The organism is Aerococcus sp. HMSC10H05, from assembly GCF_001806975.1.
Taxonomy (GTDB): Bacteria; Bacillota; Bacilli; order Lactobacillales; family Aerococcaceae; genus Aerococcus; species Aerococcus viridans_B.
This window is the reverse complement of record NZ_KV786961.1, coordinates 1-57,036: the sequence shown is the minus strand read 5'-3', so window position 1 is coordinate 57,036 and position 57,036 is coordinate 1. Positions and strand designations below refer to the sequence as shown.

The following is a 57,036-nucleotide window of genomic DNA, read 5'->3' as shown; positions in this document are numbered from 1 at the left end:
TTCTCATCAGTCCGATTTGACGAAGAGCCAAATAAAAAGAGGCTGAGAAAAAATATCTCAGCCTCTTTTGCTATATAATAACGTTTATAATCAGATTTTAAAAGTTAGCATTGTCCGATATTTCTTAAAATGCACCAATAACATTTCATTATTGTTCGGCTTTTGGCCAAGTACGTCAATTCCCAGCTACTTTTATCTCAACTTCCAACACAATGTTTATTTAAATTTAGTAGGCTCAGTTAGCGAACACCACCGCCACCACCGCCACCGAATGAACCACCGCCGCCACCAAAGCTGGTACCACCACCGCCACCAGAAGATGACGAGGCTGTTGCAGCGCTATGTCCATCAGAATATGAACGATTTAACATTGAGCCATAGTAAGCATAGTAGAAGAATGGTGCATCCGAGTATGTTGATATTTCTGCATATTCAGGATAGATCTTGCGAAACTCTTCTTCTACTTCATCTGCAATACCAAATGCACCGGCATAAATCATCAATTCATCCCAAAGTGCTACCTCGTTAGTTTGGCGTTCATTTAGTAAAGAGAAATCTAATAAATAGTTTTTAAATTTTACAACATTGTCTCGTAATTCAAAACCTTTTTCAGTATAAGCTACTTTCGCTACTTCATGGGCAATATCTAAATCAGTCTTTTCACGACGGGGCTTAGCTGTTAAGCCCGTAAGCGTATAGCCGTTGTCTTCTAGATAATCTGAAGAGTAGGTATCCAGGGCTGACTGATAAGCTTCAATTTTTTTATAGTTTTTTTCGATATATTTAGAAAAGGCTTTTTGTTCTACACGTCCGTCCTTTTGCGCGACCTTTTGCATTAATTTAAATAATCGTGCAACAGGACCAGTTGGTGCTTGCTCAGACTGAATATATATAACAGCTTGATCTTTAGACCGTAAGAAACCAGTAATTTCTTCTTCACGGACGGTAATATAGCCATTTTTAACCAGATATAAAATACCAGCAGTCATATAATTTTGGCGTAATTCATTCTCATTATCAATTAACTGTTCTAAAACTTTATATAGTTGGAATATATCTTTACTAGGCGTCTGACGGTAATATTCACCTTGTGTACGTCTTTCCATAGTGGCCATCGTTGGATAATATTTTCGATATTTTCGTTGATTAGCCGCGTATTGACCAATACTCCAGACACCAGCACCAAGTCCCCATGCTGCTGCTAAAGCAGATATACCTAGGATTACTTTTGTATCTGTGCCCATAGAAGTATCCGCTTCATTCACTCCATCCATCTCTTGGATTTCTTCGTAAGTGGCATTAGGATCATAGTCCTCATAGTTATATGAAGAACCCTCAAAAGCCTGCTCTACAAATGAATCAAACGTTCTGTCTTCAATAATAAAGTCAGTTGGGTACATACCATCTGGAATACGTAATAGGATAGTAACGTAGTTATTAGCACCTAAAGACTCAGTAGAGGCTGTATGTACGACACCGTTACTTGTGATATCAATATTACCTTTGTACCCAAATCCCCAGATACGATTATCATCATAATTGAATGAAGCTATCTCTGAAGAAATTTCTACAGACACAGCATCTGGTGATGGGGATAGGTCTGAGTTAATGAACTGCCAGTAAACCATTTGATCCGTTGAAGTTTGCGTAACAAAATTTGAAATTTCATAAGATAACTCATAAGTATGATTCCCATATTCAGTAATACCCCAATTCAATTCATTGGTGTTTTGCCCATAGGTTCCTGCTTTTTGTTCGAAACTATCATCAATATCCCAAGATGATTGTTCTTCTAAAGGCTGACCATCCATTGAAACAGTAAAATTAGAAATATCCTGAATATCCTCAAGATTTAAACCTTTATAAATCTCTGTCCCTTCATCAGTATTCATATCCCAAGTTTCATGAATTAATGCTGAACCATCCGATTGTAAAGTCACCTCTACATCAATTGCATTAATTTCATTTGCTAATACTGATTGGGGCATTACCCAAAATAAAAACAACGCACCAAAGGCTAAGATAAATCCAATAGCTTTTTGATGTGTTTTTACCATTGTGGCATCTCCGCTTTTTCTGCTGAATTTTCAAAATATTCTTCTGCTGTAAATCCTGTAAATCCAGCAATAACAGAATTCGGGAAGGTTTTAATTAAACGATTGTATTTAGTAACTGTATCATTAAAGACCATACGTGATTGACGTACATTATTTTCATATGTATTGACTGAATTCATCGTTGATTGATAAACTTCTGATGCTTTTAGGTTAGGATATTGTTCCACAACAACATCAATTGAACGTAACGCACGATTGAAGGCTGCATCATCTTTTTCTACATCACTAACTGTTGAGTTTCGAGATACACTAGCACGTGCTGCTACAATTTCAGTTAATGTATCGTGTTCATGTGTTTGATATTGTTTTGTTGCTGAAATTAAATTCGTTAAGGCATCCCATCGAGATTCTACTTGTGCTGCAATTTGCGCCATGGCATTTGAAACCATTTCTTTAGAACGTACGAAGTTATTATAGGCACCAATCCCCCATATAACTAATAAAACAATTATCGCAATGACAACAATCCACACCATAATATCCAACTCCTTTTCTTTTGATGTTTTAATTATACTTTAAATGTCATTATCGATAAAGCAATATCATTCATTATTGTACAAAAAAGAGATTAAAAGTACTATAACAGCATTTACATCTCCTTTATACTTCAATTTATTTTTCGACCTCAAAGGTATTGGTTAAACGTCCAAGATGTTCGATCTCAACAGTAATTTCATCACCAGTCTTTAGCCAATTTTGCGCATTTTTTGGATATCCTAGTACAACACCAGATGGGGTGCCTGTTAGGATAATATCTCCGGCTTGTAACGTCATGTATTCAGAAATATACGAAACAATTTCAGCCACATTAAAAATCATTTGTTGGGTATTAGCCGATTGTACAAGTTCCCCATTACGAAACGTTTTAATATTAAGACGGTTAACGTCTACCTGATCTTTAGTAGTTAAATAGGGTCCAATGGGCGCTGAAAAATCATTGCTTTTACCTAGTAACCATTGACCGGATTTGAATTGTAAGTCACGAACAGATACATCATTAGCAACAGCGTAGCCAAAGACAGCATCTAATGCGGAATCTTTAGGCACATTCTTGGCTTTTTTCCCGATAATCACTGCTAATTCGCCTTCATAGTCAAATTGCACTCCTCGTGAATTTAAAGGAATCACTTGCTGATGACTAGCTAAAGCATTGTTAAATTTTGAAAATAGTACTGGCTCATCCGGGGTATCTGAAATACTCGATTCACTGACATGATCATGGTAGTTTAAACCTACACAAATAATCTTCTCTGGATTATTAACCACTGGTGCATAGGAAATAGTAGATTCATCCACGAAAGAAACCTCGTGTGCATGGTGTGTATAATAATCAAGGATTTGTTGAATATGGTCCTCATGTGACCCTTGAATAATTGCCTTCATTTGATTTGGGACAGGGATTCCTAGAGTCTCACTAGCTTCCGAAAGATCTATAATGCCAAATTCACTCTCAATACCCACATGAATATTATCTGAATTTGCTTTATAATATTGAAGAAATTTCATAGTTATCCTCCTATTATCTATCTACTTTGATTATACTTACCACTCTTAAAATACCACTTTTTACGGTAAAATGTATATCATATGCATCAAATCGCATGCCGTATACTTTATCAGTATCCACTTGAGTTCTCGGTCTTGGATCTTCGACTAAAACAGCAAGCAATTGTTCAACCAGATCAGTTGGTATCACAGACGAAACCTCATCTGCTATTTCTACCTTTAGCGGTTGCCAGGCCACCTCATCCATAAAACCAGATCTAGCGCCTTCATGAATATCTGTCTTAATATATGGTTTGATATCCAATATAGGCGTATTGTGGCGTAAATCGATACCTGATACCTCTAATGAGACCTTACCACTTTCATCTACATGGACTTTTTCTAGTTTCACAGAAGACAGCCCGATTGGATTAGGTCGATACGGTGACCTTGATGCAAAAACCCCCACTCTCTGGTTTCCACCCAACCGTGGTGGCCTAACTGTTGCCTTATGGGTACGTCCTTTTTGTTCAGAAAAATGCCAAACTAGCCATAAATAATCAAATGCTTCAATACCTTTAAAATAAGCTTCTTGGTTGAAAGGTGGATAAAAGTAAATTGTTCCCTTTACTTCAGGCACTACCATACTTTGTCTGGGAATACCAAATTTTTCAATAAAGGCATTTTCAATCCAACCGATTGGTTCAATTTTCATATAATTCCTCCCGTACACTAACCCACTAATTATTATACGATTATTTACTATTTTGCTTACATAAACTTGTTTAAATTTCTCCTAGAAACTATACTAAGTTAAAATGTAAACAAAACTAAAGGAGAAATTTATGGCCAACATAGATACAGTTAAAAAACGCTATACTCACACTCACTATTCTGAAATGCCCTATATCAATCCAAATCGCGATTTTGATACCTTTATAGATAAGTTAGCTGTCCAAAAGGAAAATCTTGTCCCAAAAAGAAATATGCAACGTACTGATGAAGGGTTGCTTCCTGGACATATTATTCTATTATGGCGACTTGACCTAGGTACCTTCTCAACTGAATCGGCTATCCCACGCTACTTTGAGTATAGCTATGGTATTAATGCACTAGCTGAATTAGATGTCCTTATTGAAGCTGGCCTAGCTTACCAAATGTCAGCCAAAGAAACACTATACTTGGTCAATGCGGGCACATTGAAGAGAATCCTAAAGAATGCCGGACTTTCCGGTTACTCATCAATGAAGAAAGATGCTTTAATTAAATTTGTCCAAAATGAAATTAGTGAAGATGATTTAGCACCACAAATGCCTATGATTGCTTATCAAACTACTGAACGTGGTCACAAACTAGTTGAAAAACACCATGATATTATTCAACGGCACGGCCCCAAAGGCTAATCCTATAGTAGATTAGACTGTGACAAACCACTCACAGCTTCTTTACTTGCAATAAATTATCCAAATATATATCTGTCTATAGGATAAAGCAATAAACACCTACTAGCATAGTGACTAATACTAGGACATTTCCAGTAGTTGTTTAAATATTTTTTCTGAAATAATTTTAATTTTTTCACCACGGTTAGCGTATTCTTCAGCTTTTTTAAATTTACTTGTCTTTTTTTGTTGATTTAAGTCAGATTGTGCAACGATTAAGTAATCTGTTTTTAAGGTAACCGATTTTCCTAATATTGCGCCTTTATTTAAAGCGCTTTGCATGGCTTCTTCACGCGACATATTCTCTAGGTCACCGAAAAAAATGATCGTTTTATTAAATAAGGGATGCATAGGATTAAAGTTAGATGTTTCTGCTTTTAAATCTTCAACTTTAATCTTCTTTGGATAAGATCGGCGATAAAAAGCATTTTTGAAATCTTGCTCACTTTGGTAAACTTTCTTAGCTTGATGAAAAAGCTGATTATAAACTGCCACTGTAATAAAGCAATCGTTCAAACCACGGTGAGCCCCTTGATAAGAGATACCATAAAATTTTGCCATTGTCCCCAACTTATGATTAGGTGTACCCGTCACTAATTTTCTTGCAATGGTCAACACGTCAAGATAGTCATTCCTTATAGGGGCATTATACAAACTAACTGCCGTATCATAAATAAAACTTAGGTCAAATTTTACGTTATAGCCTAAAATAATATCTTCCTCTAGAAAACCTAAAAATTCTGGCAATGCTTGAATAATTTTGGGCGCTGTCATGACCATATCATTCGTTATACCGGTTAAATTGGTAATAAAAGCTGAAATTGGCTGGTTTGGTTGAACAAGTGTTGAAAATGTCTGCGTTATTTGGTGGTCACGAATACGAATTGCTGATAATTCTATGATTTCATCATTATTCGGTTTTAATCCAGTTGTTTCAATATCAATCATCACGTAATCTTTTGGAAAACCAATGATTGATTTTCCCATATACGGTCTTTTTTGACTTGAATTTCTATTGTAGGTCATAGTGCCACTTCCTTATTAAACACTGCTATTCTTTTGATTACATTATATTATACGTTTATTTTATCCATTCGTTAATTGATAGAAAGGAAAATTTTCATGAAAATTTTTATTGACGGAGATGGTAGTCCTACCAAACAAGAAGCCATTCAAATAGCCAAACAATATCAATTACCTGTTATTTTGGTCACATCAATCGATCATTACTCCACAAAACCTACTGCAGGTCATGTTGAAACAATTTATGTTGATCGTGGTAAAGATGCTGCTGATTTTAAGATCATCTCCCTCATATCTTCTGGCGATATCTTAATCACACAAGATTATGGATTAGCATCTCTAGCGTTAACAAAAGCCATAGTTATTCACCATTCAGGAATGGTTTATAGCAAGATGAATATCGACCGATTACTCCAGCAACGCTACGAGAGTCAGCAACTGCGGAAAGCTAAAGTACGGACTAAGGGTCCTAAACCCTTTACTGATGAGGATAGAGTACATTTTAAACAAGTTTTAGAAAATATTATCCAAGAACAGATTTAATGTCTTATTCATACCAATCCTGTGCGATGACTTCAATGGGATAATGCTCTTCACAAAAATCTACAGCTTTATTTAACATCTTCTCCGCAAAACTGTAAGAATTAGAAACAATGCCTATCCCAAGTTTTGCTTGATTTATTAGATCATAATCACCTGTTTCAGCTACTGTTACACCATACTTAGCTGAGACTTTTTTCATCATGCTTTGTAAAATTCTCCGTTTATCCTTTAGTGAGTCGCTAGCAAACATAAATTTAATTTCCAAACCTAATAAAATCACGTCAATCACCTACCTTTTTAAATCATCTCATAAAATGATAGGGTGTCAACTGATTGAAATAAAATACTTTATACCTTATAGTGAAAGTATCTATCGATTGTATACTTTAAGTAAGAAAGGAAGATACGATGAAAATTGCTTTATTAGAACCATTGCGTGTGCCGGAATCACGAATTCACGAACTCGCACAACCGTTAATTGACGATGGGCATCAATTTACTTATTATCCTGAAAAAACGACAGACCCTAACGAACTATACGAGCGCTCTAAGGATGCAGATATTGTGATGATTGCTAACAATCCTTTTCCTGCTAAAGTAATTGAAAAACTAGAGAAAACAAAATTCATTAATGTGGCTTTTACTGGTTTTGACCATGTTGACAGTAAGGCATGCAAAGACAAAGGTATCGCCATTGCGAACGCATCAGGCTATGCAACAACTGCTGTTGCTGAATTAGCGCTAGGTTTAACCTTAGATTTATTCCGCGCAATTTCTACAGGAAATAACGATATCCGTAAGGTTGATTTCCAAGGTCCATTCCAAGGGCGTGAGATTAACGGAAAAACTGTTGGGATTGTAGGTACTGGCCACATTGGTTTAGAAACCGCAAAGTTATTTAAAGCTTTTGGTGCAAAAATTATCGGTTACAACCGTTCAGAGAAACAAGAAGCCAAAGACTTAGGTATTGAATTAGTCGATCTTGATGAATTATTAAGCCAATCAGATATTGTATCAGTCCACCTACCATTAAATGGTGAAACGAAACATTTATTAAACAAAGAAAAATTAAGCTTAATGAAAGAAAGTGCAGTAATCATAAATGTTGCCCGTGGCCCGATTATTGATAATGCAGCTTTAACAGACTTATTAAACAAAGGCAAAATAGCAGGTGCTGGTATTGATGTATTTGATGGTGAACCACCTTTACCTGCAGACTACCGATTGTTAACTGCTAAAAACGCTATTTTGACACCACATGTTGGGTTCTTATCAGACGAAGCAATGGCATTAAGAGCAGAAATTGCTTTTGAAAATACTAGAGCCTTTATCGAAGGTCATCCAAAAAATATTGTACAAGAAGCGTAAATGATTGCTAATCGATTTAGCAACATGCAAAAAATCCAGGAGAGACTGTAAAGTCTTCCTGGATTTTTCTTTATCCTAGCGTGTTGATTTTGAATTTACGTAACGTTTTTCAATGTAATTTGAAAGTTTTGTTAAAATCGTGATAATCACAATGTACATCAAACCAACAATTAACCACATACTACCTGATTGGTAAGTACGGGCGATAATGATACGACCTGTTTGTGTTAATTCTACAATACCAATTACAGATAGAATTGATGTATCTTTCAAGGTAATCACAAATTGATTAATAAATGATGGTACCATTACTTTCACAGCCTGTGGCAAAATGATATGACGCATTGTTTGACTATTCGTTAAACCTAGACTTCTAGCTGCTTCAGTTTGACCAGCATCAATAGCTTGAATGCCTCCACGAACAATTTCACCCATGTAAGCTGCAGCATTCAGTGATAATGTCAAGATCCCTGCTAAGTTACTTGAAACAGTTACGTTAAACATTTGTGGAATACCAAAGTAGATAAAGAATGACATCACGATTAGCGGTAAACCACGCATAATATCAATATAAACGGTCGCAATAGCTGAAAGTACCCCATTTCCACTGGTACGCATTAAACCTAGGAAAATACCTAAAATGGTTGCAATTACTAGTGATACAATCGCTAAGTATACTGTAGTCCCTAAACCAGATAACAAGGCAGGAAAATTATGACTTAATTGAGTGAAGAATCCATTAGCATTGCCAGCTGATCCGCCTTCTTCATCTCCTAGATAGTTGCTAATGATTTCATCATATTCACCAGACGCCTTAATAGCTGCTAATCCATCATTAAACATTTGTAGTAATTCTGGATTTTGACCTGCTAAAACAGCGAAACCGTATGAAACTGGCTCTAATTGGTCACCGATAATTTTTAGGTTTAATCCACCTGAATTAATAGCATAGGCCATCACAGGATAATCTTCTACTGCAGCCGCTGAGTTTCCGGTAACCACATCCTGGTACATATTAGAAGAATCATCAAAAGTTGTTACAGTAAAGCCATATTCATCTGCCATTGATTGTGCAATCGTTGCACCTTGTGTTCCGGTTTTAACAGCTACATTTTCTCCTTGTAAATCATCATATGATTCAATATCTGAGCCTTCTAGTACAGCGAATGTTGTGCCTGAATCAAAATATGGGTCTGAAAAATCAAAGGTTTGTTGCCGTTCCTCAGTAATTGACATCCCTGCGATAACCGCATCTGCTTGTTGAGACTCGACCGCTTGAACGGCAGCATCAAAACCAAGTGATTTTAATTCATAGTTAAAACCCTGGTTAGCAGCAATTGCATCTAGTAATTCTACATCGATACCAGTAAAATCACCATTTTCATCTACAAACTCAAATGGTGCAAAAGTTGTATCAGTTGCAATAATATAGGTATCTCCACTACCTGTCTCAGTTGCTTCAACTTTCTCAGTAGAGATAGCGCATAATAAGGTAAGTAAACTTACCATAAATACAGTGAATGATAGCTTTTTATGCTTCATCATAAACTCTTTCACTTCTTTCTTCATAAGTTTTTAATGCTTTCACACGATGGTTACAAGTATACATTGAAAATTTCAAAAAAGGAAAGAAAATATAACGTAAAATGTTAGGTTTTTTTACATACAAAATGAATGAAGGGTCATTTCATTACATTCTTTTTTTTCGCAAATTAAGCAATAATATGTAAAAATATATTTGAAGAGTATAAATAGAAAGACAGGTATAAATATGGCAAAAGTAAAAAAGACCAATGTCATCCGAAAACTAGACCAACAAAAAATTCCTTACACTGAGATGACCTTAGCTGAAGATTTTCAGCCCCAATCAAGTGAAGATATTGCCAACATTCTAGGCATAAATCCTGATCAACAATTTAAAACCCTAGTCACACATGGTAAGTCTAAAAATCATTATGTTTTTTTAGTACCAGTAAACCATGAATTGGACTTGAAATTAGCCGCTGCTGCTGTTAAAGAAAAAAATATTCACATGATTCCACAAAAAGACTTAGAGCCACTAACTGGTTACGTTCATGGTGGATGTTCTCCTATTGGCATGAAAAAGGCATTTCCAACTGTTATTGATGCTAGTGCCAAAAATTTTGATACGATCATTTTTTCAGCTGGCAAACGTGGCTTTTTAGTTGAAGTACCCGTAAACGAACTAGATAAAGTAATCGCATCATTAAATTTTGCTGATATTTTAGCGTAAAACTAGAAGGTTAGACTAAAGTCGTTTAGAATTGACGTACTGGACCAAAAGCCGAACAATAATGACATATTATTGGCGCATTTTGAGAAGTGTCGGAAAATGCTGACTTTTGAAACCCGATTATAAACGTTTTATATAGAAAAGAGAGACTGAGATATTTTAGTCCCAGCCTCTCGTTTTTTATTTTTTCACATCATTCTATCTAATATCCATATATACTGTATCTGATGGTATGACTCTCGCCCCAAAAGGAACAAGGGAAAGTAAAGCTAGTTTAAAATGTTGTTTGGCGAATGGTATACCGATTATTGTGAGGGTTAAAATTCCTGCTGTCACTAAGTGCATCAAGGCCAGCTCTAAGCCTCCAAAAATTATCCATAGAATATTTAATAAGAAACTACCAAAACCACTGGCTTCTCGAACGACATCTTTCCCAAATGGCATCAGTGATAATTTGGCCATTTTAAAACATTGTTTTCCTATTGGAATACCTACGATCGTTATACACCATAAACAGCCAACGATGAACCAAGAGAAAGCAGAAATAAGCCCCCCAAAGATCATCCAAATCATATTTCCTAAACAGCCCACTAGCATTCATCCTTTCATTTTCGTTTTCAGTAGTTTATGGTTATAATAATAGCATAAAAGAGTTTACTGGCCCTCAGACTAACGATGTAACTTGCAAGAACTAATAATTGTAAGCGCTATAGAGCCATCTAGTAAACAAATACCGTATGGAGGATTTTCATGACAGACATCAAATTAATTGCTATTGATATGGACCACACACTATTAAATGATAAAGGGCAAATCCCTGAAAACTTTACCGACCAAGTATTGGCACTAAAAGAACAAGGGATACAAGTCGCCATTGCATCTGGCCGTCCTTTATATACTTTAGTAGATATGTTCAGTCATATCGAAGACCATTTAATTTTTGTTTCCGATAATGGTGCAGCGATTACAAAGCAACAAGAGCAACTCTTCAATTCAATTATCCAGCAAGATGACTATCGCAAATTAATGGCCTTTACCCTAGAACAAGAAACAGCAGCGGGAATTCCTATTCTATGTGCCTTAGATGCAGCCTATATCCCAAAAGCACATGACCAATATGACGAAGTTTACCGTACTTTCTATACCAATATTTATTATTATGATGACTTTGCATCAGTAGATGCTGTAGTCAACAAATTTACAGTCTATACACCGAATAATGACGCAGTTGACCAATACTCAGCTATTTATGGTCCAGCACTTAATCAGCGGTTTTCTGCCACTGTTTCCGGTAAAGAATGGATTGATATCATGAATAAGCGTATCGATAAGGGTCAAGCCATGTATCAATTGAGCAATTTACTAAATATTTCTACCGATCAAATGATGGCCTTTGGTGACAATTACAATGATATTGAAATGTTGACAGCCGTTAAATATTCTTACGCTATGGAAAACGCTCATGACGATATTAAAGAACAAGCCAACTTTATTGCACCTTCAAATAATGACTTAGGTGTATCTAAGGTTATCCAAGATCTTTTAGATGGTAATTTATAAGCTAAATACCCCGAGGTTAATTGTATGATGATCATTTTCCTCGGGGATTTTTATTGTTTTTTTCTTATTCAACTAAGTGAAAAATGAATGCTTTTACGGTCAAAGCTAATTTTTTATAAAATTTTAGCACTTCTTTTGAATGTGGGGACTTCAAATAAAGAGCAATCTGAACCATTTTAGTCACAAAAAAGAACAATCTCCACTAAGCGAGTTATCCTCTCTATTCCAAGAGTTCCTAGCAAACTGGTGATTGCCCTTCTTCAAAAATTAATCAAACAAACCTAATTGTTCGCAGGCTTTGTAAATTCCATCGTTCCAAACTTCAGAAGTAATGATATCAGCCGTCTTCTTCACATTATCCGTCCCGTTACCCATGGCAACTGAAGTGCCGACTTTGGCTAACATTTCTAGATCATTATCCGCATCGCCAAATGCATAGGTTTGTGAGATATCTAGGTTCAACACATCTAGGACCTTATCGATTCCATTAGCTTTTGATACATCAAATGGATAAATATCTAAATGGCTTGGAGCGGTTTGCACCACTTTTAATTCAGTCAACCAGTCACTAACGATACGAATATTTTCCGTTGTCACAAGCATTTGTAAGACATGCTCTGGATATTCGGTATCAGGCACTATCTTAAATGGTTCACCATAATCTCTGGCATGCACAACGTTAGGTAATAAGTGTAAGCCCTTCTTGGTATCAAAAAATCCTGGAACATCACGAAAACGCATTTCATCAATAGTACGCTCAACTAATGCTTGGTCGATATAATTTTGATAGACAAGGTCATTTTCAATATGGACGGCTTGACCGTTTGAAGTGATAAATGAGTCAATATTTAACAAATCCCCTAAGTCCTGCATACGATTCTTCCATCGACCAGTTGCAATAATGGGCAGTACATTATTTGCTTTTAACTTTTCAATGGCTAAGTATGTTGAATCGGGCACTTGCTGTTCAATAGGTAAATGATACTTGCTCGAATCAAATAAGGTACCGTCGATATCAAAAAATGCCACTCGTTCAATCTTCATAGAAGAGCCTCCTGTATTATAAGTTAAATTTTACTTTAACATTCCTTAGCGCTTCAACGACTATAGCATGATCATCCTCTTGAGCAAGACCTGAAACAGTTACTGCTCCTTTTAACTCATGGTTCACAATAAGTAGAAAGCTCCCACCCGCAATACCGAAAGTTGGATCATCTAGCCAATTACTATAAGCGCTATGTTCCTGTCTATTATACCAAACATAGGGGATAGTATTCATTCACTACCTCGAAATGATCCCATTAAATATTAAAATATTTCTGCTTTCATTTGATCGATGATAGCTGCAACTTTGATGGTATCTGATACCGGCATCCGGTCACTCTCAAATTTGCCTGACTGTATATTTTCCTGGACATGGGTAATTTCACCATAAAAGTCATCGACCACATTGGCTTTTTCAATACTAGTTACATGATCTCCTATTCGTAAATCAAATTTGGTTGGGCGGTGGAAATCATAAATCACAATTTCCCCTTTCGTTCCTGTAATGACCGCTTTTGCTTCAGTTAATCGGTCAAATCCGGATTCAACAGTGGCTTCCTTCCCATCTACATCAAATACGGCATTCACATATATTTCTACTTGATCCTTATGGAGGAGATAATCCATTTCCTTCAAAACAAATTGACCTGGTAAAAAGTCTTCTAGTAAAGCAACATTATAAACACCCATATCTAATAGACAACCACCTTGTCCTGGTTGGAAGTGGTAAGATGCATTTACTGGGTCAAAAGCTCTACACAAAGAGGTTTTGATAGCTTTAATTTCACCAATCTCCCCAGCAGCAACTATGGTTTTAATTGTTTCGTACGCTGTTGTAAAACGACTTTTCATAGCTTCCATAAAGAAAACAGGTTTGTTAAGCAATGCTTTCTGAATATCTTCTGCTTCTAGTTGGTTCATTGTTGCGGGTTTCTCACAAAGAATAGCTTTATCAGCTTCGATAGCCTTTAAGATCCACTCAAAATGATATTTATGGGGTAGTGCAATATAAACAGCATCTACTTGATCATCATCTAGTAATTCTTGGTATGATCCATAAGCCTTTTCACATGGATGATTAATTTGAAAACTTTGTGCTTTCTCAATCGTTCTATTGGAAACTGCATACAGATTGCCATCTGCTACCTCTTTAAGACTATCTGCAAAACGGTTCGCAATATTTCCAGCACCGATAATACCCCAGTTAATCATCTAATGCTCCTTTCGAAATGCGTGTAAACTTCTTAGCAATTTGTTCGTTATATTCATGGTAGTTCGTCATATAAATCATGGCATACAAAACATTAAAAATATATTCAATCGCAATTTGCGAAGAGAATGTACCAATTTTTAAAGCATCTGACCGTTCTAAGTCAATGGTAGTTAACCAGTGATCAGTCATTCCTGATAAAACTTTGGCATCTAGGGAAGATATCAGTATTGTTGGTATTTTCTCTGCCTTTAATATACGAATAAATGCTCGATACTTTGCAGAATCTCCCCGGTAGGAAGTAAAAATAGCACAATCATTTACTGAAATATTGGAGGCCACCCACGCTTCATCAGCGTATTCTTCTGCTATTACAATAAATATTCCTAATTTAACCAGCTTATTTTGAAAAGAACGGGCAGAAATTTGCGTGTCTCCTTTAGCAAATATAAATATTCGCTGAGCTACCATCAAGGTGTCTACAGTGGCTTCAAAAGCTTTATGGTCAATATTGCTTTGCATGGCTTCAATTGTTTGTTTAGTTAAACTAGCCATTTTATCCGCAATATCTTGGGTAGTATCTTCAACTTCAAAAGGAAAGTTCGCATCAATCGGCTCATTCTTAAACCGATCTTGTTGAGCATATGCAATAAGGGCATTCCTAAAATCTCGGAATCCCTCATAGCCAATTTTTTGGGTGAAACGTACAATTGCTGAATGTGAAGTATACGTTTTTGTTGCTAAGTCAGTTAAATTAAACTGGCTACTGACTGAAGGATTGTTTAAAATATATGCGGCAATTCGTTTTTCGTTTGGTGTAAATTGTTGGTCATTTTTGAGTGCTTGAACTAAATTCATTATGTCACCTTTTCTGAAAGGGGTTTCTACATTTTATATTGTACGCTATCTCCTAGCAAATTGGTATAACAGAAAATATTTTGGTCAGAATGTTCAATTGAATCGGTTAAACGAACCACTTATTGGCAATTACTACCAGAATGAACAAAACGCTATCATTTTTCGATGATTATCGTTATATTTAAGTCAAATCAATTTATGGAGGACATGCTTATGCTGAATATCGCTTATATTGGAAATGGAAAATCAACCAACCGTTATCACTTACCCTTCTCTAGTCGGTTACCAGAAATTGTAAATATCCAAACAATTTATTCCCGATCTGGAAAAAGTGCTTGGCCAAGTCTCGCTGGCGTTAATTACACCAATAACTTGGACGAAATCTATAACGATGAAACAATTAATCTGGTTGTCATCACTACCCCTAGCGCTAGCCACTATGATTTAGCAAAACAAACCCTTGAAGCAGGAAAAAATGTCTTAGTAGAGAAACCCTTTGCTGAAACACGTGCCCAAGCTCAAGAACTTTTTGATCTTGCCAAAGAAAAAGATTTATTCATCCAATGTTATCAAAATCGTCGCTATGATTCAGATTTCTTAACTACCCAAAAAGTGATTGAATCAGGTGTTTTAGGTGACTTAATCGATATAGAAATCCATTACGACCGCTACAATCCAGAATTTTCTGAAAACGCTACTTACAATTTAATTGATTCCTATACTTACGGCCTTGGTTCGCATTCTCTTGACCAAGCAATATCCTACTTTGGCATGCCTGACGATGTGCATTTTGATACGCGTCAAATTCTTGGTGAAGGTAAATTGAATGATTATTTCGACTTTGATTTAAATTATGGAAATTTAAAGGTGGCAGTTGCTGGTTCATTAATGCGGTTAGCGCCTAGACCCTCTTTTGCAATTTATGGTAAAAAAGGTGTCTTTATTAAACAAACTAAAGACCGTCAAGAAGAACATTTAAAGTTAAACTATACACCTGATGAACCAGGATTTGGGGAAGATTTACCTGAACATTACGGTACTTTAACCTATCTTGATGACAATGGCGTTTATCATAGAGAAGCAGTCGTGTCTGAAGTTGGCGACTACCGTCAAGTATATCGTGATATATACGAAACAATTATCAATGGAAAAGAAAAAGTGGTTAAGGATGAAGAAACGCTATTAGTCATGCAAATTATGGAAGATGGACAATTAGATTTACATTAGTTTTTGACTACTAGAAAGGATAAAATGATGAAGTTAGGCATATTAGGTGCTGGAAAGATTGTTGTCGATTTCCTATCAATGGTACACGACATCCCAACAATAGAATTAAATGCACTTTTATCATCTGAAAGATCTTTAGAGAAAAACCAAGCGATGGCAGATGATCATGGAATTAAATATGTTTATACAGATATTGAGGCATTACTGGCTAGCGATATAGATACAGTGTACGTTGCTTTGCCAAATCATTTACACTATATATTTGCCAAAAAAAGCGCTTGAAGCAGATAAACATGTTATTTGTGAAAAACCCTTCACCTTGAACTTGGCTGAACTTGAAGAATTAGAAGCGATTGCTCTAGAAAAGAATTTAGTATTAGTAGAAGCGATCACTAACCAACATCTTCATAACTTTGCGGCCTTAAAAGCTGATCTAGAAAAACTTGGTGATATCAAAATCGTTGAAGCAAACTATTCACAATATTCAAGTCGCTATGATGCCTTTATGGAAGGTGATGTGTTACCTGCCTTTGATCCTAAAAAAGCTGGTGGTGCATTAATGGATATTAATATTTATAACATTCATTTATTAGTTGGGTTATTTGGTGCACCAAAATCTGTCATGTATTTCGCTAATATTGATCGTGGGATAGATACATCAGGTATGTTAGTCATGGATTTTGACCAATTTAAAGCAGTTTGTATTGGGTCAAAAGATACAGATGCGCCTATAAAATCTACTATCCAAGGCCGAAACGGTGCGCTGATTATTAACGGGCCAACAAATATATTAGCCAGTTATGACTTAGCTATACGTGGTAAAGATTATACAACGACCGACAAACGAATTCATCATCACCGTATGTATGAAGAATTTGTCGCGTTTGAAGATATAATTCGCCAGCGTGATATGAACCGTGTAAAGGAAAATTTAGCGCATTCAAAAGCCGTTATGGGGGTTATTGATCAAGCATTAGCTTCGGCTAATCTACGTCTAGGATAGAATATCATTAAACTGGCATATGATAAAAGCTTATGGACAGAGATATATTGTCCATAAGCTTTTATATTTGAGGGTTATTTTGATTTGTTTACTAATTCAACCGCTAAAGCAACATCATCTGTAATCACATTCGTTACACCAGTATGAATCATTTTTTGAATATCCTCTGCCTTATTTACGGTATAAGTATTAATACCAATATTATTATCCATTAAATTTCCGATATCTTCTGGTTCCAAGGACATAAAGAATGGATGATAATAATCATGTCCGTGATGAGCTGTATAATCACCGGGTTTAAGGGTACCATTCATCGTTAGTAAGCCAGTTTTTAAGTCTGTATTTATACTTTTAGCCATATTCATAGTGTGATGTTGGAATGAAGACAAAACCACCCGATCAGTAAGTTTATAATCTTGAATTAGATCGTTGACTTTTTCTACTAGACCATCATAGCGCAGTATGTTGGTCTTTAACTCGATATTCACCATAATATCTAGCGGTTTAAACCACTGAAAAAATTCTTCTAATGTAGGTATTTGGATGTGCTCATTTTTTGCAAATTGATGTTCAAAGGCGCCATAAAAGGAAAATGCTTTTAATTCTGTCAAAGTTAAGTCTTTGATAAAACCTTTACCATTAGATGTCCTATCTATCGTTTCATCATGACAAATCACCACTTGTCCATCTTTTGTTAATTGCACATCTAGTTCAATACCAGCGATGTCAAAGGCGTTTGCTTCTTGAAACGCTAGCATAGTATTTTCAGGGAATAGTTTAGAATATCCTCGGTGGGCAATGACACCAGTCATATAGTTCACTCCTTATGCTTCGTGGTAACGACGGTTTAAAATTGAATGGCCAGATGTTTTATCAAATAAATAAGCTTTGCTCAAATCAAATTGTAGATATACATTCGCATGCGTCGGTACCCTTCTAGCTGGACTTAGACGTGCCGTCATTTCTCGCTCAGAAGAATGAAAGTCAAAGTTTACAAATGTATCTGCACCAACTTGCTCAACATTTTTCGTTTGTACTAAAATTGTTTGGTTATCTAAACGATCATTCTTATATTCGAAGTGCTCTGGTCTTAAACCAATCTGAATTTCTTGACCGGTTGCTTCTACTAAAATATTATCTTGCATCTCTTGTGTTAGAGGGAATATGTCTTCACCAGTCTCTATTGCATTACCATTTACTGTTTTCACTAATCGACCGTTAATAAGATTCATTTGTGGGCTACCTATGAATTCTGCGACAAAACGATTAATAGGATTGTTATATAAATTTTCCGGTGTGTCGAATTGTTCAACATTTCCCTCGTTTAAAACAGCTATACGAGTACCCATAGTCATGGCCTCCGTTTGGTCGTGGGTTACATAAATAAAAGTTGTTTGTAATTGACGATGTAATTCAACAATTTCGGAACGCATTGAAACGCGTAACTTTGCATCTAGATTGGATAAAGGTTCATCTAATAGAAATACTTTGGGATTGCGAACCATTGCTCGACCTAAAGCAACGCGTTGCCGTTGGCCACCAGAAAGCGCACCAGGTTTTTTATCTAAATATTCAGTTAATTGAAGTGGTTTTGCTACTGCTTCCACTTTTGCATATCGTTCTCTCTTAGGAACTCCTGCCATCTTCATTGCAAAAGCGATATTATCTCGAACATTCATATGTGGATATAAAGCGTATGACTGAAAGACCATTGCAATATCACGATCCTTAGCCGGCACATTATTCATTACATCATCACCAATACGCAATTCCCCTTCAGAAATCGTCTCTAAACCGGCAATCATACGTAAAGTTGTTGATTTACCACATCCTGATGGTCCTACAAAAACGATGAATTCTTTATCTTCAATATCTAAATCAATATTATGGATGGCTTTAAAACCATCTTCATATATTTTACCCACCTTATTTAATTGAACTTTTGCCATTTTATCCTCCTACTATCCTTTCACTGCACCCGCAGTTAGTCCTTTAACCATATTCTTCGAACCGATGATAAAAATAACTAAACTTGGCATCATTGAGATGATGACGCCCGCAATCATTAGTACTAAGGATTGTGAGTCAACGCTATTTAACATAGAAATCCCAATCTGGACAGTTCTAGCATTATCATTATTCGTCACCAATAATGGCCACATATACATATTCCAACCTGCCAAGAAAGATTGCACAGCCATTGAACCTAGCGTCGGCCTTAATAATGGGAACATTATTTCAAATACAAAACGTAAGTCCCTACAGCCATCCATTTTTGCAGCTTCATATATTTCATAAGGAAAGTGCTGTAATGCCTGTGTACATAAGAAGATATTGAAGGCAGATGCCATAAAAGGAAGAATCAATACAATAATTGAGTCATTTAAACCCCAACCAGAAACCATTAAGAATTGAGAGATAATCACAGCTTCACCAGGTACCATCATGGTCGAAAGAATAAGTGCATATACTAGTTTACTTCCTTTAAACTGTATAAACCTAAAGGCAAATCCTGCTAATAATGAAGTTAAAATCTGTAATACAGTCACCGATGTAGCCACAATGATTGAGTTGATAATATAACGACCTAATGGTGCGATATCAAAAACTTCTACAAAATTCGTTAGTGTTGGGTTTTGTGGAAATAAAATCGAATTTGGATCATATAATTCTGCTGATGGCTTCAAAGCCATTAATAATGCGTAAATTAAAGGAAACATCATGAAAAGCCACATGAAGATATTTAAGGCAATAATACCCACTCGCTGAAATCCTTGTTGTAGCACATATTTTTGATCTTGCTTATGTTGATGAGTGACAAAAATTGGTTTAACTTGATGCATAGCCATTATTTATTACTCCTTCCCCGAATGATGAACATAATAATTGTTAATATCATAATTATCACGAATAGCACTACAGATTCTGCAGATGCGAATCCATAACGATAATTCATAAAGGCATTCTTATAGATATCGTAATCAATTACATTTGTAGTTTCTCCAGGTCCACCTTTAGTTAGAATATTGATTTGACCGAAACCTTGAAAAGCATTGATCACATTCGTCACAATGACAAAAAAGAAAGTTGGTCCTAACGAAGGAATCGTAATATTTAAAAACTTTTGAAGACTATTCGCTCCATCTATAGAAGCACTCTCATATAATGCATCATCGATACTGGCCAATCCTGAAGAAAAATATAAAAAGTTCATACCAGAATTCAACCAACCTGTTAAAATCCCTACAACCACTAATGACCAGGTAGGATGAGTTAATAAGTTTTGATTGATACCTAATATTTTATTGATAATGCCCACAGTAGGATTTAGCATCACTTGAAAAATCATAGCCATACCCGCTGATGCAATAGCCATAGGCATTGCGTAAGAAGTAGAGAAAAACCTAATCCCTGGAAATGATCTTTGACACAAAATTGCTGCTATTAAACCAACTGTCACGCCAAATAATACAACGATTAATACAAATTGAAATGATACCAACATAGAATGCCAAAATGATTTACTTGCAAATAATTCTGTATAGTTCCTGAACCCTAAGAAAAGCGACATTTGCCCAAACGAATCCGTTAGATATAATGAACGAAATATCGTTTGAATAAACGGCCAAAACATAAAGATGGATAAAACAAGTAAGGCTGGTAATAAATAGATATAAGGTTGGATGCTTCCCCATAAATTTTTCTTTGAATTAATGATGATCATTTCGTCAGTACGTTCCAAAATAATACTCCTTTCAAAATAAACAAGGCTGGGAAAAAGTATCCCAGCCTGACAGCATAACTAACAATAGTGATACTGTTGAATGCCTTCTGGCACATTGGTATCCGTATATCATTTAGAGCTGATAAGGTTTCAAAAATATCAGTACTCCAAAACACTACCAGTAAAATGCGCATTAGATGCACTTTTTATACCTTGTATACAGACCGAGTTTTATTGATTTGTTGCATTGTAGTTTTCTATCGCTGCGTTTGTTTGATTAGCCATATTTTGTACAGCCTCTTCTGCTGTGATCTCATCGTTTAACAGCCGTTCTAATTCAGCTTCAAAGTACATACGTGCTTCTTGATTTACACCTGATAAGGCACCTTGATCTTCAGATGTAGCATCATGTAACTGATCGATAGCCGTTTGGAATTGTGGAAATTCTGCTAAATTGTCCTTAAATACTTGTTCTTCCTGTGCAGTTTTGTTGACTGGAAAGTATCCTGTATCAGCATTCCATTGTGCTTGAACTTCTGGTGATACTAGGTACTGTATGAAGTCCCATGTTGCATCCTTTTTAGCTTCATCTTCTGAATCAATCATCCATAGAGACGCTCCACCAATAGATACACCTCCCTGATCTTCAGAAGATAATGCTGGGAAATAAGCGGTGCCAACTTCAAAGCGTCCATCAACTTCAGTTAGGATCTGGCGTAATGTTGCTGTTGAAGCTAAAGTGATAGCAGATTGTCCAGAAACAAACTCAGCTTGACCACCCGTACGCCCAACATTAGGTGCTACGTCTTCATCTTGTGCTTTTTTCCAAGTTTCTAAAGCCCATAACATGCTACCGTTCTGGTCAAAAGTAACTGCTGTAGGTGCACCATCTCGGCCGTTGCCATTGTTATACATATCTTCTTCAGTTTTATTGATAAATTGTTCAAGGTACCAGCCATAGATAGTTAGTGACATTGGCATCTCAACGCCTGCTTCAGTTAATTTTGGCGCGATATCAATGATTTCTTCAAATGTTGTTGGTGCTTGGTCAATACCAGCTTGCTCAAAAATATCCGCATTGTAGTACATTAAAGGGGTAGATGAATTAAAAGGCATGGAATATAAGGTATCATCTTTCGTATAGTAAGCTAGTAAATTTTCTTCTAGATCTGCTAACTCAAAATCTGACTCATCTACATAGTCTTGTACGGGTACTGTTAAATCTGAATCAATCATGAAAGTCATTCCCTGTTCAAATACCTGAACTAAGTCAGCTCCAACATCAGAGTCAGAAGCAGAGGAACGTAACTTCGTTAAAGTTTCATCATAGGTACCTTGGTACTGAGCATTCACGAATACATCGTCTTGTGAAGCATTATATTCATCTACAATTGTTTGTAATGCTTCTCCAGTCGAACCACCCATACCATGCCAAAATACCAATTCAGTTTGCCCTTCAGTGGCTCCTGTTGAGCTACTTGATGATTCAGAATTCGTGCTACCATTTCCACACGCAACTAATAATGTAGCGGAAAGTAAGCCTACACCAAAACGCATGATACGCTTGTTAAATTTCATTATTGTTATTTCCTCCCAAAAATTTCTTTTTTTAACTCTGCTATTCATATTAAACTAGCAATATTAACTTCCAATCAATTTTATGTATTTTTTTTGAAAATAATCAGTAAAGTCTTTAATTCAAAATATTTACACTTATTGGACTTTTTAAATATTAAAAAAACGGTAAATGCTCTTTATCTCGCACAAAATAAAGACTGATAAATCGCTCTACCTACTTTAATAAGTATATTTCATGTAAAGATTGTTTAGATATCTTTACATATCTGATTCATAAATACGCATTTTTAAACGATCAAATGACTGATGTTTAAGCCAAATTTATGCTTTAATATTTAAGCCTATTTAGGTTACTATAAAAGAAATGTATAATTCAGGAGGATGTTATTTATGGCACAATTACAGCAATGTACCCTAGCCGATGTCGATGAGTTAAGAGCTGTCTCTATTGAAACTTATACGGATACGTTTGGTGCTTTTAATTCAGATGAAAATATGCGAATTTATTTAGAAGATGCCTATAATCGTGGAAAATTATTAGCAGAATTAGAAACTACTAACAGCCAATTCTACTTTTTAAAGGTTAATAATGACACTGTGGGTTATCTTAAATTGAATGTAGATGATGCACAGACTGAGTATATAAACGACAATCTCCTTGAAGTGGAAAGAATTTATGTACGAACAGCTTTTTTACGTCACGGATATGGCACACAATTGATCCAAGCTGCCGAAGAAATTGCACGTAATCTAGGTGTGGCTGGTATTTGGTTAGGTGTATGGGAACATAATCAACGCGCCCTTCACTTTTATAGCAAAATGGGCTTTCACCATATTGGCCAACATGCTTTCTTTATGGGAGATGACGAGCAACTAGACTTGATTTATTATAAAGATATATATTTATTATAAAGATATATAAAAGATAAAGAATCCCTGGACAGGCATCCAGGGATTCTTTATGCATCAACTTGAATCTGTAATCTAAATTTTTGCCAAGGTTTAATTTCATCCCTATAGAACCAACAAAACACCTTAAGCTGCTTGTAAATCGGCCAGTTCTTCCTGAAGGCGTTCTACAGGTGTTGTATAGCCCATTATTTTTCTTGGTCTGTGGTTGATCGCATCGGTTACTTCCAGTAAATACGAATAGGACAATGGACGCAGAGTGACTCCCTTTGGGATAAATTCTCGGAGCATGCGGTTATGCCTTTCGTTCGTTCCTCTCTCCCAAGAAGCATACGCATGAGTAAAGAAAACCTGAACGTCTTCAGCGATGATTTCGATAAGAGACAGACTTGAAAACTCAGAGCCGTTATCAGTTGTGAGTGACTTGAACTGTTCTAGCCCCTGTTTTTTTATCAAGTCAAGCACGCCTTTTTGAACCAGCGCTGCGCCTTTTCCCCAAACTTTCTTAGTGAGGCAGTAGCGTGTTTTCCGTTCAACCGTAGTGATGATGACAGGCTCATTTTTTGTTTTCTTACCTAATACTAAATCAACTTCCCAATGCCCAAATTCTTCCCTCGAGAGTACTTCTGGAGAGCGTTCTTCGATACTGCGTCCCAAGTGTTTAGCGTTATGACCTTTAGGTTCAGAAACGGTTGTTTTTCGTGGCCGCATCCTAGTCTTCATAGGCAAATCGATATTACGGATTGGAAGTACGGCAGCATTTATCAAAGCATAAACGGTCTTCATGCATGGTACGCGTTCGTCAGGGTGCAACTTTCTATAAGAGTGTACAAAAATAGTAACTGTATATATTGATGAATATCAGTAAAATGGTACTCTATAATGTGCCCCAAAAGTCAGATTAATTTTAAGAGCGTTGACCAACCGGCCAACGCTCTTCTTTTTATATTTATTGTACTTAATTGGCTCCTAGACAAATAATTTAAGTGGGTTTTAAGTGATTTATATAAAAAACAACCCTTACAAAGACTATTAAATAAGACTTTGTAAGGGTTTTGTGTTTTATTCCCACTCGATGGTTGCAGGTGGCTTGCTCGTAATATCTAGGACGACGCGGTTAATGTGTGCACATTCGTTTACAATACGCTTAGAAATAGTATCTAATACATCATAAGGAATGCGTGCCCATTCTGATGTCATCCCGTCAACTGAAGTTACTGCACGAATACCAATAGTGTATTCATATGTACGCTCGTCACCCATTACACCTACTGATTTAAATCCTGGTAGGACTGTAAAGTATTGCCAGATGTCGTCTTCAAGTCCATGTTTTCTGATTTCATCACGTAAGATGAAGTCAGATTCACGTACGACTTCTAGTTTTTCAGGTGTTACTTCACCGATGATACGGATAGCTAACCCTGGACCTGGGAATGGTTGACGCCAAACGATTTCATTTGGCATACCTAATTCGGTACCTACTGCACGAACTTCATCTTTAAATAAAGTGTTCAAAGGCTCAATTAAAGAGAAGGTCATGTCTTCAGGTAATCCACCTACATTGTGGTGAGATTTGATTGTTTGCGCTGTATCGGTACCTGATTCGATCACGTCAGTATATAATGTACCTTGTGCTAAAAAGTCAACATCTTTAATTTTATGCGCTTCGTCATCAAATACGTACACGAATTCGTTTCCGATAATTTTACGTTTGCGCTCTGGATCAGATACGCCAGCTAATTTATTCAAGAAGCGTTCTTCAGCGTCAACTTTGATGATGTTTAAACCAAATTTACCACCTAAGGTTTCCATCACTTCTTTAGCTTCATTCTTACGCAATAAACCGTGATCTACAAAGATACACGTTAATTGGTCACCGATAGCTTTTTGTAATAATACACCTACAACTGATGAGTCTACCCCACCTGAAAGGCCTAGTAATACTTTACCGTCACCAACTAATTCACGAATTTCTTGGATTTTTATATCGATGAATTTTTCCATTGTCCATGACCCTTGTGCACCACAAATATCAAAGACAAAGTTACGTAACATATCGTTACCATGAACTGACGCACGAACTTCTGGATGGAATTGGAAACCATAGAATTGTTTTTCAGTGTTTTCAAAGGCAGCTACTGGACTATGTTCACCGCGAGCAGTGACTTCAAATCCTTCAGGAATTTCTTCAATTCGGTCAGAATGGCTCATTAACACTAGCTCTTCTGCTTCTAGCCCTTTAAAAATAGCTGAATCTGTTTTATCGATAAATAATGGCTGTTGACCATATTCACGTTTCTCAGAGCGGGCAACTACCCCACCATTTTTAAATGTCATTAATTGCATACCATAGCAAATCCCTAAAACCGGAATTCCTAAATCAAATACTGCTTCATCAATTGAAAAAGCATCTTCTGCATACACTGACATTGGACCACCTGATAAGATAATACCTTTCACATTACCTTTCGCCATGATTTCATCAGCTGTTAGTTTATGTGATAAAAGTTCTGAATAAACGCCTAACTCACGAATACGGCGTGTAATCAATTGATTGTATTGACTACCATAATCAAGTACAATGATTTTTTCAATATCTTGCATTGATTGTTGGACACTCATGTTTTCACTTCCTTTTTCGAATTTCATATTTATTCTAGCATTTAACATTTGTGATTACTAGGATTTTATCGATGTTCATTAAAATATTGTTCGGATTCTAATCTGGCAACCTTTAATAATTTGCTAAATTTATATTTAATTCGTTTTCAAAGCTGTTGACCATTAAAATATTGTATATAATAAAACAGAATAGGAGTGAAAGTATGAGAAAAGCGACTGGTAAAGCAAATGGGAAAATCATTATTATTGGTGAACATGCAGTTGTTCATGGATATCCATCTGTAGCCTTACCCTTCCATGCGGTAGAGATGACGGTAACTATTGAACAAATTCAAACCAATGCTTATTTAGTGAGTGAATTATATGAGGGACCTCTCCATCAAGCACCGTCTGACTTACAAAATTTATTAGCTGTCTATGACCAACTGCGGGCTGATTTAATGACACAAAGTCAAAGCCATTGGTTGATCAATATCCATTCTTCTATACCCGCAGAACGTGGTATGGGATCTTCAGCGGCTATGGCAACAGCATTAGTACGAGCTTTTTATAACTATTATGATCTCCCACTTTCTGATGATCAATTACTGAAATATGTCGACTTATCTGAAAAAATTAGTCATGGGAACCCATCTGGTTTAGACGCACGGGTTGCTGGTCTGGGCTTACCTTTAATCTATCAAAAGAATCAGCCAATAAAAGTTTGCCAATTTAATACCCCCTACTGGTTGGTGGTAGCTGACACAGGCATTCATGGAAATACTAAAAATGCGGTGACTGATGTAGCAGCTGGTTTAAATTCAGCTTTTATTACCCGTCGTCAAGCGGTAGAAAATAATCTACGCCAACTGGGTAAAGCAGCCAACCAATTTATTGATTTAGTCAATATAACACCGAATCAAATGGCTAACGACCAGCTATTTACGGCTATTTGTAATACATTTAAAGATGCTCACCAGCATTTACGAGCTTTACAAGTCTCTAGTCCTGAACTTGAAGCAGGTGTGACTTTTGCAGAAGCGAATGGCGCTGGCGCAGCCAAACTGACTGGTGGTGGCCGTGGCGGTTGCTATTTTGCATTATGTGATAGCAAGGACAAGGCTATCCTTTTGGCAGAATCATTAAAGGAAAATAACTTGGCAGTGGCAAGCTGGGTGGTCCCTTTTAAAAGTGCAGCTACCGAATAGTGGGCGAAATATATAGAAATCGGTTATAATAAAGGAAAGAATTTTTTTTGAGGGAGAATCAAGATGTCAGTTTTTCAAGGCGCTTACCGCGCACACACCAATATTGCATTAATAAAATATTGGGGTAAGGCAAATAAAGACCTTTTTATCCCCACTACATCTAGTTTATCACTCACTTTAGACGCCTTGTATACAGACTCGCGCGTAACTTTTTCAAGTGATTTTGATAAGGATGTTTTTTATTTAAATGGTCAGTTACGTAATGAAGTTGAAACGGCAAAAATTAGCCAGTTTTTAGATCTTTTCAGAGCTGAAGCAGCGGTTGATTTAAAGGCAAAAGTAGAAAGTGTGAACCATGTACCTACTGCAGCTGGATTGGCTTCTTCTTCTTCAGCATTCTCTGCCTTAGCCGCCGCTACAAGATCAGCTTTAAATTTAGAAGGTCAAATATCTGACCAAGTATTATCTACCTACGCTAGACGTGGTTCTGGTTCAGCAACGCGGTCAATTTTTGGTGGCTTTGTAGAATGGCAAAAAGGAACTCGCAATGAAAACTCTATGGCAGTTAGAGTAGATGAAGCAAATTGGGATATCGGGATGGTCATTATGGCGATTAATACCGCTGAAAAACGCGTATCTTCTCGTGAAGGTATGGCCCATACTTTGAATACTTCGCCTTTTTACCCGGAATGGGTAAAGCAAAATATGATTGATCTGGAACGGATTAAGGCTGCAATTGTCAAACAAGATTTTCAATTGATGGGGGAAATCGCGGAAGCCAATGCCATGCGTATGCATGCAACAACAATGGCTGCTGATCCATCATTTACTTATTTCGAACCTGAAACCATTAAGGCCATTCAAGCTGTTCAAGATTTGCGGGCGACTGGTGTATTGGCTTACTATACGATAGATGCTGGACCAAATGTAAAGGTCTTATGCCGTGCTAGCCAAATGGATGAAGTAGAAGCCTTTTTCAAGGATAAATTCCCTCATATGGACTTTATTAAAACAACGGCTGGTTCTGGGATACAACGATTAGATAGATGGGAGTATGAAGATGGCGCATTCGCATAATGATAGCACGATAATCCATACGAATAACGAAACAAACGCCATCAAAGTGGCCGTGCCTGGGAAATTATTTCTTGCAGGTGAGTATGCAGTAGTCAATTCTGGCCAAGCAGCCCTTCTAACAACAGTGGATGCTTTCTTACATTTAAACTTAATAGATAATCCTGGGGAAAATGGTTATTTAATCACTAATCAAGCCGACCATCCACTAGCCTGGTCATATGATATTAACGGGCAAGTGATCAGTGATGACCCCTTAGCCAATGAATTCCCGTTAATTTGGGAATCCATGCGCACAGTAATGGCATACGCTGAAGCAGTTGGTATGAAGTCAGCAACTACACCTGATTACTTTGATTTAGAAATAACTTCTGATCTTGATGCTGCAGATGGCACCAAATACGGTTTAGGATCATCCGGCGCTATTTCAGTAGCTGTAGTATCTGCCCTTTTAAATTATTATAAATTAGACCAAGATATTACCGAGTCTCAATGGGTTTACCGAGTGTATAAGCTAGTAGCGATTACGCAAGCACAGCTAGGTATGGTTGGTTCCCTTGGAGATGTAGCAGCTAGCGCTCAAACTGGTGTGATTTATTATCAGAATTTTGACCGTGAATGGTTTAACCAACAAGCTAAATCTACTGGTGAAGATATCCATCACCTAATTGAAGAATTTTGGCCTGACTTAATGATTGAGCAACTACCAATTGATCCAGATTGGACCTTGTCTTTAGTCTGGTCTAAGGAAAAAGCCTCCACAGAAGACCTGTTGAAAATGGTTGCACATCATATTTCTGAAAGAGAATTAGAAGAAATTATGTCGACTTTTAAACAACTGGCTAAACGTCAAGTGTTAATGGCTAAGGCAGCTATTCAAATGAATGAATGGTCTTTATTTAAGTCTGCTATTAAGGATAATTTTGAAAATATTTTAAATTACACACAAACACTGAATAAGCCGTATTTAACCAAGTCATTTAAGAAAGCACTAAAATTAGTGACATCAGATAAGTCTGTTGCCAAAATTTCCGGCGCAGGTGCTGGCGACTGTGCTTATGCAATTTCTAGTCAAGCTGATGAAGCTAGAAACATCGAAGCCACCTGGCGAGAAAACGACCTTGTCGTTCTTCCTTTCGCTTTTTGGCAAAGAAATGAACAGGAGAGATAATATGAACCGTAAAGATGCTCATGTGCACAATGCTGAAATGCAATATCAAACAGCAGCTACCGATTTTGAATCTGTCCGCTTTGTCCATCCATCTTTATCCCACCAAGCATTCCATCATATCGACTTGTCTACAACATTGTTCAAACAGCAATTTGACCGCCCCTTCTATATTAATGCGATGACAGGTGGATCTGCTTGGACAAAGAGGATTAATGGGATGTTTGCTGAAGTGGCCCGTGAATGTCATTTACCAATGGCTTCTGGCTCAGTATCAGCTGCCTTAAAAGATGCTTCTGTAACAGATTCATTTACAATTATACGGGAGGTCAATCCGAATGGCTTTGTAATGGCAAACGTGGGGGCCGACAAGAATTTAGAAGATGCTAAACGAGCTGTAGACTTGCTTGACGCAGATGCGCTACAAATCCACCTAAATACGGCACAAGAGATTGTGATGCCCGAAGGTGATCGTGATTTTAGAAAATTAGAAGACCATATTGTAGATATTGTCGAAAATCTAGATAGACCAGTTATGGTCAAGGAAGTTGGTTTTGGTATGTCCTATCAAACCATGCATCACCTTCAAAGTCTAGGTGTCAATACCATTGACGTATCAGGCACTGGTGGTACTAATTTTGCCAATATTGAGAATGCTCGCCGTGAAAACAAGGAGTTCTCTTACATGGCTGATTGGGGACAATCCACAGTAATTTCTTTATTAGAGGCACAACCATTAATGAGTCAAACTACAATCGTTGCTTCAGGTGGGATTAAAAATCCATTGCAGATGATGAAGGCTTTAGCTTTAGGTGCATCAGCTGTGGGCATGTCAGGACAATTTCTGCATTCAGTCCTTAGTGAAGGCGTTGATGCTACGATTGAGATGGTAAAATCTTACGACGAACAATTACGGTTATTGATGATGGTATTAGATTGTCAGGACTTAGATGAATTAAGAAATACTGATCTTATGATTACCGGAAAACCAGCTGAATGGTCAAGATTACGCCGAATTAATATCGAATACTTCGCATCTAGAAGTCAAAATTAAGCTTAAATAAATAGCGCTACAATATATAGGACTGATGACCTAAAAAGTCATTGGTCCTATATTTTTTGCCAAAAAAGGCTTAGACGCGTATTATGTTAGCAAACTAAAGACCGCTTGGACACGGTTGATAAATATTAATCATAATGAATAATAGAAATAGTTGCTAAATAAAAAACCAAGCAATCAAATGATACTTGGAAAAAATCTTACCTATCCGATTGGACAAAGAAGGTCTTATTCAATTAAAAGTTAAAATAAAAAATATAATAATGCAATTGTGCCGACTCCAGCGATGATTGTCTTGATAATATCTTTAAATCGATAAGCAACAAGTAAAGATACAAGTGCAGGAATTAGTTTGATATTCTCAAAAAGGTTGAGATTGAAATGGTCTTCCCAGAAAAATATATCGGTAAAAATCATTGCTGTAAAAATAATAACAGGAAGGTAAGCCATTGTCTGATAAACCATTGGAGAGATTTTACTTTTCCGCATAATAAATGCTGGGAGTACGCGCACAGCGATACAAAGAAATCCTAGTGATACTACAAATAATGTCATGATATCCCTCCTATGTCACGCGACGATTGTCTTGCCGTTTTAAGAAATAGAATACGACCGCTAGAGCGATAGCCGTTGCCATGATAATGACATAGGATGATTGGAAAATAATCATCAAAATAATAGCAAGTATACCAGTGAATAGCATGGTATTTAACATCATACGATTATTTAAGTTTGGTATCAGTATACCGATAAACATAGCAATCATAACAAAATTACTAATCACTTCTGGAATCTGGATAAAGGTACCAAATAAGGCGCCTAAAGCTGTAAATACAATCCATGAAATCCAAGTAGATGTAGATATAAATAAAGCATCATCGATTGACCATGGTTGTTGTGGACTAGCATTTTGAAATTTAGATACATTAATCGCATAGCTTTCATCTGCTGTCATATAACTCAACCAGGCAACTTTAAAATGCGCTACCTCTTTTAGGTATGGCCCAAAAGAAACACTATATAAGGCTTGACGGGAACTAAGTAACAATACTGATATAAAAACCTCGGCAATACCGGCTTGTTGTGCGATTAGCGCTGCAGCTACGAATTGAGCAGACCCTCCAAATACCAGGCCACTCATAAGTGCAACTTGCCACCAGGTCAATCCTGCATCAGAAAGTAATAACCCACAAGCTAAACCAACTGGTAAATACCCTAGAATAATGGGTATTGATAACTTAATACATTCCGACTTAACGTCCACTGTTTCTTGCATTAAACACCCTCCCCAATCTTTATTTGCTCAAAATCAACGCGTTTACCGGTTGACCTCGCGATGATAATCCATAAATTTCTTGATAAAATTATAGGGATCAATTAAACCTATTTGACGGGCAAAGATGTAGAGATTTGATTCCCGTAAAAAGGCTCTTTGAATTAAACGGTAATCTGTGGCAATTCTAATAGGTTGTGTATCTGCAATCAACTCACCGTCTGCTAGTACCCAAGCATGACGGGTAAATTCCAAGACTAGGTCCGTATTATGCGTATTAATGATAATAGCCATATCTTGTTCTTGATTAATTTGATAAAGATATTGCATAAATTCGTTGTAATGGTGATAGTCTTGACCTTCTGAAGGTTCATCAATAATTAATAAAGACGGCTTATTAATCAAGGCTGAAGATAACATAATGCGTTTTTGTTGACCAAAAGATAATTGTCCAATTTTTAATTCGGAGGCATAAATAAGTCCTGTTCGCTTCAATGAAGCGCGAATGACCTGTTTAGCTTCTTCCGGTGAATAATTACATTTAGAAGCAATATCTTCCAAATATGCTTTAACTGTATAATCAAGGATAGATTGGTCAATATTTTGTTGGATATAAACCGTTTCCTGTCTCATTTGAGCTAGATTAGCTGTCGTCACCTCTTCACCTAACCAGTGAATGGTCCCTTTATCAGGATGTAAATTACCATCGATAATTTGAGCTAACGTAGACTTACCTGAGCCATTCTTTCCAACAATAGCAATCATGTCCCCTTTAAATACTTTAGTAGAAATGTTGGACAGGGTGGCATGATCACGACCGGGATAGGTAAAAGATATATTGTCTAAGGTTAAAACAGATTCGTTACTTCGTTTTTGCACAAAATTTGGCACAGTCATCAGCCACGATTCAATCGTACGCTTCAAATTAGGTCCGTGAACGTAATTGACATTTGAAATATTACGCACTTTATCTAATGGATAACCGGTGTATCGAATAGCTGAAACATAAGCAGGTTCGCCGATTCCTAAACTATTTAAAATATTGCGTTTTAATAACTTCTCAGAGTCTCCATCAAAAATGACCCGACCTTCAGACAGGACAATCACGCGATCAACTGGACGGTATAGCACTTCTTCTATCCGGTAATCGACCATCACAACCGTCGCATCCGTATGATGATGAATGTCATCTACTAAATCGATAAAAATTTGTCCTGCTCGAGGCGCTAAATTCGCAAGTGGTTCATCAAAGATAAAAACAGATTGTTCATAGTTTACATTATTCACAAAATTCTGAATATCACGTTGCCCTTCAGAAAGTCGTTCTAAGCTAGTATCCACATCTTGGGGGTGTTCTAAAATACGACGTTTTAATTCTTCAGAAAAGTTTGGGATATATTCACTTGACCGTTTACGTATCCCATTTTTTTGAACAGTTTCTTCCAAATGGTGATCTACCGCATCCGCCATAACAGTTGCATCCATTGTTTCCATCTCAAGATCAAAGTTGACAATTTCCCCTTCAATCGTGCCTTGAAATTCTTCAGACCCTAATTTACCACGCAACGCGCGCACCAAAGTAGATTTTCCTGAGGCATTAGCCCCGATGATTAATACTTTTTCACCTCGATAGAAAGTTAAATTGATATTTTTTAATGCCCGTCTACTCGCACCTTTGTATGTAAACGACATATTTTTAAATTGTATCCAAGGATTGGACATAAATCCATGCCCCTTTCAAGAATTTTTTCATACAAATGATTTACTGAATTCTTTCTAAAAAATAGGGAAGCGTTAATCGACAAAACTTTCATCTACTGTATCATATTTAGACCGTCTCCCTAAAATACGTACTTCTGGTTCAAGAGCGACCTTATTAAGGTCCCAAATAACTTCTTGAATATGGTGAATCATATTGATATAGTCCGTAGCAGTTGCATTACCAATATTGACGATAAAGCCAGCATGTTTCTCAGAAATCTGAGCACCACCTATGGTATACCCTTGCAATTTAGCTTCTTGTATTAATTTACCTGTAAAGTGTCCTTCTGGGCGTTTAAATACTGACCCACATGACGGGTATTCTAGCGGTTGTTTAGATTCTCGAAGGTAGGTTAATTCGTCCATTTTAGCCAATATTGAGTCTAAATTCCCCTTCTTCAATTTGAATCGCGCTTCAACAACTATATCGCCAGTTTCTTGTAGTTCAGAATGACGGTATGCCAAGTTCAAATCTCCATTTTTCAAGGTGTACATGCGACCAGCCTTCGTCACAACATCTACTTCAACTAATATTTCAGAAATTTCACCACCATAAGCACCAGCATTCATATAAACTGCCCCTCCAGTAGATCCTGGAATACCACAGGCAAACTCAAATCCAGTTAGTCCTTTTGCTCCGGCTGACCGACTCACATCGATAATTTTCGACCCAGCACCGGCTTTTATGTGCGTACCGTCAATTTGAATATAGTTCATTTCAGTTAACATCAACACAATGCCTGAAACGCCTTCATCTGAAATAATGACGTTTGATGAGTTTCCCAGTACTAGAACAGGTTCATGGGCTTTGTTGGCAAAGCGAACTAGGGCTTGAATTTCTTCGGGTGTTTTTGGAAAAATTAATACATCCGCTGGACCACCAGTTTTTGTATAAGTATATTGATTTAATGGTTCATTAAATTTTATCGTTGATTGAGGAAATGTCTTGCGTAAATCATTTAAAAACATTGTGAATTACCCTTCCTGGTAATATATTTAGCATTCATTAAAAACAGCATCAGATTGCTGATAAAATGCTAGTTAAATCTAATCCATAATAACACATTTTACCGCATATTTACATTGTGTAAAAGGGTTTGTGTGGCACATACATTAACATTTTCTTAAAAAGATGTTATAGTATTATTTTAATTAGTGACAAATTGTCACAACTCGTTTTACGAAAGGACCTTTTTATGAATAAAATCAGACAAAATGCCTTGATGATGCTCGCTTTAACCTTTATTTATGCTGGCTTACAAATTGCAAGGCCAGCTACAGAATTAGCTTGGACAAACATTACGCTTTCCATCATTATTCCAATTATTGCCATGATTTTTGCTTTTAATGAGAAAGATAATAAATGGCGCTGGTCCCTTATCACAATAGAAACCATTCTTTTCATCGTGATGATTGCTATGGCTATTTTAAAATAAATTTGAAAGTTTAAAAATTTGAAGCGAAAAGGTCGGGACCAAATTCAGTCTCGACCTTTTTTGAACGTTCGATGCTTTATATTTATACTTGATCTTGATTTTCAACAGATAAGCCCATTAATACTAAGTCATGAAATTCGCCATCATGGTATATACCTTTGGGGGTTATGCCTATTTCTTCAAAAGAGAATTTCTCATATAGATTAATCGCCCGCATATTATCTTTAGACACTTCTAAACGTAAATAGCGCAAGATATCATTTTCAGTTGCCCAGTCAATCATATCTTCAATCATGACACGAGATAAACCTAATCCCCAGAAACGCCGCAAAATAGATATGCCTAACTCGCCCATATGTGCAACTTTAGCATGGGGTTCAGCACCAATACTAGCAACGCCAATTATCTCGTCGCCTAAACGAGCAATTAATACACGATTGTTCAAGCTTTCTTGTAATGATTTCAAATAACGGGTTTCTTGCTCTTGGTTTATACCTAGTCCTTCTTCTCCAAATGATAAGAAGTCTGTTTCACCACCAACCACTTTGTAAAAGTCTAATAAAGCTTTCGCGTCCTTTGGCATCGCATCTGCCAAGGTGATTTCCAATTGTTCTTTTTTCATATAGTCTCAATCCTTCTATTTCACTGCTACACTTCAAAATATCTTTTAGGTTAAATCTGCTAGTAAACCACTGTATAAAGCTTGCCCACGAGGGCCTTCAAAGTTTAATTCAACAGCACGACTTGTCTCGCTTGTTGTAGATAAAGTTAGCCAGAGATAGTCCTTAGGCAAATCTTCCACAACAAATTGTGGCCATTCAATAATTGTAACGCCATCCCCATTGATATAATCTTCTAAACCGACACTGTCTGAACCGGTTTCCTCTAATCGATATGCATCCATATGGTAAAGAGGAATCTCATCATCTTCATATTCACGGATAATGGTGTACGTTGGGCTTTTGATGGCTTGGTCAATCCCTAATGCTTTCGCAAAGTATTTAGTAAACGTTGTTTTACCTGTTCCTAAGTCACCCTCTAAGCAAATAATATCGCCTGCTTGTACCAAGTGTGCTAATTTTTGGGCAAAAGCATCTGTATCTCTTTCACTTGCCCAATCAATTGTATACCCCATGTTACCCCTTCTCTCCCTATAATTTCATCATTTACTTTACTAAAAAATCAAAAAGACTACAAGATTAATCACTCTTGTAGTCTGCTAAAGTAATATGCTAAATCGCTTTAGTCTTCTAAAATAGCTTGGTTAGCTGTAATGATTGCTAACTTGTAGACATCTTCTTCTATACATCCACGTGAAAGGTCTGAGATTGGTTTTGCCATACCTTGTAAGATTGGCCCAATTGCTTCAAAATTACCGAAACGTTGTGCAATTTTGTAACCAATGTTACCAGATTGAATTTCAGGGAATACGAACACAGTAGCCTTACCAGCAACGTCTGAATCTGGTGCTTTTTGTTTCGCTACTGCATCCACAAAAGCAGCATCAAATTGTAATTCACCATCTATTTCAAATTGTGGTGCTTTCTCTTTAGCAAGACGGGTTGCTTCAGCTACTTTTTCTTGCTCTGGAGATTTTGCAGATCCTTTAGTTGAAAAGCTTAATAAAGCGACTTTTGGATCGATGTCAAACATAGCTGCCGTTTTTGCAGATTCAACAGCAATTTCTGCTAAGCCTTCCGCATCCGGATTGATGTTGATTGCACAGTCAGAGAACAAGTATTTCTCTTGGTCACGGCCACGTAACATAATGAAAGCACCTGATGTTGATTTAACACCTGGTTTCGTTTTGATAATTTGTAGTGCTGGACGAACAGTATCACCTGTTGAGTGACGGGCACCAGATACTAAAGCATCACATGATCCTAAATAAACTAGCATAGTCCCAAAATAGTTTTCATCACGTAATATTTCGCGTGCTTGTTCTTCAGTCGCTTTACCTTTACGGCGTTCAACAAAAGCTTGAACCATTTCTTCGAATGCATCATAATTGTTTGGATCAATAATCTCAATATTATCGATATCAAATCCACGCTCATGCGCAATAGATTTCAATTCTTCTGGATTTCCTAATAAAACTGGTTCAAGAATTTCTTCAGCTTTCAAACGAACAACCGCACCTAGAATACGTTCATCATAGCCCTCGGGGAATACAACACGCACATTTTTATCTTGGATCTTGGCCTTTAAGCTTTCAAACATCTCCATTTTTTACATTCCTCCTAGAAATTTAAAACGTTTACTATACCTTATTTTACATGAATCTTATACTTTTGTCATAACAATTACTGCAAAGTTCGTGATACAAGTCTTTGTATAGGTAGATTTTATTTTATATCTTTCTATGAACCAGAATTATCATTTTTCAATACAATATTGTTCTAGATGATTGATCAAGTGCATTTGCATAACTTTTAAATTTTAAAAATTTCTGATGATATTTTTCACGTGATTGTTGATTGGGCTCAATAGTGGTAAACGCTAACCTTTCTCGCAATATATCGCTTTCTATTAGGACACCAGCACCAATTAAGCTAGCATCGTCTCCTGATACATATTGCAAGGGTATCCCTAATATATCCGCAATCCATTGACTTATTTTAGGATCTGAGAATATTTTACCATTTACTTGGACGATCTTTTGATTTAAATCTGTCGTGTCATAGACTAAGTCAATCACTTGACGAATTTCGAAAAATACCCCTTCAAACACAGCTTTTGCCATGTCTAGCTGGCTTGTATACCCTTTTATACCTTTAAATTCAGCTTGAAGGTTCGCATTCCAATAAGGGGCTCTTTCCCCATTTAAGAATGGCAAGAAATAAGGACCGCTAGCGAAAAAATGATGTGTCATCAGTACTTGCAACATGTCTTGAAAGGACTGGCCTTTTTCCTTAAAACCAAATTGTTGGTATAACCAATCAAGTACATTGCCAGCGTTGTTAACTGGTCCACCAATAATATAGTGTGGTTTGTCGTCCACTATATATGTAAAAATCTGCCCGCTTTCATGAATAGATAATTGGTCACTCAAAGTTCTCACCGCAGCTGATGTACCAAAGGAAAGGACAATTGAACTGAGCGATTGGTCTTCTAATCCGGCATAAGCTTGATTAGAAAGATTTGCTAAGGCGCCATCGGTTGATCCTGGTAATATTTGGAAATCTGGCGCTAATTGTAAGTGTTGAATAACTTCATGTTTAACGGGTATTTGTTGCCTACTAGCTACCAATTTTGGCAGTTGATTTTCTTGGATATTCACGTGGTTCAATAGTTTTTTTGACCATGTGTGCCTTGCTATATCCATCAGTCCCATCGAAGAAGCCGTTGCATGGTCAATGACATACTTTCCTGTTAACCGACGAATGATGTAAGCCTTAATATCCATAAATTGAATGGAAGGATCCTCAAATAAATTTGGATATGATTGGTTGAGATAAACTAGTTTAACAAATGGATTCATTGCATGGATAGGTGTACCTGATAAAGCAAAAAATTCCCTAGCTTGACCAGACATCTGCATTTCTTGAGCTATATCCTTGGCCCGTAAATCGGCCCAAGTCATCGCCTTTTGTAAAACATTTCCGTAACTATCAGTAGCTAATAGTGCATGCATTTGACTAGAAAATATCAATAGCTTTACTTGTGGGTACTTTGCTTGCATCTGACTTAATAAATCAATGAATTGATTAAAAACGACTTCAGGATCACTTTCATGTTTACCAGCGTCATCTTGACTGATAACGTTGCCCGTCTCCATCGTGTCAAGTATTCGATAGGGCGTTTCCATCAGGGCAAATTTTAAGTTTGTTGTACCAAGATCGACGACAAAATATTGCACAATGATTCCTACCTTCCTTTTTTTATACATGATTAGCTTAAGTAAATATAGCGTTTGTTCAATATGAATAGATTAACTTCATTTAATCATAAAAAAAACAATGAAGCCACGATAAATATTTACCTGACTTCACTGCCAATCTTAAAGCTTATATATAATTGAATATACGATGATTAACGGATTTCTGCTGACAATTCACTTGTTAAAGCTTCCGTAATACGTGCCACATCGTTCGTTACTTCTTCATCGGTTAAGGTTCTTTGTGGGTTTAAATATTTCAAGCTATAAGCTAAGGATTTCTTACCATCTTCGATATTATCTCCTTGATACACATCAAATATTTCGATGTCCACTAAAATACCACCTTTTGATGCATTTTTAATCGTTTTTATGACATCAGCATTTGTCACTTGGTCAGACACTAAGATTGCAATAGCACGGTCAGAACCTGGGAACTTCGCGATTGGTGCTTGTCTTACTTCAACTTTCGGTAAAGCATATATTTCATCTAATGAAATTTCAAACACTAAAGTTTCTTTTAAGTCATATTGATCAGCAATACTTGGATGCAATTGACCAATATAGCCTAGTTCAATCCGTTCGTCTGATTGACCAATGGCATAGATTCTAGCTGTACGTCCTGGGTGCATGTCTGCCAACTCAGAAGTTGCTTCAAATGCCACAGCTACATCCAGGTTGAAAGAATCTATTACACTTTCAACAATCCCTTTCATATCATAGAAATCTACAGCTTTCGCTGGGTGGTTCCAGGTTTTTGCTTTTGCGTTACCTGTCCAAACAGCTGCAAGATGTGTTTCATCAACTGGTAGCGGAGCATCTGTCCATTTGAATACACGTCCAGTTTCAAAAATCGCCACATCCGAAATTTTGCGCGCTACGTTATATTGAACGATTTCCAATAAAGCACTCAATAAGTTTGTACGCATATAGCGACGGTCATCTGACATTGGGAAGTCTAGTGCCACAGGTTTTGCATTATCCATTTCTAATGTTGTTTGATTATCCCCGATTAAAGAGTAAGCAATGACTTCATTGAAACCTTCAGCTAACATTTGATTGTCGGTTCGACGTTTAAAGGTTTGCCAATCTGTTAGGCCCATATTTTGTGCATTTACTGAAGGTAAGCGAGAAGGTATCTTATCATAACCGTAGATACGTGCAATTTCTTCAACCAAGTCCGCTTGGATAAGTATATCCCAGCGACGTGCAGGTACAGAAACGATAAATTCATCACCATCACCTGATACTTCAAACTGTAGTTGTTCAAAAACTTGTTTGATATCTGCATAAGACAAGTGCATACCTAGACGTTTATCAACATAAGTAAGACTTGATGTTACAAGAATTGGGGTTAAATCAATGGCAGATACACGTTCAGAGCCCTCTACCAATTGACCTTTAGCCAAATCAGCAATCATCTCAGCGGCAAAAGCACCAGATTCAGCGATCGTAGCCTTATTGATACCACGTTCATTACGCGTAGATGATTCTGAATGTAAACCATTGCGACGTGCAGTTTTACGAATGTGGATTGGTTCAAAATTAGCCGCTTCAATCAATACATTTGTTGTGTTCTCATCAATTTCAGTATCTAAACCACCCATTATACCAGCTAACGCAATCGGTTTTTCACCATCGGTAATCACGATATCTGAATCTAATAATGGACGATCAACTTCATCCAGTGTTACGATTCGTTCGCCTGCTTTCGCTAGACGTGTTTCAATCACCTTGTTGTCTAATTTATCATAGTCAAATGCATGTAATGGTTGCCCATTGGCTAATAAAACATAGTTCGTAATATCTACTACATTATTAATTGGACGGATACCGGCTGCCATTAGGCGTAATTGTAACCATAGTGGTGATGGTTCAACAGTAACATTTTTCACTAAGAAAGCGTTATATTCAGGTACTAATGTAGTATCAGAAACTTTTAAGTTAATTGCTCCTGCTAAGTCATTAGCCTCAAATTTTGTTAAATCTGTATAGTCAAAATTTGGTTGACGGTTGTATACCGCAGCTAATTCCCAAGCTACCCCGCGCATAGATAAGGCATCTGCACGGTTTGGTGTGATATCTAATTCAATGATAGGGTCATCTAATTTCAAATATTCGACAATATCCATGCCAGTTGGTGCATCTTCAGGTAATATCATGATACCGTCAGCATATTCTTTAGGTACTACACTATTAGAGAAACCAATTTCTTCTAATGAGCAAATCATACCTTGAGAAACCACACCGCGTATTTTACCTTTTTTAATTTTTACATTACCAGCAATACGAGAATTAGGTAAGGCAACAATTACTTTTTGCCCTGCAGCTACGTTTGGTGCACCACAGACAATTTGATACGGTTCTTCTTGACCAACTTCTACAGTCGTAATCGACAAGTGGTCAGAATCAGGATGTGGTTCGCATGTTAATACATGACCCACAACAATTTTCTTTAATCCTGTTCCTAATGCATTCACGCCGTCCACTTCGATACCGGTACGTGACATACGTTCTCCTATATCTTGCGGATTCAAGTCAGCAAGATCGATAAATTCATTTAACCAATTATATGATACTTTCATTAATTGCTACCCCTCTTCCGTAAATTGTTTTAAGAATCGTAAATCATTTTGGTAGAAATGACGGATATCATCAATACCATATTTCAACATCGCTACACGGTCTGGTCCTAAACCAAAAGCAAAACCAGCATATTCAGTAGCGTCTATACCAGCCATTTCAAGTACAGAAGGATGAACCATACCAGCACCTAAAATTTCTATCCAACCAGATTGCTTACAGATGTTACAGCCAGCACCACCACATTTGAAACAAGTCACATCAACCTCAACAGATGGTTCTGTAAAAGGGAAATATGATGGGCGTAAACGAATTTCAGTTTCCGCTCCAAACATATGACGGGCAAATAATTCTAGCGTTCCTTTTAAATCAGCCAAAGAAACATTACGGTCAATGACTAAACCTTCGATTTGATGGAATTGGTGCGAATGTGTCGCGTCGTCATCATCACGACGGTAAACTTTCCCCGGCGAGATCATCTTTAATGGCCCTGCTTCAAAATCATGCGCATCCATAGTATGGGCTTGCACAGGTGACGTATGGGTACGCAATAATACTTCATCATTAATATAGAATGTATCTTGCATATCACGCGCAGGATGGTCTTTAGGTAAATTCATTCTTTCAAAGTTGTAGAAGTCAGACTCAACTTCTGGTCCCTCAACAACTTCGTACCCCATAGATACGAATAAATCTTCAATTTCTTCCATTACTTGTGTTAATACGTGTTTCGTACCTGTTACTGGTTTTTCACCAGGTAGCGTCACATCAATGGCTTCTGCTTGTAATTTTGCTTCAAGGGCTGCAGCTGACAACTGTTCTTCTTTTTCGCTCAGTTTAGTGCTAGCTTTTGCCTTCAGTTCATTGGTATAAGCACCAACTTGTGGGCGTTCTTCAGGCGATAAATCACGCATACCACGTAAAGCTTCCGTAATTGGCCCCTTTTTCCCTAAATATTTCACACGCACTGCTTTAATATCAGCTAAGGCGTTTGCTGCTTCAATCTCATCCATGATTTGGTTCTCAATGGCTTTTAAATCATCAATAATTTGCATTTTTTCCATCTCCTGACTTATATGCTTTTATGAGTGTTCCTAAAAATGGCGTATCCAGACCAATAAAAAAAGGTCCTTCACCCCTACAAAAGGGACGAAAGACCGTGGTACCACCCTGATTCCGGTATCGTGTTCATATACCAGCACTCATTGATCGTTTTAACGGGCCGACCGGACCTGCTTTCAAATAGTTTCCTATTCTCCCGCAAGCCTACTCAAGAAGTGAAAATTTATAACTATGTAGGTAAGATTCCCAGCACCACTTACTCTCTAGACTACACATCTGTTAAAAATTGTCTTCTGTTAATGTAATTTCTCTTTATATTCTAGCGTTTTCAACTGTTTTGTCAACCTTATTCTGCTAGCTCAACCCACTCATCTGCCCAACGATGTAAATTGTTGAAGATTTTTTGTAAGTCTTGGCCTTTTTCTGTCAAGGTATAAACCGTGATATCGTGACCATTCACTTCTGATTCTTCCTTCCGCACAATACCCTCTTCAGTCAATTCGCGTAATCGTTCAATTAATACACGGTCAGAAATACCGTTAATTGAGTCGCGTAATTGTCCAAATCGTAGTGGCGTTGCTAATAATACTTCAATAATTAAGCTATTCCATTTTTTACCAATGACTTTGCAAGCATGCTCCATCTTGCTACACATTACCGGTAAGTCTGGTTGTTTAATGGTAACTTCCATTTTGATCAATCTCCTCTTCTATTTCTGCTAATTCTTCTTTTTCTTCTAATGAAACTTCTTGATTGCTAATTCCAGCAAGTGCTGGCATCACTAATTTACCAACAAAATAGCTAAATGATCGCATCATTTTCTTTTGAGATAAATTAGCCAAACTAGGTTTTACAAAGTCTTCGGTTGCAATATATTTATCCACGAATGTCACTACATAAGATTCTTTATAGCGCGGAAAATGCGGTGTGGCTAGCCACATGTGCTTTAGAATAATATCTTCCTCAACTGGTGATAAATCTGTCACTACACGCGCATTTATCAAAGCAATTTTAGGATGGTTTCTCAGGTGACTACCTTTAGAAAAAGTAACCTCACCAGGCACATAATAAAATAAATCATGTAATAAACCAGCGCGTGCACAGGCCTTATAATCCCACCCTAGTGACCTAGCTACTTTATATGACATATAAGAAACTAAATAGGAGTGGGTTAAGCGATTGCCATGGACATGTTGCTTAAAAAACGCTAAGTCCGTTACAAAGGGATGATTTTTAATATCCGCAATGATTTGCATATACTCTGGATCGTCTTCCCAAAAATAATGTTCATGTTCCGTCATGATAATCACCCTTTTTTAAACGCATGCCTACATCAACATATTTTGCTATGCTCACATAACCTTTTGTAAGTGCTGTGACAGTATCGTCACAACCTATTTTTAGAAGAAAATAACTTAGTCTTGGATAGGAAATTGATACATTACTATCGCACCGGCAACCGCCACATTCAAAGATTCTGCCGATCCTGACATTGGGATATATAAAGCCATATCTGCTAATTGGCTAATTATTTGGCTTACACCATTACCTTCATTCCCCATAACTAAGGCCCATTTCCCTTTTGATTTTAAATCAAAAGCATTACTTGCTTTCGCTTGCTTATTTAATTCTGTTGTTGTAATAAAATAGCCAGCCTCTTGTAATTGTGGAATGACTGATGCCAAATTAACTTCATAAGTATTGACAGCAAAATGACTACCTTGCATAGATCTTAGAACCTTATCATTATATAAGTCAACCGTACCCGAACCTAGTAAGATATCTCGGTATCCAAAAGCATCCGCAGTCCGAATTAAAGTCCCTAAGTTCCCCGGATCTTGCACTTGGTCTAAAATCAGTAATCCTTTTGATAATTGATGGATATCAAGTTTTCTAGCCTTTGGTAGCTTAGCTACTGCAAAAATATCCTGAGGATTATCCGTTTGACTAAGTGCTTTGGCTACTTCCGGAGTCACCTGAGTGAGGGGCAAATCTTCTTTGAGCGCTCGTAACTGCGTCACATTTTGGTGGCTACTTTCAGGTACATAATAGATCATTTCAATATCCACTGCTGCTTGAATGGCCATATCAACAAGATGTGGCCCTTCAAGTAAATATTGACCAGCTTTTTTTCGCCCTTTACGGGTAAAAAGTTTCTTTACTTCTTTAATCTGTTGATTTTGAACAGATGATATTAAACGTTCTACCATAGCTTTATGCGTTTTCTGGTTTGATCAATTCGTAGATAGCTTCAGCATAAATAGCTGCTGATTTCAATAAGTCACGAACAGCAAAGAATTCATTCGCTTGATGCATTGTATCTACTGAATCTGGGAATAATGCACCAAAGGCTACCCCACGTTTTAATAAGCGTCCATAAGTACCCCCACCGATTGAGCGTTCTTGCCCTTTTTCACCAGTTTGTTTTTCATAAACGGCTAGTAAAGTTTGCACTAATGGATCATCAGCTGGTACATAATGTGGTACTTTATTGGTTTTTGTACCATCTACAAAGTGATAGTGGTAAGTTTCACCGTGATCTGCAAATGTTGCATCAATTTCACTATAGTCTTTGCCACGTGGTACACGAATATTTAAGACTGTATATAATTTACCGTCCTCTTCGCCTACTAAACCAGGGTTAACTGTTACCTTACCCATAATTTCGTCTTCATGTGCAATGCCTAATCTTTCACCATTAAAGTCTAAATGTAATAGATCGCCTAAGAATTTTAATAGATCATCTTGGGCTAAATCATCGTCTAATTGTAATAATAATTTAGATAAGTAAGTTGCCGCATTATACCCAACACTAGGATTCATTGCATGAACGCCTTTACCTTCAACAGTAATTGCAGTGGCATCATCTTCTGGACTTACAATAATAGTGATTTCTGGATTAGCTGCTTGGAAATCAGCTACAATTTGGTTGACATCAGAGGTCAATCCAGTCACAACTGCACGCGCTTCACCCGGTACCATATTTTCACGAAGACCACTTTCAAATGAAAGCAATTTATCACTGCGACGGTCAAATACTAGCTTAGCTGAGTACATCCCTTTTTCCCCGTTAATAATTGGGAAGTCAGCGTCAGGAGAGAAACCAAAATCCGGTTCTTCTTCTACTTCGAAGTAACGTGTGACACCTTTCCACTCACTTTCTTCGTCTGTACCAATGATAAAACGAACACGTTTGTCAACTGGAAGGCCTAATTCTTTGATTACCTTAAGACCATAGTATGCAGCCATTAAAGGTCCCTTATCATCAGAAGCACCACGTGCATAGATACGATCATTTATAATTTCTGGTTTAAAGGGATCTGTGTCCCATTTATCATCAACAGGTACCACGTCCACATGTGCTAAAACACCAAGTATCTCATCACCTGCACCGAATTCAGCATGACCTGCAAGGTTATCAACATTTTTAGTAGTGAAACCATCACGTTCAGCAATCTTTAAGAAAGTCTCCAAAGCCTCTTTTGGTCCTGGTCCAACAGGTGCATCAGCACTTGCCTTACTATCATCACGAATACTATTTACACTTAATAATGTAAATAAGTCATTGATTAAATCATCTTTACGATTGTTGATCTCTTCTTGCCAATTAATTGTCATTTAGAATCCTCCTAGAAAAATATTCCTAACCCTATTTTATCACAAAATACAGAATAGCTCACACAATACAACTAACAAATTATAAGGGTGTGAGTGAGACCGTTTAGCTCAATAACGCTGGAAGACTAATGCAGTAACTGATGCAATCAGTTGCAAATTAGTCTGAAGCGGACTTGAGCTGGTCGAACGAACCCGACTATAAGGGTGTGAGAGTCGACGCCAAGAAAGGAACCGTTGGAAGATTAGTGTAGTAACTGATGAAATCAGTTACAAACTAATCTGAAACGCAGTCATTTCTGGTTTGTGGAACCCGACTATAAGGGTGTGAGCTTTGGCGCTCAGGCAGGTAAAACTGGCAGGAATATGCCGTAGCAAGTTTACTTGCTACAAGTATTTCTGAAGTGGAGACCGGACTGCCAAAGCGAACCCGACTAAAACAGGATGTGACAAATGTCGTTTAGACTCGTAACAGTGGAAGGATTAGACGGAGTGATTAAAAATCACGTAGCCTAATCCTGAAGCGGACACCTGGCTGCTCTGGCGAACCCAACTATAAGGTGCGATTTAATCGTTCACTTAGACTTGTAACAGTAAAACAAAAAATCTCCCTAAAGTAGGTTCATTTTTTGGTACCTACCTTAAGGAGATTATGCTAGAAGTGTAACTTCTGCGATTTTTTAGTCTGTTATATCTAATGGTTTTCCATCATAAATAGCATCATATAAGTCTTGATAATTTACTAAGACGAATTCTCCTTCATTTAGGCATTCTGGTAATACCAATTGCCCGATTCGCTGTCTATGCAATTGTACGACTTCACAGTCAATAGCATGAAACATCCTTTTTACTTGATGGTATTTACCTTCTGATATCACAACTCTAGCAAAACTCTTACCTACCGTTTCATCAACTTGATCGATATAAAGTTTTGCAGGCTTTGTTTTTTCGCCTTGACCAATATCAAGACCTTCTTCAAATTGTGTAATATTTGTATCTGTGAGTATGCCATCAACAAGCACAGCATATTCCTTTTCCACATGTTTCTTAGGTGACATTAAAGCATGGTTGAATTGACCATCATTCGTAATTAAAAGAAGTCCCGTGGTATCTTTATCTAAACGACCTACTGGAAATGGCTCATAAGTTAATACTAAATCTTCAGGTAGAAGGTCAATGACCGTTTCCCAACGAGTATCTTCAGTAGCTGAAATCACGCCATCTGGTTTATGCATCACAATATAAATATATGGTTCATAAGCGATTTCTTGCCCATCAACCTCAACACGATCCTCTGTAACATTCACCGATAAATTCGCTTTTTTTGCAACTTTACCATTCACAAGAATGGCTGATTTTTTAATTAGCGTTTTAACGTCACTTCTACTATAAGGGGTCATGCTAGATACAAACTTATCTAAACGTTGTGTGTTTTTGCCAGTTTTTTTATTTATCATAGCGGCCCATCCCTAATCTAGCACGAAGCATTTTCGCCTTGTCACCTAGTAAGGTATCTAAAAGTTTAAAGCGTAAACCACCTAATACATATACTGCTACACCAACACTAGCAACTATGACAATTTGTGCAAATTGGTGAACAAGCGAAATTTCAGGTGACAGAATCGTACGACGCAAGAATTGGTTAACAAGCCAAGTAGCAATACCCATTATTGCTGCTAATAAGGCGATTCCTTTAATTTGGTTAAAAACTTCTAAAATTGATAGATTGATCCGTACTTTTAATCGCCACAAGTAGAAGACAGCAATAGCAATAAAAGCGCATCCTGTTGCTAAAAGCGCGCCTGGCGTACCGAAAATAGCTAGTAGTGGCGCTTGTAATACTAGTTTTACAGTTACGCCAAGAACCATACCTAGAATAGCCTCTTTGAAAAAGGACATAGCTTGTAACATTGCCACTAACACTGAAAACAGTCCCATAGTAACAGCCACCATAGCAGCTAACTGTAGCAAGGAGGTACCTAACGGATCGTAGGTAAAGATAATCGCATACAATGGTTCCGCTAATACTGCCATTCCAATAGCAGATGGAAACATCACCAATGAGAATAATTTTAAATTATGTCCAATTAGCCCTCTTGTTTCTGGGAAATCATGATTAGCATGTCTATCAACACGTCTTTGATGTTCTTTCTTATCTAGCTTATCTTCAATTGACCGTTTTTCCTCTGAATAGGTGGCTGAAATGACCGCAATAGAGGTTGAACCAATCGCAACCGCTAAAGAAACAACAATGGTGACTAATTTATTGGCATTGGCACCAAAAATAGCATATTCATTAATCAATTGATCCGGTGATAATTCAGATACTCGCTCCATAATAGGCATGAAAGTATTGGTATCAATTAAACGCGTTAATTCGATAGCTGAACCGGAAATAATAAAAGGAATCGCAATCATCACGATTTCTAGTAATAAGCTTTTTGAAGATACATACTTTTCTTCTTTTACCGAATAAAGTGCTTCTTCCTCTCTATATCCCTTACGGTAGCGAATGAAGAAGTAAGCTAGCGTACCAAAAGCTGCTAAAGCGCCTATAAATGCAGCAAAGGTCGAGTGTGTAACAGCTTTAACCATGTCTCCGTTATTGATGACTCGAATAATATATACTGCACCTAACATGTACAATACACGTAAAATCTGCTCAGTAATCTGTGAAATTGCCGATGGTTTCATATCTTGGTGACCTTGGAAGTAACCACGAATAACTGAAATAGTCGGTAAGACCACTAGTGCTGGTACTAATGATCGAATAACTAAGATAACGGAATTGAAATCGCGCGCTGGTGTAGATTGCGCTAATACAGGCGCAAAACTCCAAAGCAAGATTCCTCCAACTAGTCCGGTTACAGCCATCAAGGCCAGACCTGCCTTAAATAATCGGTTAGCTGTTTTATAATAGCCACGAGCATTGTAATAGGCCATCTGCTTGGCAATTGAATCGGGTACCCCCGCAATTGTAATGGATAAGAATATTGCATAATAACTATAACCAATATTAAACAATGAATTGGCTTCATTAGCGATATGCGGTTCTCCCATCCATCTATACCATGGCATAATATAAAGAACCCCTAAAATCCGCGATACCATAGAGGCAATCGTCATCCAAGAGGCACCAGCATTCATTTTCTCCTGAGCGCTAGCACTTGGTTTTCTAGGTGGTAGATCTAGTGGATCCACTTCCTCAGGCTGAACTACTTGTTCTAGCTCATCAGTCCGATTTAAATTTGGATCTTCTATACCCATATTTCTTTGCTCCTTACAAATTTTTATTTATTTATCTTTGAAAAACACTTAGCTTTCATTTTATATAATACACGCCGCTATTTCAATCAAGATAGGATTAAAAAGACTTTAAGTTTTCAAGCTAATCTGCATTCGCAAAATGATTATAACAGAAAAGTAAGGGATTAAATGTTCAATATAACCAGGAGGCTAGCATAGATTTATCCTTATTTTTTAGAACTAATTCAGTATGCTATTGAGAATAAATTTACTTTTTCATATTACACCTAGGCATTTGAAAAGCGATTAAATCCCAAATAAAAACTGGCAGTCATGTAGTTTTACACAACTGCCAGTTGATCATTTATCTGAATATTAATTTTGATTGTCTTTTAATTTAGAAACAAAGTTGGATAAATCACCTAAGAATAACTCAAATTGTAAACCATTCATCATAACATCTGGATCGTCTAATGATTTTTCGATAATTTTTGGAATGTAGTCCACCGCTAATTGGCTAGCCACTTTAACAGAAGCACCATTTGCTAATGCCCCAACAAAGATTGAACCGAAGATATCCCCAGTACCGTGGAATTTACCACCGATAAATGGTCCAGTCGCTAAACCTTGTTCACCAGTCTCTACGTCTAAGTAGTAAGCACCAGTTTGGCTTTCGCCGTCATATCCTGCACCAGTTAACACAACTGAAGCATTTGTTTGTTTACGAACTAATGTTAAGAATTCGTCAATTTTTTCTTGTGGCCAGATACCTTCAGTGTACTCCACACCATACAAGAAGCTCGCTTCTGTTTGGTTAGGCATAATCACATCTGCCATCGCACATAAATTCAACATTTCTTTAGCATATTCTTCGTCAAAACCATAATAGAAACTACCATTGTCAGCCATAACAGGATCTAAATAGAATTTTGCATCATCTTTTAATAATTTTGGCAATTCTTTCTCTAGAAACTTGATTTGGCGAACACTACCTAAATAGCCAACGTACGCTACATCAAATTTTAAGCCAAATGAGTGCCAATGATCCACAATTTTTTCCATTTCATCAGTTAAGTCAAGAAATGTAAATCCTTCAAATCCTGGCCCTGTATGTGTGGAAAGCAAGGCTGTTGGTAAAATAGTTCCTTGTAGTTGCATACTGGATAGAATTGGTAATGCTACTGTTGTAGAACATTTACCGAAGCTAGAAGCATCGTGGATAATTAAAATGTTTTTCATGTAAACGCCATCTCCTCTTATTAAAAACTAATCATATTATACACAAGACAAATATGATATCCACTAATTTGCGACAATATTCACTAGTTTATTCGGTACTACGATTTCTTTACGGATTGTTTTACCTGCAATCGCTTCTTGCACTTTCTCATTTGCATGTGCAATTTCTAATAATACTTCTTTTGCACTATTATTAGCAACTTGTAATTTAGCCTTGATTTTACCATTAACTTGTACAACGATTTCAATTTCATCATCAACAATCATTTCTGGATCAAATGTTGGCCACGGTACGTATGAAATTCCAGGTTCATTCCCTACAATTACCCACATTTCTTCTGCCAAATGCGGTGCAATTGGCGCAAGTAATTGAATAAAACCTTTTACATACTCATAGTATAGGTTTTCAGCTTTATTCGCTTCATTCACAAATACCATCATTTGAGAAATTGCTGTATTGAAATGCAAGTTTTCAAAGTCTTCGGTAACTTTTTGAACTGTTTGGTGATAAACCTTGTCTAATTCTCCAGTATTTAATGTTGTAATACGGTCACGCATTTTGCCATTCTCATCCACTAATAAACGCCATACACGTTCCAGGAAGCGACGAGAACCTTCAAGGCCATTTTCCGACCAAGCAATAGACGCATCTAAAGGCCCCATAAACATTTCGTATAAACGTAAGGTATCTGCACCATATTGGTTAACGACATCGTCAGGATTCACAACATTTCCTTTAGATTTAGACATCTTTTCATTACCTTCACCAAGAATCATTCCTTGGTTATATAATTTTTGGAATGGCTCTTCATTTGGTACCACACCTAAGTCATATAAGAACATATTCCAGAAGCGTGCGTATAATAAATGTAGCACTGCATGCTCTGCCCCACCAATATACAAGTCTACGTTATACCAGTAATCTAAAGCTTCTTTTGAAGCAAATTCATTGGTATTTTTTGGATCAATATAGCGTAAGAAGTACCACGATGAACCTGCCCATTGAGGCATAGTATTTGTTTCACGACGACCTCTCATACCTGTTTCTGGATCAGTAACATATAGCCAGTCTTCAATATTGGCTAATGGCGATTCACCTGTCCCTGAAGGTTTAATATTATCTGCTTTTGGTAAACGAACTGGGAGGTCTTCCTCTGGTACAGCAGTAGTTGTGCCGTCTTCCCAATGAATGATTGGAATAGGTTCACCCCAATAACGTTGACGAGAGAATACCCAATCACGTAAACGGTAAGTGGTTTGGCGTTCACCGCGTCCAGATGCGGTTAAGATTTCAATTGCTTTTTCAGTAGCTTCTGCTGTTTCTAAACCATTTAATTCACCTGAATTAATATGTGGTCCATCTCCTGTGTAAACTTCAACTGAGACTTCACCACCCTCAATAACTGGAACGATTGGCAAGTCAAATTGTTTAGCGAATTCATAGTCACGACTATCATGGGCTGGCACAGCCATAACAGCACCAGTACCATATGAAGCTAAAACATAGTCTGCAACCCAGATTGGGAATGGTTCACCAGTTAGTGGATGAATACCATATGCACCAGTAAATACCCCTGTTTTTTCTTTAGCTAAATCTGTACGATCTAAGTCAGATTTCATTGAAGCAGCCTGTAAATATGCTTCAACTTCTTCACGTTGTTCTTCTGTAACAATTTGACGAACTAATTCATGTTCAGGCGCTAAAACAGCAAAAGTTAAGCCATAAATCGTATCTGGGCGAGTTGTAAAAGCATCAAAGGTTAAATCGTGATCTTGGATGTCAAAAGTTAATTGCGCCCCTTCTGATTTACCAATCCAGTTACGTTGCATTTCAACAACTGAATGTGGCCAGTCAACGTTATCTAACCCTTCTAGTAAGCGGTCAGCATATGCTGTAATGCGCAATACCCATTGTTTCATTGGTTTACGAACAACTGGATAGCCACCACGTTCAGATCTTCCATCGATGACTTCTTCGTTAGCTAATACAGTACCTAATTCTTCACACCAGTTAACTAAGATTTCATCTTCATAGGCCAAACCTTTTTCATATAATTTGGTGAAGATCCATTGGGTCCATTTATAAAATTTAGGATCAGTTGTATTAATTTCACGATCCCAGTCATATGAAAAACCTAATGATTTAATTTGACGTTTGAATGTTGCAATATTTTTAGCTGTAAAATCAACTGGGTCATTTCCTGTATCTAGTGCATATTGCTCAGCTGGTAAACCAAACGCATCCCATCCCATTGGGTGTAAAACGTTATAACCTTGAGCACGTTTGTAACGGGAAATGATATCTGTTGCTGTATATCCTTCTGGGTGCCCTACGTGTAATCCTGCCCCTGATGGGTATGGGAACATATCTAAGGCGTAATACTTAGGCTTTGAATAGTCCTCTAAAGTCTTAAACTCTTTATTCTCATCCCAATACTTTTGCCATTTTTTTTCAATTACTTTATGATTAAAAGCCATTGTCTTTTGTCTCTCCTTTTATATAAAAATATAAAAAAGTCCTATATACGTCAAAAAAACGTATATAGGACGAATGTATTTCGTGGTACCACCTATGATTTGTACTCTTCATACCGATAACGTTGGCGCGACGTGGTAACTGATGTTATCATCGTTACCAACTTATCATCCAGTCTAATTCACAAGCGATTCAAATATACTCTCACCTACCGTATACTCGCTTAATTGAACGCTACTTGTTACTACCTCTGAAAAAGTTCAAATATTGCCCTTATTCTAGCACTTTCACCTAGTAAAAGCAAACTGACTAACCCATTATCCACTCTGTTTTAATTCACTTTTTTGAGCAAGCAATTGTGCTTTCACCGTATCGAAAACTACTTGAACTGGCATTTCTTTATGGGCAAATAATTGATAGTTTAATTTTGCTTGATAAACTAACATATCTAAGCCACCTATCACTACACAATCCCTCGCCTTAGCTTGTTGCATAAATCGCGTTTCCATTGGCTCATAAATCACATCCATTACAACAGTACCAGCTTGTAGCCAATGCTCATCCGCTAATATGGATTGCCCTTGACTCGCTGCCATTCCTAGACTGGTTGATTGAATCACAATTTCTGCATTTCTTACCGCAGTCGCCACTTGATCTTGTTCAGAAAGGTCAATTAGCTTCAAATCGATGGTAGGGTAATCCGCTCTTAACGCTTTACATACTTGTATTAGTAAATCTTTATCTTGAATATTTCGTGCTACTACTGAAATATCTGTCATGCCCTCTATCACTGCTTGTGCGATGATAATACGCGATGTTGCGCCTGACCCATACACCACTAACCGCTTGCCAGCTAGGTCAACGCCTCTATTTTTCACAGCCAGCCACAATCCAGCACCATCAGTATTGTAGCCTACCCACTGGCCACTCTTATCTCGTGTAATCATATTTACCGCATTAACATATTGACTAGCAGCATCTAAACGATCAACCGTCTGCATAGCCGCAAATTTACCTGGCATTGTGATATTAATGCCTTGAATGTTCAACGCTTTTAAATGTTCAATTCTTTCGATAGTTGCCGCTTCATCAGTTTCAAAAGCAAGATAAACCATATTCATATCTTGTGCTTTAAATGAAGTGTTATAGATAATAGGTGATAGCGAGTGACCTAATGGTTGACCTATCACTGCTGCAAATTTCGTTGTTCCATTAATATCTGTAATTGAATCCACGCACTAGGCCTCCGCTTCTATAATTGTTATTGGTAGCTGATCGGTTTTTAAATCAGTAAAAATTTTTTCTAACCAATTAGCGTATTGATCAAAGGTGATTGTCTTTAATTCACATTTTCCAAATGACTCTGGGAAAATTTCAGTTATTTCGCCACCTCGACGCTTTTTATCATTCGTCATAGCATCTAGAAGATCCGCAAACGTATATGCTTTTGCCAGGTAAACTTGGTCTAGTAAATGATATTGATTAAGTAATTGGTTGAAACGTTCAGCCAAGATTAAATCGGTTAATCCTTCTTTTTCAGCCATTAATTGGGTCAAGATCATACCCGTTGCAACGCCTCTACCGTGAGAAACTTTATAGTGAGAGACTTGTTCAATAGCATGACCAATTGTATGACCAAAATTAAGCAATTGTCGTAAACCTAAATCGTGTTCATCTTCTAAAACAACATTACGCTTAATTTCTACACATCGTTTTACAATATTGGCTAAATCATCACTTAAAGCAGTCAATGGTTGATCACGTGTCATTAAATCATTGAGTAATTCATCATCTAAGATCATGCCGTATTTAATTAATTCTGCACAGCCATCTTCGAAAATACTTTGTGATAAAGTATGGAAAGTTGTCAAATCACATAGAACTCGAGCAGGTTGGTAAAAAGCACCCACTAAATTTTTACCTTGAGGTAAATCGATTGCTGTCTTTCCACCTACAGAAGAATCAATTGCTGAAAGTAAAGTTGTAGGCATTTGAATATATGGGATACCACGCAAATAAGTTGCTGCTGTAAAACCGACAAGATCACCAATTACACCACCACCTAATGCAATTAAAACGTCAGTACGTGAATAATTCAAGGTCGCTAATTGCTCTTGTAGGTAGATATAATTTGCTGAGGATTTCTGCTCTTCTCCAGCTGGTAAGGTAATCGTATGAACTGCTTTTGTAATTGGGCTAATCGCTTCTTGTAAACTACCTAAATAGCCAAATGAAGCCACGTTTTCATCAGTTATAATCATTACCTTACGTTGTTGAATGAAGTCTTCAAGATGATGCCCCGCATTTTTTATCAAATCATTATCAATGATCACATCATATGGTTTGGCAACTGCTACATTTACTTTTTCCAATTTCATTCCTCAATTCTTTTAAATACTATGATTGATAAGTGAATTACCCTTTTGAACGATTTAATCTAAATCTGCTAAGAATGTATGAAGAGCTTGGACCTTCTTGGTTAATGCCTTGTACTCATCTAAGTATAACGATTGTCGGCCATCTGACCAAGCTTCATCTGGATTTTGATGAATTTCAATAATCAATCCATCTGCTCCTGCAGCAACCGCAGCCATCGCCATCGATTCAACCCATTCACGTTTCCCTACGGCATGACTAGGGTCAACCACAATTGGCAAATGCGTTTTTGATCGTAAAACAGGAATCGCTGATAAATCTAATGTGTTACGTGTACTTGTTTCGTAAGTACGAATACCACGTTCACATAAGATAACATTAGGATTACCGTGGGCCAAGATGTATTCGGCTGCCATAAGTAAGTCTTCAATGGATGCGGCCATGCCACGTTTTAATAAAACTGGTTTTCTAGTTTGACCAATTGCTTTTAATAGGTCAAAATTTTGCATATTACGCGCCCCTACTTGATACATATCAATACCATCAAATAAATCTACTTGATCAACTGCCATGACCTCGGTCACTACTGGTAAATCATACTTTTTACCAACAGCTGATAACATATCTAACCCTTCTTGCCCTAACCCTTGGAATGAATATGGAGATGTCCGTGGCTTGAATGCCCCACCACGCAACATGTTTGCACCTGCGTCTTTAACTGCTGAAGCGACTTCATCTAATTTTTCCAAACCTTCGATTGAACACGGACCACCGATCATCGCAAAATGGCCATCACCAATTTGGATATTCCCTACTTGTACAACTGAAGGGGTCGATTTATAGGCCAAACTCGCTCTCTTGTATGGCTCCTGAATATTCGCTAAAATGGTTTCTTCAGTTTCTGCTGTCATTACTTGTGTATTCATTTTTCTCTTCTCCTTTTATTCAAACACAGTAGCATTCTTAGTTATCCAAGGTTGGTATATAAGCAAGAAAAAAGTCCTTTACAACAAACCACCTTGGAGTGATTTTTGTTGTAAAGGACTTTCTCGTATAACTAACGTCTATGTTAATTATTTGAAGCACTAAAGCCATATCCTTTTTCTTGTACAACAAAATCACCTTTACCTAAACCGAAAAAGTAAAAGTAAAAGTTGAAAAAGTTATAGAATGCTGTAGTTGAAATGATATTCACGACTTTAGTCCTCCTCTCGCTATTTATTAATGCAACTTTAGCAATCTTTATGAAACTTGTCAACAAATTTCTAATTTAATTTTAATTATATGAATCATAAAAACACCCTAGCTTGTAAAGGGGGAGCTCAACAAGCTAAGGTGTATTGATTTGTTCGTATTATTTTAGTTTTAAAACTTGACCAATGTAGAGGTTATAATTTGATAGACCATTTAAAGCCATTAATTCTTCTAAACTTAAACCGTTATTTTTAGCAATACGGTATAAAGTTTCACCAGATGCTACTGTATGTGTCTTCGCACTTGAAGTTGCAGTAGATGTTGTTGTAGTTGAAGTGCTGTTAACTGAAGCACTTGATGAAGATTGACTTGCGCCTCCAGTAGTAAATACTTTACCTGGGTGAATCACATCTGAACCACCATTTAGCGCACGAGCTTCTGA

The 57,036-nt window shown here is 37.1% G+C and carries 53 protein-coding genes, 1 pseudogene and 1 other annotated feature; of the genes and pseudogenes, 13 read left to right on the top strand and 41 right to left on the bottom strand.

Annotated elements, in window-relative coordinates; translation table 11 throughout:
- Positions 1–239: 239 nt before the first annotated feature.
- The 4 genes from HMPREF3116_RS02365 to tsaA form a co-directional block, all read right to left on the bottom strand.
- Positions 240–2,057, bottom strand: coding sequence for a DUF2207 family protein (locus HMPREF3116_RS02365; protein ID WP_070467492.1), 1,818 nt, complete (start codon positions 2,055–2,057; stop codon positions 240–242).
- Positions 2,051–2,593 (bottom strand): LemA family protein, encoded by a 543-nt coding sequence (locus HMPREF3116_RS02360; RefSeq protein WP_070467490.1) that lies wholly within the window; start codon positions 2,591–2,593, stop codon positions 2,051–2,053. Before HMPREF3116_RS02360 ends, HMPREF3116_RS02365 begins: the two co-directional genes overlap by 7 nt.
- 136 nt (positions 2,594–2,729) lie before the next feature.
- The gene (locus HMPREF3116_RS02355; RefSeq protein ID WP_070467489.1) at positions 2,730–3,623 is read right to left on the bottom strand and encodes a fumarylacetoacetate hydrolase family protein; all 894 of its coding nucleotides are present in this window, start codon (positions 3,621–3,623) and stop codon (positions 2,730–2,732) included.
- 13 nt (positions 3,624–3,636) lie between these two features.
- Positions 3,637–4,317 (bottom strand): tRNA (N6-threonylcarbamoyladenosine(37)-N6)-methyltransferase TrmO, encoded by a 681-nt coding sequence (gene tsaA / locus HMPREF3116_RS02350; RefSeq protein WP_070467487.1) that lies wholly within the window; start codon positions 4,315–4,317, stop codon positions 3,637–3,639.
- Between the two features lie 130 nt (positions 4,318–4,447).
- On the opposite strand from tsaA, the gene HMPREF3116_RS02345 reads away from it, so the two are divergent.
- Complete coding sequence (locus HMPREF3116_RS02345; protein ID WP_070467485.1) at positions 4,448–5,005, top strand: hypothetical protein; 558 nt, start codon at positions 4,448–4,450, stop codon at positions 5,003–5,005.
- 120 nt (positions 5,006–5,125) lie between these two features.
- Here HMPREF3116_RS02345 and HMPREF3116_RS02340 read toward each other — a convergent pair whose 3' ends face one another.
- A complete protein-coding gene (locus HMPREF3116_RS02340) occupies positions 5,126–6,070 on the bottom strand; it encodes an exonuclease domain-containing protein (RefSeq protein WP_070467484.1) in 945 nt (314 codons plus the stop codon).
- 96 nt (positions 6,071–6,166) lie between these two features.
- Between HMPREF3116_RS02340 and HMPREF3116_RS02335 the strand changes: the two genes are divergently transcribed.
- Positions 6,167–6,610 carry a YaiI/YqxD family protein gene (locus HMPREF3116_RS02335; RefSeq protein ID WP_070467482.1) on the top strand — a complete coding sequence of 148 codons (444 nt, stop codon included), beginning with the start codon at positions 6,167–6,169 and terminating at the stop codon, positions 6,608–6,610.
- A 4-nt stretch (positions 6,611–6,614) separates the two neighbouring features.
- Here HMPREF3116_RS02335 and HMPREF3116_RS02330 read toward each other — a convergent pair whose 3' ends face one another.
- Entirely contained in the window at positions 6,615–6,890 is a 276-nt protein-coding gene (locus tag HMPREF3116_RS02330; RefSeq protein WP_070467481.1) for a DUF503 domain-containing protein, read from the bottom strand.
- Between the two features lie 128 nt (positions 6,891–7,018).
- Between HMPREF3116_RS02330 and HMPREF3116_RS02325 the strand changes: the two genes are divergently transcribed.
- On the top strand, positions 7,019–7,978 hold the full coding sequence (locus HMPREF3116_RS02325; RefSeq protein WP_070467479.1) for a 2-hydroxyacid dehydrogenase: 960 nt from the start codon (positions 7,019–7,021) through the stop codon (positions 7,976–7,978).
- A 75-nt stretch (positions 7,979–8,053) separates the two neighbouring features.
- On the opposite strand, the gene HMPREF3116_RS02320 is transcribed toward HMPREF3116_RS02325, so the two are convergent.
- Positions 8,054–9,523: an amino acid ABC transporter substrate-binding protein/permease gene (locus HMPREF3116_RS02320; protein WP_210382470.1), complete on the bottom strand. Its 1,470-nt coding sequence runs from the start codon at positions 9,521–9,523 to the stop codon at positions 8,054–8,056.
- A 226-nt stretch (positions 9,524–9,749) separates the two neighbouring features.
- Between HMPREF3116_RS02320 and ybaK the strand changes: the two genes are divergently transcribed.
- Complete coding sequence (gene ybaK / locus HMPREF3116_RS02315; protein WP_070467475.1) at positions 9,750–10,232, top strand: Cys-tRNA(Pro) deacylase; 483 nt, start codon at positions 9,750–9,752, stop codon at positions 10,230–10,232.
- Positions 10,233–10,430: 198 nt separating this feature from the next.
- Here the strand turns inward: ybaK and HMPREF3116_RS02310 are convergent, their stop codons facing one another.
- Positions 10,431–10,823 carry a YccF domain-containing protein gene (locus HMPREF3116_RS02310; protein ID WP_070467473.1) on the bottom strand — a complete coding sequence of 131 codons (393 nt, stop codon included), beginning with the start codon at positions 10,821–10,823 and terminating at the stop codon, positions 10,431–10,433.
- Between the two features lie 159 nt (positions 10,824–10,982).
- Here HMPREF3116_RS02310 and HMPREF3116_RS02305 point away from each other — a divergent pair, with 159 nt between their 5' ends.
- Positions 10,983–11,792: a Cof-type HAD-IIB family hydrolase gene (locus HMPREF3116_RS02305; protein WP_070467471.1), complete on the top strand. Its 810-nt coding sequence runs from the start codon at positions 10,983–10,985 to the stop codon at positions 11,790–11,792.
- Between the two features lie 267 nt (positions 11,793–12,059).
- Here HMPREF3116_RS02305 and HMPREF3116_RS02300 read toward each other — a convergent pair whose 3' ends face one another.
- Genes HMPREF3116_RS02300 through HMPREF3116_RS02285 form a run of 4 tightly spaced genes read right to left on the bottom strand, consistent with a single transcriptional unit; the run spans position 12,060 to position 14,904 of the window.
- The gene (locus HMPREF3116_RS02300; RefSeq protein WP_070467469.1) at positions 12,060–12,836 is read right to left on the bottom strand and encodes a Cof-type HAD-IIB family hydrolase; all 777 of its coding nucleotides are present in this window, start codon (positions 12,834–12,836) and stop codon (positions 12,060–12,062) included.
- A 16-nt stretch (positions 12,837–12,852) separates the two neighbouring features.
- Positions 12,853–13,071 (bottom strand): heme-binding protein, encoded by a 219-nt coding sequence (locus tag HMPREF3116_RS02295; RefSeq protein WP_070467467.1) that lies wholly within the window; start codon positions 13,069–13,071, stop codon positions 12,853–12,855.
- Positions 13,072–13,100: 29 nt separating this feature from the next.
- Positions 13,101–14,048 carry a Gfo/Idh/MocA family protein gene (locus HMPREF3116_RS02290; protein ID WP_070467465.1) on the bottom strand — a complete coding sequence of 316 codons (948 nt, stop codon included), beginning with the start codon at positions 14,046–14,048 and terminating at the stop codon, positions 13,101–13,103.
- On the bottom strand, positions 14,041–14,904 hold the full coding sequence (locus tag HMPREF3116_RS02285) for a MurR/RpiR family transcriptional regulator (RefSeq protein WP_070467463.1): 864 nt from the start codon (positions 14,902–14,904) through the stop codon (positions 14,041–14,043). The genes HMPREF3116_RS02290 and HMPREF3116_RS02285 overlap by 8 nt, the downstream gene beginning before the upstream one ends.
- Positions 14,905–15,117: 213 nt before the next feature.
- Between HMPREF3116_RS02285 and HMPREF3116_RS02280 the strand changes: the two genes are divergently transcribed.
- Together HMPREF3116_RS02280 and HMPREF3116_RS02275 are read left to right on the top strand one after the other, a co-directional pair.
- Complete coding sequence (locus HMPREF3116_RS02280) at positions 15,118–16,131, top strand: Gfo/Idh/MocA family oxidoreductase (protein WP_070467462.1); 1,014 nt, start codon at positions 15,118–15,120, stop codon at positions 16,129–16,131.
- A 27-nt stretch (positions 16,132–16,158) separates the two neighbouring features.
- A pseudogene (locus HMPREF3116_RS02275) lies at positions 16,159–17,134 on the top strand (Gfo/Idh/MocA family protein).
- 74 nt (positions 17,135–17,208) lie between these two features.
- On the opposite strand, the gene HMPREF3116_RS02270 reads toward HMPREF3116_RS02275, so the two are convergent.
- The 5 genes from HMPREF3116_RS02270 to HMPREF3116_RS02250 all read right to left on the bottom strand — a co-directional run bounded on the left by HMPREF3116_RS02270 (position 17,209) and on the right by HMPREF3116_RS02250 (position 22,436).
- Positions 17,209–17,946: a glycerophosphodiester phosphodiesterase family protein gene (locus tag HMPREF3116_RS02270; protein WP_070467460.1), complete on the bottom strand. Its 738-nt coding sequence runs from the start codon at positions 17,944–17,946 to the stop codon at positions 17,209–17,211.
- A 12-nt stretch (positions 17,947–17,958) separates the two neighbouring features.
- Positions 17,959–19,083 (bottom strand): ABC transporter ATP-binding protein, encoded by a 1,125-nt coding sequence (locus HMPREF3116_RS02265; RefSeq protein ID WP_070467458.1) that lies wholly within the window; start codon positions 19,081–19,083, stop codon positions 17,959–17,961.
- Between the two features lie 12 nt (positions 19,084–19,095).
- Positions 19,096–19,983 (bottom strand): carbohydrate ABC transporter permease, encoded by an 888-nt coding sequence (locus tag HMPREF3116_RS02260; protein ID WP_070467456.1) that lies wholly within the window; start codon positions 19,981–19,983, stop codon positions 19,096–19,098.
- The gene (locus HMPREF3116_RS02255) at positions 19,983–20,876 is read right to left on the bottom strand and encodes a carbohydrate ABC transporter permease (protein ID WP_083272726.1); all 894 of its coding nucleotides are present in this window, start codon (positions 20,874–20,876) and stop codon (positions 19,983–19,985) included. The genes HMPREF3116_RS02260 and HMPREF3116_RS02255 overlap by 1 nt, the downstream gene beginning before the upstream one ends.
- 213 nt (positions 20,877–21,089) lie before the next feature.
- The gene (locus tag HMPREF3116_RS02250; protein ID WP_070467454.1) at positions 21,090–22,436 is read right to left on the bottom strand and encodes an ABC transporter substrate-binding protein; all 1,347 of its coding nucleotides are present in this window, start codon (positions 22,434–22,436) and stop codon (positions 21,090–21,092) included.
- Between the two features lie 390 nt (positions 22,437–22,826).
- Here HMPREF3116_RS02250 and HMPREF3116_RS02245 point away from each other — a divergent pair, with 390 nt between their 5' ends.
- Positions 22,827–23,348, top strand: coding sequence for a GNAT family N-acetyltransferase (locus HMPREF3116_RS02245; RefSeq protein ID WP_070467453.1), 522 nt, complete (start codon positions 22,827–22,829; stop codon positions 23,346–23,348).
- A gap of 123 nt (positions 23,349–23,471) precedes the next feature.
- On the opposite strand, the gene HMPREF3116_RS02240 is transcribed toward HMPREF3116_RS02245, so the two are convergent.
- A complete protein-coding gene (locus tag HMPREF3116_RS02240) occupies positions 23,472–24,182 on the bottom strand; it encodes an IS30 family transposase (RefSeq protein WP_256365712.1) in 711 nt (236 codons plus the stop codon).
- A gap of 225 nt (positions 24,183–24,407) precedes the next feature.
- On the bottom strand, positions 24,408–25,967 hold the full coding sequence (gene guaA, locus HMPREF3116_RS02235; protein ID WP_070467450.1) for a glutamine-hydrolyzing GMP synthase: 1,560 nt from the start codon (positions 25,965–25,967) through the stop codon (positions 24,408–24,410).
- A gap of 203 nt (positions 25,968–26,170) precedes the next feature.
- On the opposite strand from guaA, the gene mvk reads away from it, so the two are divergent.
- From mvk to fni, 4 genes are all read left to right on the top strand, one after another.
- Positions 26,171–27,154 (top strand): mevalonate kinase, encoded by a 984-nt coding sequence (gene mvk / locus HMPREF3116_RS02230; protein ID WP_070467448.1) that lies wholly within the window; start codon positions 26,171–26,173, stop codon positions 27,152–27,154.
- 63 nt (positions 27,155–27,217) lie between these two features.
- Entirely contained in the window at positions 27,218–28,231 is a 1,014-nt protein-coding gene (gene mvaD / locus HMPREF3116_RS02225; protein ID WP_070467447.1) for a diphosphomevalonate decarboxylase, read from the top strand.
- Positions 28,215–29,399 carry a phosphomevalonate kinase gene (locus HMPREF3116_RS02220; RefSeq protein WP_070467445.1) on the top strand — a complete coding sequence of 395 codons (1,185 nt, stop codon included), beginning with the start codon at positions 28,215–28,217 and terminating at the stop codon, positions 29,397–29,399. Before mvaD ends, HMPREF3116_RS02220 begins: the two co-directional genes overlap by 17 nt.
- A 1-nt stretch (position 29,400) precedes the next feature.
- Positions 29,401–30,450, top strand: a complete 1,050-nt coding sequence (gene fni, locus HMPREF3116_RS02215; RefSeq protein ID WP_070467443.1) for a type 2 isopentenyl-diphosphate Delta-isomerase — start codon at positions 29,401–29,403, stop codon at positions 30,448–30,450.
- A 249-nt stretch (positions 30,451–30,699) separates the two neighbouring features.
- Here fni and HMPREF3116_RS02210 read toward each other — a convergent pair whose 3' ends face one another.
- The 4 genes from HMPREF3116_RS02210 to murB all read right to left on the bottom strand — a co-directional run bounded on the left by HMPREF3116_RS02210 (position 30,700) and on the right by murB (position 34,459).
- The gene (locus HMPREF3116_RS02210; protein WP_070467441.1) at positions 30,700–31,011 is read right to left on the bottom strand and encodes an AzlD domain-containing protein; all 312 of its coding nucleotides are present in this window, start codon (positions 31,009–31,011) and stop codon (positions 30,700–30,702) included.
- A gap of 10 nt (positions 31,012–31,021) precedes the next feature.
- Positions 31,022–31,732, bottom strand: a complete 711-nt coding sequence (locus HMPREF3116_RS02205) for an AzlC family ABC transporter permease (protein WP_070467439.1) — start codon at positions 31,730–31,732, stop codon at positions 31,022–31,024.
- 42 nt (positions 31,733–31,774) lie between these two features.
- The gene (locus HMPREF3116_RS02200; protein WP_070467437.1) at positions 31,775–33,451 is read right to left on the bottom strand and encodes an ATP-binding cassette domain-containing protein; all 1,677 of its coding nucleotides are present in this window, start codon (positions 33,449–33,451) and stop codon (positions 31,775–31,777) included.
- Between the two features lie 72 nt (positions 33,452–33,523).
- A complete protein-coding gene (murB, locus tag HMPREF3116_RS02195; RefSeq protein WP_070467435.1) occupies positions 33,524–34,459 on the bottom strand; it encodes a UDP-N-acetylmuramate dehydrogenase in 936 nt (311 codons plus the stop codon).
- A gap of 227 nt (positions 34,460–34,686) precedes the next feature.
- Between murB and HMPREF3116_RS02190 the strand changes: the two genes are divergently transcribed.
- Positions 34,687–34,926: a TraX protein gene (locus HMPREF3116_RS02190; RefSeq protein WP_070467433.1), complete on the top strand. Its 240-nt coding sequence runs from the start codon at positions 34,687–34,689 to the stop codon at positions 34,924–34,926.
- A gap of 82 nt (positions 34,927–35,008) precedes the next feature.
- Here HMPREF3116_RS02190 and HMPREF3116_RS02185 read toward each other — a convergent pair whose 3' ends face one another.
- The 18 genes from HMPREF3116_RS02185 to HMPREF3116_RS02100 all read right to left on the bottom strand — a co-directional run.
- On the bottom strand, positions 35,009–35,548 hold the full coding sequence (locus HMPREF3116_RS02185) for a GNAT family N-acetyltransferase (RefSeq protein ID WP_070467432.1): 540 nt from the start codon (positions 35,546–35,548) through the stop codon (positions 35,009–35,011).
- A gap of 45 nt (positions 35,549–35,593) precedes the next feature.
- Entirely contained in the window at positions 35,594–36,061 is a 468-nt protein-coding gene (tsaE, locus tag HMPREF3116_RS02180; protein ID WP_070467430.1) for a tRNA (adenosine(37)-N6)-threonylcarbamoyltransferase complex ATPase subunit type 1 TsaE, read from the bottom strand.
- Between the two features lie 107 nt (positions 36,062–36,168).
- A complete protein-coding gene (pta, locus tag HMPREF3116_RS02175) occupies positions 36,169–37,152 on the bottom strand; it encodes a phosphate acetyltransferase (RefSeq protein WP_070467428.1) in 984 nt (327 codons plus the stop codon).
- Between the two features lie 157 nt (positions 37,153–37,309).
- Positions 37,310–38,785: a gluconokinase gene (locus HMPREF3116_RS02170; RefSeq protein WP_246819021.1), complete on the bottom strand. Its 1,476-nt coding sequence runs from the start codon at positions 38,783–38,785 to the stop codon at positions 37,310–37,312.
- Between the two features lie 173 nt (positions 38,786–38,958).
- Positions 38,959–41,388: a phenylalanine--tRNA ligase subunit beta gene (pheT, locus tag HMPREF3116_RS02165; protein WP_070467425.1), complete on the bottom strand. Its 2,430-nt coding sequence runs from the start codon at positions 41,386–41,388 to the stop codon at positions 38,959–38,961.
- Positions 41,389–41,394: 6 nt separating this feature from the next.
- The gene (gene pheS, locus HMPREF3116_RS02160; protein WP_070467423.1) at positions 41,395–42,441 is read right to left on the bottom strand and encodes a phenylalanine--tRNA ligase subunit alpha; all 1,047 of its coding nucleotides are present in this window, start codon (positions 42,439–42,441) and stop codon (positions 41,395–41,397) included.
- Positions 42,442–42,794: 353 nt separating this feature from the next.
- Positions 42,795–43,139, bottom strand: a complete 345-nt coding sequence (locus HMPREF3116_RS02155; protein WP_070467421.1) for a winged helix-turn-helix transcriptional regulator — start codon at positions 43,137–43,139, stop codon at positions 42,795–42,797.
- Complete coding sequence (locus HMPREF3116_RS02150) at positions 43,123–43,749, bottom strand: HD domain-containing protein (RefSeq protein ID WP_070467419.1); 627 nt, start codon at positions 43,747–43,749, stop codon at positions 43,123–43,125. Before HMPREF3116_RS02150 ends, HMPREF3116_RS02155 begins: the two co-directional genes overlap by 17 nt.
- A gap of 114 nt (positions 43,750–43,863) precedes the next feature.
- A complete protein-coding gene (locus tag HMPREF3116_RS02145; protein ID WP_070467417.1) occupies positions 43,864–44,658 on the bottom strand; it encodes a TrmH family RNA methyltransferase in 795 nt (264 codons plus the stop codon).
- Positions 44,659–44,662: 4 nt separating this feature from the next.
- On the bottom strand, positions 44,663–46,066 hold the full coding sequence (gene pepV, locus HMPREF3116_RS02140; protein ID WP_070467415.1) for a dipeptidase PepV: 1,404 nt from the start codon (positions 46,064–46,066) through the stop codon (positions 44,663–44,665).
- A gap of 677 nt (positions 46,067–46,743) precedes the next feature.
- Positions 46,744–47,520 carry a pseudouridine synthase gene (locus tag HMPREF3116_RS02135; protein ID WP_070467413.1) on the bottom strand — a complete coding sequence of 259 codons (777 nt, stop codon included), beginning with the start codon at positions 47,518–47,520 and terminating at the stop codon, positions 46,744–46,746.
- Positions 47,510–49,330 carry a putative polysaccharide biosynthesis protein gene (locus HMPREF3116_RS02130; RefSeq protein WP_070467411.1) on the bottom strand — a complete coding sequence of 607 codons (1,821 nt, stop codon included), beginning with the start codon at positions 49,328–49,330 and terminating at the stop codon, positions 47,510–47,512. The genes HMPREF3116_RS02135 and HMPREF3116_RS02130 overlap by 11 nt, the downstream gene beginning before the upstream one ends.
- A gap of 354 nt (positions 49,331–49,684) precedes the next feature.
- Entirely contained in the window at positions 49,685–50,548 is an 864-nt protein-coding gene (locus HMPREF3116_RS02125) for a pyridoxamine kinase (protein ID WP_070467409.1), read from the bottom strand.
- Between the two features lie 63 nt (positions 50,549–50,611).
- Positions 50,612–53,026 (bottom strand): leucine--tRNA ligase, encoded by a 2,415-nt coding sequence (leuS, locus tag HMPREF3116_RS02120; RefSeq protein ID WP_070467407.1) that lies wholly within the window; start codon positions 53,024–53,026, stop codon positions 50,612–50,614.
- 62 nt (positions 53,027–53,088) lie between these two features.
- Positions 53,089–53,288 (bottom strand) — a binding site (T-box leader).
- A 53-nt stretch (positions 53,289–53,341) separates the two neighbouring features.
- Positions 53,342–54,259: a shikimate dehydrogenase family protein gene (locus HMPREF3116_RS02115; RefSeq protein ID WP_070467405.1), complete on the bottom strand. Its 918-nt coding sequence runs from the start codon at positions 54,257–54,259 to the stop codon at positions 53,342–53,344.
- Positions 54,260–54,262: 3 nt separating this feature from the next.
- On the bottom strand, positions 54,263–55,402 hold the full coding sequence (gene aroB / locus HMPREF3116_RS02110; protein ID WP_070467404.1) for a 3-dehydroquinate synthase: 1,140 nt from the start codon (positions 55,400–55,402) through the stop codon (positions 54,263–54,265).
- Between the two features lie 54 nt (positions 55,403–55,456).
- Entirely contained in the window at positions 55,457–56,326 is an 870-nt protein-coding gene (gene aroF / locus HMPREF3116_RS02105; protein ID WP_070467402.1) for a 3-deoxy-7-phosphoheptulonate synthase, read from the bottom strand.
- 428 nt (positions 56,327–56,754) lie between these two features.
- Positions 56,755–57,036: LysM peptidoglycan-binding domain-containing protein (locus HMPREF3116_RS02100; RefSeq protein ID WP_148129215.1), on the bottom strand; the 282-nt coding region annotated here is incomplete at its 5' end.

What these genes read in the sequence shown, in the direction of transcription:
- mvk (WP_070467448.1), top strand. Translation starts at nt 26,171, where the DNA reads ATGAGAAAAGCGACTGGTAAAGCAAATGGGAAAATCATTATTATTGGT.
- HMPREF3116_RS02270 (WP_070467460.1), bottom strand. Translation starts at nt 17,946, where the DNA reads ATGACTGGTGTCATTGCCCACCGAGGATATTCTAAACTATTCCCTGAA.
- HMPREF3116_RS02190 (WP_070467433.1), top strand. Translation starts at nt 34,687, where the DNA reads ATGAATAAAATCAGACAAAATGCCTTGATGATGCTCGCTTTAACCTTT.
- ybaK (WP_070467475.1), top strand. Translation starts at nt 9,750, where the DNA reads ATGGCAAAAGTAAAAAAGACCAATGTCATCCGAAAACTAGACCAACAA.
- HMPREF3116_RS02210 (WP_070467441.1), bottom strand. Translation starts at nt 31,011, where the DNA reads ATGACATTATTTGTAGTATCACTAGGATTTCTTTGTATCGCTGTGCGC.
- HMPREF3116_RS02185 (WP_070467432.1), bottom strand. Translation starts at nt 35,548, where the DNA reads ATGAAAAAAGAACAATTGGAAATCACCTTGGCAGATGCGATGCCAAAG.
- pheS (WP_070467423.1), bottom strand. Translation starts at nt 42,441, where the DNA reads ATGCAAATTATTGATGATTTAAAAGCCATTGAGAACCAAATCATGGAT.
- HMPREF3116_RS02320 (WP_210382470.1), bottom strand. Translation starts at nt 9,523, where the DNA reads ATGATGAAGCATAAAAAGCTATCATTCACTGTATTTATGGTAAGTTTA.
- pepV (WP_070467415.1), bottom strand. Translation starts at nt 46,066, where the DNA reads ATGACAATTAATTGGCAAGAAGAGATCAACAATCGTAAAGATGATTTA.
- HMPREF3116_RS02355 (WP_070467489.1), bottom strand. Translation starts at nt 3,623, where the DNA reads ATGAAATTTCTTCAATATTATAAAGCAAATTCAGATAATATTCATGTG.
- HMPREF3116_RS02145 (WP_070467417.1), bottom strand. Translation starts at nt 44,658, where the DNA reads ATGGTAGAACGTTTAATATCATCTGTTCAAAATCAACAGATTAAAGAA.
- guaA (WP_070467450.1), bottom strand. Translation starts at nt 25,967, where the DNA reads ATGAGTGTCCAACAATCAATGCAAGATATTGAAAAAATCATTGTACTT.
- HMPREF3116_RS02365 (WP_070467492.1), bottom strand. Translation starts at nt 2,057, where the DNA reads ATGGTAAAAACACATCAAAAAGCTATTGGATTTATCTTAGCCTTTGGT.
- aroF (WP_070467402.1), bottom strand. Translation starts at nt 56,326, where the DNA reads ATGAATACACAAGTAATGACAGCAGAAACTGAAGAAACCATTTTAGCG.
- HMPREF3116_RS02335 (WP_070467482.1), top strand. Translation starts at nt 6,167, where the DNA reads ATGAAAATTTTTATTGACGGAGATGGTAGTCCTACCAAACAAGAAGCC.
- HMPREF3116_RS02150 (WP_070467419.1), bottom strand. Translation starts at nt 43,749, where the DNA reads ATGACGGAACATGAACATTATTTTTGGGAAGACGATCCAGAGTATATG.
- HMPREF3116_RS02305 (WP_070467471.1), top strand. Translation starts at nt 10,983, where the DNA reads ATGACAGACATCAAATTAATTGCTATTGATATGGACCACACACTATTA.
- HMPREF3116_RS02245 (WP_070467453.1), top strand. Translation starts at nt 22,827, where the DNA reads ATGGCACAATTACAGCAATGTACCCTAGCCGATGTCGATGAGTTAAGA.
- tsaE (WP_070467430.1), bottom strand. Translation starts at nt 36,061, where the DNA reads ATGGGGTATACAATTGATTGGGCAAGTGAAAGAGATACAGATGCTTTT.
- pheT (WP_070467425.1), bottom strand. Translation starts at nt 41,388, where the DNA reads ATGAAAGTATCATATAATTGGTTAAATGAATTTATCGATCTTGCTGAC.
- pta (WP_070467428.1), bottom strand. Translation starts at nt 37,152, where the DNA reads ATGGAGATGTTTGAAAGCTTAAAGGCCAAGATCCAAGATAAAAATGTG.
- HMPREF3116_RS02295 (WP_070467467.1), bottom strand. Translation starts at nt 13,071, where the DNA reads ATGAATACTATCCCCTATGTTTGGTATAATAGACAGGAACATAGCGCT.
- HMPREF3116_RS02125 (WP_070467409.1), bottom strand. Translation starts at nt 50,548, where the DNA reads ATGAAAAACATTTTAATTATCCACGATGCTTCTAGCTTCGGTAAATGT.
- mvaD (WP_070467447.1), top strand. Translation starts at nt 27,218, where the DNA reads ATGTCAGTTTTTCAAGGCGCTTACCGCGCACACACCAATATTGCATTA.
- HMPREF3116_RS02325 (WP_070467479.1), top strand. Translation starts at nt 7,019, where the DNA reads ATGAAAATTGCTTTATTAGAACCATTGCGTGTGCCGGAATCACGAATT.
- HMPREF3116_RS02285 (WP_070467463.1), bottom strand. Translation starts at nt 14,904, where the DNA reads ATGAATTTAGTTCAAGCACTCAAAAATGACCAACAATTTACACCAAAC.
- HMPREF3116_RS02260 (WP_070467456.1), bottom strand. Translation starts at nt 19,983, where the DNA reads ATGGCTATGCATCAAGTTAAACCAATTTTTGTCACTCATCAACATAAG.
- HMPREF3116_RS02130 (WP_070467411.1), bottom strand. Translation starts at nt 49,330, where the DNA reads ATGGGTATAGAAGATCCAAATTTAAATCGGACTGATGAGCTAGAACAA.
- HMPREF3116_RS02290 (WP_070467465.1), bottom strand. Translation starts at nt 14,048, where the DNA reads ATGATTAACTGGGGTATTATCGGTGCTGGAAATATTGCGAACCGTTTT.
- HMPREF3116_RS02345 (WP_070467485.1), top strand. Translation starts at nt 4,448, where the DNA reads ATGGCCAACATAGATACAGTTAAAAAACGCTATACTCACACTCACTAT.
- HMPREF3116_RS02360 (WP_070467490.1), bottom strand. Translation starts at nt 2,593, where the DNA reads ATGGTGTGGATTGTTGTCATTGCGATAATTGTTTTATTAGTTATATGG.
- HMPREF3116_RS02205 (WP_070467439.1), bottom strand. Translation starts at nt 31,732, where the DNA reads ATGCAAGAAACAGTGGACGTTAAGTCGGAATGTATTAAGTTATCAATA.
- HMPREF3116_RS02250 (WP_070467454.1), bottom strand. Translation starts at nt 22,436, where the DNA reads ATGAAATTTAACAAGCGTATCATGCGTTTTGGTGTAGGCTTACTTTCC.
- HMPREF3116_RS02265 (WP_070467458.1), bottom strand. Translation starts at nt 19,083, where the DNA reads ATGGCAAAAGTTCAATTAAATAAGGTGGGTAAAATATATGAAGATGGT.
- leuS (WP_070467407.1), bottom strand. Translation starts at nt 53,026, where the DNA reads ATGGCTTTTAATCATAAAGTAATTGAAAAAAAATGGCAAAAGTATTGG.
- murB (WP_070467435.1), bottom strand. Translation starts at nt 34,459, where the DNA reads ATGTTTTTAAATGATTTACGCAAGACATTTCCTCAATCAACGATAAAA.
- HMPREF3116_RS02155 (WP_070467421.1), bottom strand. Translation starts at nt 43,139, where the DNA reads ATGGAAGTTACCATTAAACAACCAGACTTACCGGTAATGTGTAGCAAG.
- tsaA (WP_070467487.1), bottom strand. Translation starts at nt 4,317, where the DNA reads ATGAAAATTGAACCAATCGGTTGGATTGAAAATGCCTTTATTGAAAAA.
- fni (WP_070467443.1), top strand. Translation starts at nt 29,401, where the DNA reads ATGAACCGTAAAGATGCTCATGTGCACAATGCTGAAATGCAATATCAA.
- HMPREF3116_RS02220 (WP_070467445.1), top strand. Translation starts at nt 28,215, where the DNA reads ATGGCGCATTCGCATAATGATAGCACGATAATCCATACGAATAACGAA.
- HMPREF3116_RS02280 (WP_070467462.1), top strand. Translation starts at nt 15,118, where the DNA reads ATGCTGAATATCGCTTATATTGGAAATGGAAAATCAACCAACCGTTAT.
- HMPREF3116_RS02340 (WP_070467484.1), bottom strand. Translation starts at nt 6,070, where the DNA reads ATGACCTACAATAGAAATTCAAGTCAAAAAAGACCGTATATGGGAAAA.
- aroB (WP_070467404.1), bottom strand. Translation starts at nt 55,402, where the DNA reads ATGAAATTGGAAAAAGTAAATGTAGCAGTTGCCAAACCATATGATGTG.
- HMPREF3116_RS02200 (WP_070467437.1), bottom strand. Translation starts at nt 33,451, where the DNA reads ATGTCCAATCCTTGGATACAATTTAAAAATATGTCGTTTACATACAAA.
- HMPREF3116_RS02300 (WP_070467469.1), bottom strand. Translation starts at nt 12,836, where the DNA reads ATGAAGATTGAACGAGTGGCATTTTTTGATATCGACGGTACCTTATTT.
- HMPREF3116_RS02135 (WP_070467413.1), bottom strand. Translation starts at nt 47,520, where the DNA reads ATGATAAATAAAAAAACTGGCAAAAACACACAACGTTTAGATAAGTTT.